We start from the raw sequence: 52,439 nt of genomic DNA, 5'->3' as shown, positions 1-52,439 counted from the left end.
CCCTCCCACCCTCCCCCCCCCCCGCCCGCGACCCCCATTGGCGGGCGAGCGGCCCGGCGCCGGCGCCCCCCGGCGGCGACCCGGCCCCGCCCCCCCCCCCGGCCGAGCCGCTCGCGGCCTGGGCGGGGCGGGGCGGGGGCGGTCAGCCCGCCGAGTAGGCCGTCACCGGGTAGTGGTCGGACAGGTTGGTGTACGTGTACCGCGTGCCCCAGCTGGAGACGGTCCAGGGTGCCGTCGTCTCCGGGATCACGTTGTTCGTCCAGCCCGCCGGGCGGGCGTGGCCGGCCCGGAAGAGGACGTAGTCGAGGTCCTCGCGCGGGTCGGTCGGGTAGCGGTCGTGGGCGATCGAGTTCAGCGCCGTGTCGAAGGAGTACGGGTGCCCGACGCGGGCGTCCGCGCCGACCAGGTCCGCGTCGGTGAGCATGGTGCCGTACTCGGGCGTGCGGGAGTCCACGTTCATGTCGCCCGTGACGATGACCTGCTCGTTCGCCGGGATGTTCTTGGCGTCGAGGAAGGCGTCGATGTTCTTGAACTGCCGGCTGCGCATCTGCGCCGCCTCGCCCGCCGAGCAGCCCGGGTCGGTGGACTGGGCGTGCGTGCCGACCACGTGCACCTTGGTGCCGTCGACGTCGAGCACCGCGTAGACGAAGCCCTTGTTCGAGTACCAGTCGGCACCGCAGGCGTCCTTGTAGACGTACTGCTCCTTGCGCACGATCGGCCACTTGCTGAGGAGCGTCACACCGCCGTCCTCCGGAGTGGTGGTGGAGTAGGCGCCGCCGGTGGCGTCCCAGCCCGACTTCGTACGGCCCACGACCGGGGTCTGGTAGGGGTACTCCGCGGCAGCCTTCGCCTTCAGGGCGTCGGAGGAGGAGTTGTCGAAGGCCTCCTGGAGGACGACGACGTCGTTGCCGCGGAAGAAGGACGTCGTGGGAATGGTGGCGGCCCGGTGGTCCTGGCCCCAGTTCGGGTAGAGCGTCTTGGAGAAGAGGAAGACGTTGTACGTGAGCACCTTCAGGCTCGGCGTCGCGGCGGCTGCCGCGGTGTCCACGGTGGTGGCGGCCGAGGCGGCGGTGGCGGTCCCGGTCAGGGTGGCGGCGGCCAGGGCGATCGAGAGGGCCGCCCCGGGTATGCGGCGGAGAGCGGTGATCGGCACGTGAAACTCCCAAGAGAGAGTGGGGGGTTGGGCTCGGGCGCGGCACATACAATCAGCCGTGGTTACCTTCCGGTAGCCATCGGATGCCACGAATCTTGCGTCGCTCGCACAATCGCGCCAACTCTCGGACATCTGCCCGAATTGCGAGTTTCGCGACCAGGTAAGATGCGCTCATGACCCTCGCGCAGAACTCGAAGATCTTCCCCACCGACCTGGGCCCCCTGAACCCGGTGTGGGCGGAGCTCATCCTCGGTGCCGTCCTCTTCGGCCTCACCTTCCTGATCCTGGCCAAGGGGATCCTCCCGAAGATCAAGCGGACCCTCGAACAGCGTGAGGACGCCATCGACGGCGGCACCGAGCGCGCCGACGACCTGCGCGCCGAGGCCACCGCGATCCGCGAGCAGTACGAGGCCGAGCTGGCCGAGGCCCGCCACGACGCCGCCCGCATCCGCTCCCAGGCCACCGAGGAGGGCTCGGCCGCCATCGCCGCCGCCCGCGCCGAGGGCGTCCGCGAGCGCGAGGCCATCCTCGCCGCCGGTCACGAGAAGATCGCCGCCGAGCGCGCCGCCGCCGAGCGCGAGCTCTCCGCCGACGTCGACGCCTGGGCCCACTCCCTGGCCGGCCGCATCGTCGGCGAGCCGGTCGGCGCCGACCGCGCCTGACGCACCGCACACCCGTACGGGGCCGCGCCCCGGGCCGCTCAGCAGGCCCGGGCCGCGGCCCCGCGTCGTATCCACGCCCGGGTGGGAGACGCCCGCGCCGCCAGCACGCTTGCCCGCCCGGCGCGACCTGGGCAGCCTGGAAGAAGGAGAGGGAGACCGCGTTGACGGACAACGGCCACGACCAGCGCTTCGAAGGCGAGGACGTCGAGCACGCGCGCCCGGTGACCGTCACCGCCCCGCGCCGTGACACCGCCCGCCGTCCCGAGCCCGTGCCGCCGCCCGTCGGCGGCGCGCTGTGGACCCTCGCCGGCGACATCCGGGCCCTGATGATGCTGCCCGCCGCACTCACCCTGCAGGTCGCGCACCCCGCCGTCGGGGCCGGCGTCGACGCCCACTCCGTCTTCCGCACCGACCCGTGGGGCCGCGGCGAGCGCTCCCTGCGCTCGCTCCAGCTGTGGATCTACGGCGGCGAGCACGCCGCCGAGGAGGGGCGCAGACTGCGCGCGCTCCACAAGACGATCAGCGGCACCGACGCCCACGGGCGCCGCTACCACGCCCTCGACCCCGCCTACTACGCGTGGGTGCACGCCACCGGCTACCCCGTCTTCCGCCACAGCCTCGGCTACCTCTTCCGCCCGCTCACCGAGGCCCAGGAACGCCTGCTCTACGCCGAGTGGCTCCAGGTCGGACGGATCCTCGGCATCCACGACCGGGACATGCCGCAGACGATCGAGGACTTCTGGCCGTACTACCGCCGGATCCTCGACGAGGAGCTCGAGGCCACCGTCGTCGTCCGCGAGCTGCTCGCCACCGATCTGCCCGTCCCGGCCCCCGACCGCGGCCCGCTCCCCGTCCGTCTCGCCCTGCGCGCGCTCTGGCCGCTGCTCCGCCGGCCCTTCCTGCGCGCCCGCGCCTTCCTCACCGTCGGCCTGATGCCGCCCGAGGCCCGCGCCGCCATCGGCCTGGCGTGGACCCCCGCCCAGGAACGCCGGCTGCGCCGCCTCGGCCGGGTCGTCCGCGCGGTCGTCCCGGTCCTGCCGGAACGGCTCCGCTACCTCCCGCTCGCCAGGAAGGCCAGGGCGGAGGCCAGAGCCGAAGCCCGGAGGGGCCGCTGGTCCGGCGGCCCATGACCGGGCGGCCCCCTACGACAGGGCGGCCGGGGCGGCGAACGGCGGGAGGCCCTTGAAGCTCTCGTGGAGTGCCAGGCTCGGGGTGATCCGGCGCAGCGCGGCCCGTACCCGGGTCAGCGGGTGGTCGGGGAAGCGGGCGTCCCAGCGCTCGTCGTCCGCGGCGTGGGACGGCAGTCCGCCGGTGATGTCCGCGCCGTAGGGGTGGGCGGTGAAGTAGTGCATCGGGCCCACCTCGTTGAGTATCAGGGCCTCCCGGAGGCCGGTCCTGCGCCCCTCGCCGGCCTGCACCTTCACCACGGCGCTGCAGCGGTCCCGCGGGATCGTCCAGGAGCCGACGAAGGCCTGCCCGTGGCCCTGCGCCAGCGGAACCTTGACCAGCTGGCGCACCGCGGGCAGCGCGTCCACCTCGCCGAGCTCGGCCTCGATCAGACCGGCGCCCGCACCGGCGGCCGACCGGGCCAGACCGTGCCGGAGCCGGTCCGGCTCGCCGAGCGAGGCGGGCAGGTCGGGCACGAGGTCGAAGAAGTGGACGGAGAGCAGCAGCCCCTGCCCGTCGGTCCACACTCCTGGCTCCAGCGCGCTGAATCCGGTGAGGTCGAGCCCGGTGATCGGTGTCATGCGTCATCTTCCCTTGTGCCTGGTGCTTGTTACGGGGCCGCGAGCGCCGGCGGGACCGAGTCGACGGCGTCGATCGCGGTGTCGATCCCGGCATCGGGTGCGCAGGTCTCGAACTCCGCGTCGATTCCCGCGTGTTGTGCCCCTGACTCCGCCCCTGGGCGCCCGTGCCGTGCCGCATGCCGGGACCCTACGCGATCACGGGGACAGGGGCGGACCGGCGGCCAGGGCGGCGAGGTAGTCGTCGAGCAGCCCGGCCTGCCGCTCCGGCGGGAACTCCGCCGGGGCGAGGAGGGCCTGGACGACCAGGCCGAGGGCGAAGGACTGGGCGCCGGCGGCCAGGCGGGCCGGGTCGCCCGCCGGGAGCTCGCCACGCGACTGGGCCGTCGCGATCAGCTCCGCGAGGCGGGTCCGGCCGCGGGTGTAGCGGGCGGCGTGGTCGCTGCTCAGGGCCGGGTCGGCGAGGGCGGTGTCCCAGGAGGAGACCCAGATCCGGTTGCTCGCCGTGGCCTCGGGGTCGAGCGGCAGGATGTCGAGCAGCGCGGCGCGCACGGCGGCCAGGCCCTCGCCGCCGGCGCGACGCGGCCGGGCGGCGGTGCGCTCGTCGAGGAGGTCGAGGGCGTGCCGGACCAGGTCGCGCTTGGCCGGGAAGTAGTGGGTGAGCAGTCCGGTGGTGGCGCCCAGTTCGGCGGCGACCGCGCGCAGGGTCAGCCCGTCGAAGCCCTGCGCGGCGAGGACCCGCCAGACCGCTTCGGAGACTTCACGGCGCCGGGCCTCGTGGTCTCCCTTGGTGCGTGCCATGCTGCTACGGTAATAGTCATAACGCTTGTTGTGTGAATGGGGTCAGCATGTTCGCCCTCCCGCTGCGGGACAACGCCGAGCTCCGCCCACTGGAGGCCTGGCACGCCGAGGAGTTCGCCGCCCACCTGGACCGGGCGCGCGAGCACATCCGGCCGTGGGTCGGCCCGGCCTTCGTCACCGACGACGTCGCGGGCGCCCGTGACACCCTCGTCCGGTACGGCGAGCGCCGGGCGGCCGACGGCGGACGCCTCTACGGCATCCGGCTCGACGGCACCCTCGTCGGCGGCGTCATGTTCGTCGCCTTCGACGCGGCCTCCGGCGGCTGTGAGCTGGGCTGCTGGCTGGAGCCGGCGGGGGAGGGGCACGGTCTGATCACCGGGGCCTGCGCCCTGCTGCTCGACTGGGCGTTCGGCGAGCGGGGGCTGCACCGCGCCGAGTGGCACTGCCGGGCCGACAACGTCCGCAGCTCCGCCGTCGCCGAACGGCTCGGCATGACCCTCGAAGGCACCCGCCGCGAGGCCTGGCCGTACGGCGGCGCCCGGCACGACAAGCAGCTCTGGGGCGTCCTCGCCCGCGAGTGGCAGGCCCGCCGCGCCTGAGCCCGAAACTTCCTCGCGGCATGGCGAGGCGCCCCCGTCCCGTCCGACCGTGGGGCGAGGGCGCCGGTCCGTGCCGCGCGGAGCGGGTCAGCGCCCGCCGTGCTCGTGCTCGTGGATCGAGTTCGTCGCCGCGATCTTCTTCCACGACTTCGGCGGTACGGGCTTCGTTGACGTGCCCGCGGCGGCCGCCGCTCCGTCAGCGCCGGCCGGTCCGGCCTCCGCGGCCACTCCGGCCTCCGCGGCCGCCGGGCCCGCCGGCTTCACCGGCTGGTAGAGCCAGGTGTCGAAGAGACCGGCGAGCGGCCTGCCCGAGATCCGCTCCGCGTACCCCACGAAGTCGGCCACCCGCGCGTTGCCGTACGCGTGCTCCTGCGGCCAGCCCCTGAGGATCGCGAAGAAGTCCTCGTCGCCGACCTCGTCGCGCAGCGCCTGGAGGGCCAGCGCGCCCCGTTCGTAGACGGCGACGTCGAACTGGTTCTCCGCGCCCGGGTCGCCCGGCCTGACCGTCCAGAACGGGTCGTCCGCCGCCCGCGACCGGTACACGTAGTCCGCGAGCTCCCGCGCCGTGCCCTCGCCCTCCTTCTCCGACCACAGCCACTGGCTGTAGCGGGCGAAGCCCTCGTTGATCCAGATGTCCTTCCAGTCGGCGACCGACACGCTGTCGCCGTACCACTGGTGGGCCAGCTCGTGCACGACCACCGACACGTTCGAGCCGTTGGCGAACTGCCGTGGGCTGTAGAACGGCCTGGTCTGCGTCTCCAGGGCATAGCCGCTGGTCACATTGGGGACGTAGCCGCCGAGGGAGTTGAAGGGGTACGGGCCGTAGACCGACTCCAGCCACTCCGCGACCTCGGCCGTGCGCTCGATCGAGGCCCGCGCGGCGCCGTCGTTGTCGCCGAGGTCCCTGCTGTAGGCGTTGACGACCGGCAGGCCGTTGGCCGTCCTGTCGGTCGTGATGTCGAACCTTCCGACCGCCAGCGTTGCCAGATAGGTGGCCTGGGGCTTGTTGGAACGCCAGTTGAAGCGGGTCCAGCCCAGCTTGGTGGACTGCGACTGCAGCACGCCGTTGCTGATCGCCTGGGTGCCGTCCGGAACGAGTACCGACACGTCGAAGGTGGCCTTGTCCAGCGGGTGGTCGTTGGACGGGAACCACCAGACGGCCGAATCCGGCTCCTGCGCGGCCACGCCGCCGTCCGGGGTGCGGTGCCAGGCCGTCCAGCCGCCGATCTTCAGCTCGGACGGCTTGCCCGCGTAACGGACCACGACCGAGAGCGACTTGCCCTTCGCGAGCGGGGTGGCCGGGGTGACCTCCAGCTCGTGCTCGCCGGAGGTGGTGAACGTCGCCACGCGCCCGTTCACCCGTACCTCGCTCGCCTTCAGACCGAGGTCGAGGTTGAAGCGGGACAGGTTCTGCTTCGTCGTGGCGACGAGCGTCGCCGTGCCTTCGAGGAGGTCCGTCGCGGGCTGGTACTTCAGCCGCAGGTCGTAGTGGGACACGTCGTAGCCGCCGTTGCCGCTGGCGGGGTAGTAGGAGTCGCCGATGCCTGGCGCGCCCGGCTCGAAGTCGGCCGCCGATGCCGGGATCGCCAGCATCAGGGAGGCCGCGAGGGCGCTCGGAACGATGATTCTGCGGTGCACGGGTGCTCTCCTGGTGGTCCGGTCGTCGAAGAGAGGTAAGACGCACAGGTGGTCGTCGGTCCTTGCCGACACTATTCAGGGCCCCGACGGCCCGTCACGTCCAGAGCACCCCCTGTCACATGATCGCCATTCGGCCGACATGAACCTCCCGTTCCGGGCGTCTCATCCGCACCGCTTGTCCGTGACGGCCCTCTTTTGCGCGGCAGTCGACGGCGGTACGTTCCGCCCCATGTCGATGAGGACGACCCGCACCCCCCGCACCCCGCGGCGCGCGCTCCTGGTCTCGGCGTGCGTCGCCGCCCTGGGACTTCCGCTGCTCGCCGCCCCCACCCCGGCCTCCGGCAGCGCGCTCCCGCCCCCGCCACCGCGCACCGGCTTCGAGGAGAGCGGCGGCGCCCGGTGGACCGGCGGGGCCGAGGAGACGGCCTTCCTCGCCGCCGTCGACCGGGGCAGTCGGCGGCTCGCGGTCCGCACCATCGGCACCACCGCGCAGGGGCGCCCGCTGCGGCTCGCCACGCTCGGCACCGGTCCTACGCCCGTGCTGCTCATCTGCTCGCAGCACGGCGACGAACCCTCCGGCCGAGAGGCCTGTCTGAGCGCCGTGCGCGATCTCGCGTACGACCGGAGCGAGGCCACCCGCCGCCTCCTGGCCCGCACCACCCTGCTCGTGGTGCCCACCGCCAACCCCGACGGGCGCGAGGCGAACACCCGCGGCAACAGCGCCGGCACCGACATCAACCGCGACCACCTCGCGCTGCGCACCGCCGAGGCGCGGGCCCTCGCCGCCGTCATCCGCGACCGGCGGCCGGAACTGGTCTACGACCTCCACGAGTACGGTGCCACCCCGCCGTACTACGACAAGGACCTGCTCGCCCTCTGGCCGCGCAACCTCAACACCGACCCCGCCGTCCACGCGGAGTCGCACACCCTCTCCGAGACGTACGTACGGCCCGCCGCCGGGCGCGCCGGCTTCAGCAGCGGCATCTACGGCATCTGGACCGACCCCTACACCGGCGAGCCGGTCAAGCAGGTCGCCGGCGACGGCCAGGAGCGCATCCTGCGCAACACGGCGGGCCTCAAGCACGCCGTCGGGCTGCTCGTCGAGACCCGCGAGGACGCCCTCGACCCGGCCGAGAAGGACGACCCCGCCCGCAACCACCGGCGCCGGGTCGCGACCCAACGCGCCGCGCTCAAGGGTGCGTTCGGGTACGTGGAGGAACGCGCCGGCCGGCTCGCCGCGGCCACCGCCCGGGCCCGCCACACCGGGTTCGCCGACCGCGGCCCGGTCCTCCTCGGCGGAGCCGACAACGACCCCGCCGAACCGGCCGAGATCCTCCAGAACCCGCCGTGCGCCTACCGCCTGACGAAGGATCAGTACGCGGAGGCCGGCGACGAACTCGACCTGCACGGCGTCCTGGTGGTCCACCGTGAGGGCGGCGGGGCCCTCGTCCCGCTGCGCCAGTCCCAGCGAGCCCTGGTGCCGCTGCTGCTCGATCCGCGGGCCGCCTACGGGCTCACCCGCGGAGAGCCTGTGGAGAGGTGTTGAGGGGGTGGTGAGAAGGCGGTGAGCGGCGTCAGTGGCGTGCGGGTCGGATGATCATTCCGGGTTAGGGTCGCCAATCGGTACTGACCATACCTGAACGGGCCTTAACGACCCGGAAGTTGGAGTGAACCATGACGAACGCGACGCCGCTGCGCCGCACCCTGACGGCCCTGGCCGCCACGACGCTGCTGGCCGGGGGCCTGCTGCTCGGCCAGACCGCGACCGCCCCGACCGCCCACGCGGCCGGCAAGACGGTCGTCTGCAAGGTGGAGGAGCTGCGCAAGCAGGCCGCCCAGCTGCGCAGCAAGGCCGACAAGCTCGACCGCCTCGGCGAGAAGGCCGCGGCCCGCAAGGCCCGCGACCAGGCCGCCGCCCTGGAGCGGAAGGCCAAGGCCTGCGAGGCCGCGGACGACACCGCGCCGAAGCCGTTCCCCCGCTAGGACCTGTCCGGCGGGCCCCGGTGGAACCCGCCCGGCGTTCTTGATCCGCTCGCCCGCCCCGGAGCCGTACGGCTCCGGGGCGGGCGAGCTCCGTATCCGGGCCTCGGGGGCCCCGGGGGCCCGACAGGACGGGTCCGACGCGACTCTCGCCTAGGATTCATCCCCTGATGACTGCCACCCTCGTCGCCAAGGACCTCGCCGCCGGCCACGGCGAACGCTCCCTCTTCTCCGGGCTCGACCTCGTCGTCGCCCCCGGAGACGTCATCGGCCTCGTCGGCGTCAACGGCGCCGGCAAGTCCACGCTGCTGCGGCTGCTCGCCGGGCTCGACACCCCCGAGGACGGCGAGCTGCGGCTGTCACCGCCGACCGCCACCGTCGGGCACCTGCCGCAGGAGCCGGAGCGGCGCGAGGGGGAGACCGTCCGGGCGTTCCTGGCCCGGCGGACCGGCGTGGCCGCCGCGCAGGCGGCCATGGACGAGGCCACCCAGGGCCTGGTCGACGGCACGCCCGGCGCGGACGACGCGTACGCCGTCAGCCTGGAGCGCTGGCTCGACCTCGGCGGCGCCGACCTCGACGAGCGCGCCGAGGAGGTGGCCGGCTCGCTCGGCCTCACCGTCGGCCTCGACCAGCCGATGACCGGGCTCTCCGGCGGCCAGGCCGCCCGCGCCGGACTCGCCTCCCTGCTCCTCTCCCGCTATGACGTCTTCCTGCTCGACGAGCCCACCAACGACCTGGACCTCGACGGCCTCGAACGCCTGGAGGCCTTCGTCCAGGGGCTGCGCGCCGGCACCGTCGTCATCAGCCACGACCGCGAGTTCCTCACCCGCACCGTCACCAAGGTCCTGGAGCTCGACCTCGCCCAGCAGCAGATCACCCTCTACGGCGGCGGCTACGAGGCCTATCTGGAGGAGCGGGCCACCGCGAGGCGGCACGCGCGCGAGGAGTACGAGGAGTACGCCGACAAGAAGGCGGGCCTCGAATCGCGCGCCCTCATGCAGCGCAACTGGATGGACAAGGGCGTCCGCAACGCCCGCCGCAAGTCCACCGACAACGACAAGATCGGGCGCAAGCTGCGCGGCGAGGCCAGCGAGAAGCAGGCCGCGAAGGCCCGCCAGACCCAGCGCATGATCGAGCGCCTCGACGTCGTCGACGAGCCCCGCAAGGAGTGGGAGCTGCGCATGGAGATCGCCGCCGCGCCCCGCTCCGGCGCGGTCGTCGCGACCCTCCGCGAGGCAGCCGTGAAGCGCGGCGACTTCTCCTTCGGGCCGGTCGGCCTCCAGATCGACTGGGCCGACCGGGTCGCCATCACCGGCGCCAACGGTGCCGGCAAGTCCACCCTGCTCGCCGCGCTCCTCGGCCGGCTGCCGCTGGACTCGGGCGACGCGGCCCTCGGCCCCGGCGTCGTCGTGGGCGAGGTCGACCAGGCCCGCAAGCTGTTCCACGGCACCGAGACCCTGCTCGATGCCTTCTGCGCGGCCGTCCCCGACACCGAGCCGGCGGACGTCCGGACCCTGCTCGCCAAGTTCGGCCTCAAGGCCGCCCACGTGCTGCGGCCCGCCACCACCCTCTCGCCCGGCGAACGCACCCGCGCCGCGCTCGCCCTGCTCCAGGGCCGGGGCGTGAACCTGCTCGTCCTCGACGAGCCGACCAACCATCTCGACCTGCCCGCGATCGAACAGCTGGAGTCGGCCCTCGACTCGTACGACGGCACCCTGCTGCTCGTCACCCACGACCGGCGCATGCTGGACGCAGTGCGCACCACCCGCCGCATCGAGGTCGCGGACGGCAAGGTCACCGAGCTCTGATGACGGTCTCCTTCGGGTGGGGGCCGGTCGAGGCGCGCGCCCTCGCCTCCTCCGCCATGTACGTGGTCGTGGTCGACGTGCTGTCGTTCACGACCGCCGTCGGCGTCGCCGTGGAGCGCGGCGCCGTCGTGCACCCGTACCGCCGGCGGGACGAGACCGCCGCCGCGTACGCCCGTGAGCAGGACGCCGTCCTCGCCGTCGGGCGCCGCGCGGCGACCCCCGAGCATCCGTGGTCGCTCTCCCCGGCCGCGCTGCGCGCCGCGCCGGTCCCGGAGCGTCTGGTGCTGCCCTCCCCGAACGGCTCCACCATCGCCGCCGGGGCCGCCGACTCCGGCGCGACCGTCGTCGCCGCCTCGCTGCGCAATGCCACCGCCGTCGCCCGCCGGCTCGGCGCACGTCCCCGGGCCGGCGTCGCCGTCATCGCCTCCGGCGAGCGGTGGCCCGACGGCTCGCTGCGCCCCGCCCTGGAGGACCTGCTCGGCGCCGGTGCGGTCCTGGCGGCCCTCCGCGAGGTCCGGCGGGACGCCGTCCTGACGCCCGAGGCGACCGCGGCGGCGACGCTGTGGACCGCCACGGAGGACCCGGTCGCCGCCTTGCACGGCTGCGCGTCGGGCCGTGAACTGTACGAGTACGGCTATCCCGAGGACGTGGAGGTGGCCGCCGAGATCGACGCGTCGACCGCCGTCCCCGTCCTCGTGGACGGCGCTTTCCAGGAGGCAGCACGATGACCACCGACGACCCCCGCGTGACGCGCCTCGTCGCGATGCTCGACGATCTCGACGCCGACGTCGACGAGACGATCGACCTGGCCGACGAGATCGCGGCCACCGGCGACCGGGAGCTGCTCCCGCGCCTGGAGTCCGAGCTCGACCGGGCGGTCGCCGACCGCAACTCCTACGGCCGCGAACTCCTCGGCGGCCTCATCGCCGCCCTCGGCGGCTCCGACCGTCTCCCGGTCCTGGTCCGCGCCTCCGCCGTGGACCTCGGCGACGACCAGGACGGCCTGGCCGCCGAGATCGTCGACCTGGTGCAGGCCGACCCGAAGAGCGCGGAGCGCCTGCTGCGCCCGCTGACGGAGGACGCGGACCTGACGGTGGCGAACCGCGCGGAGTGGGCGCTGCGCTTCGTGCCGTAGGCACACGCGGAAACGGGTGAAGGCCCGGTCGACCGCCGTCGACCGGGCCTTCACGCCGTCGTCATGCTGTCGGGACCGGGAACTCAGCCCACGGTCCACTTCTGGGCCGCCGTGCCGTTGCAGGTCCAGATCTGCAGCCGGGTGCCGTTGGCCGAGTTGCTGTTCGGGACGTCGAGGCACTTGTCCGCGGGCACGTTCACGATGTCCTTGGCCGCTTCGACCCGCCATTTCTGGGCGCCGGTGCCGTTGCAGTCGTACAGCTGGAGCTTGGCGCCGTCCGCCGTGGACCCGGCCGTGACGTCCAGGCACTTGCCGAGCGCGCGGATCGAGCCGTCGGCGTTCACGGTCCACTGCTGGGCCGCGGTGCCGTTGCAGTCGTAGAGCTGGACCGGGGTGCCGTTCGCGGGGTTCGCCCCGGCCACGTCGACGCACTTGCCGGCGAGGCCGGTGATCGGGCCGCCGGTGCCGGTCGGCGGGGCCGGCTGGTCGTCGGTGACCCGTACGTAGTCGACGGTCAGGGTGTTCGGCATCGGGGTGCTGCCGTCGGGGTCGCCCGGCCAGTAGCCGCCGACGGCAAGGTTGAGGATGAGGAAGAACGGGTGGTCGAACACCCACTCGCGGCCGCCGAGATCGGCGGACGTCCGCGTCTGGTAGGTGACGCCGTCGACCTTCCAGACCAGCTTGTCCGGCGCCCACTCGACGCGGAAGGTGTGGAAGCCGTCCGCGAACGGCGAGCCGATCGAGTAGCCGGCGCCGATGCCGCCCGAGCCCGAGTAGCCGGGGCCGTGGATGGTGCCGTGCACGGTGTTGGGCTCGAAGCCGACGTTCTCCATGACGTCGATCTCGCCGCTCTGCGGCCAGCCGACGCTGCCGATGTCGTTGCCGAGCATCCAGAACGCGGGCCACATGCCCTGGCCGCGCGACATCTTGATCCGGGCCTCGAAGGTGCCGTACGTCTGGGTGAACTTGCCGGACGTGTTGAGGCGGGCCGAGGTGTACTCGCAACGGCCGTACCAGCAGTTGTAGTTGCCCGGGTTCTCGCGCCGGGCGGTGATGACCAGGTTGCCCTGGCCGTCGTGCACGGCGTTGCGGGTCGAGTTCGTGTAGTACTGCCGCTCGTGGTTGTTCACGTTGTCGCCGGTCTCCAGGTTCCACTTGGAGCCGTCGACCGGCGTGCCCGCCGGGGCGTTGAACTCGTCGCTGAACGTGGTGGCCTGGACGCCGACGTCGGCCGCGGCCGCGGCCGACGAGGCTGCCGTGGTCGTCGAGGCCGCCGCGGTCGCGGTCGGCTGTGCCGTGGGGCTGACCAGGGCGGCCACGGTGGCACATCCGAGGCCGAGGGCGAGGAGAAGCCGTGATCGTCGAGAGGGAGGTGCGGACATCGTTGTCACCGCCGACGGTGGGGAGTCGTGGACGGCAACGAAGAGTGCCATGGTCCGGACCAAGCCGACAAGACCTTGGGCTGAATCCGGCCCCAACCGGTGTTCTGTGTTCGGGAGTTGTATGCGGGAGGGGTTGACGAGTGTGAGCGGCCTCCATAGCTTCACACCTTAAAGAAAGCCCGAAGGCCTGGGCTCCCATCGAAAGGTCTGTCAGGTGCATTACAGAATCAGATCCTGGTTCGGCGCCCGCGCCGGGCGCCGCCCCCGCCGCCTCGCCGCCCTCCTGACCGGCGCCCTCCTCACGAGCGGCCTGGTCATGACCGGTCCCGGCGTCGCCGAGGCCGCCGGTGAGCGGGTCGACGTCTGGCTGACCACCACCTCCGACGCCGGAGGCCGTACGGTCACGCGGGGTCTCGCCCCGCAGACGCCGATCGCCTTCGGTCCCGCCGGCGGCAGTGCCAACCGCACCATCAGCGTCGACGAGAACACCACCTACCAGCAGTTCGAGGGCGGCGGCGCGTCGATCACCGACACCACCGCCTACCTCCTGCGCGGCGGCGCGATCAGCGGCGCCACCCGCGACGAGGTGATGCGGAAGCTGTTCTCGCCGACCGACGGCATCGGCCTCTCCTTCGTCCGCAACCCGATCGGCGCCTCCGACCTCTCCCGGCCCGGCAACGTCTCGCTCGACGACACCTGCTGCGACCTGAACGACTTCGGGACCAACGGCTACGACACCGACGTGCGGCTGCTGACCGTCCAGGCCAAGCAGCTCAACCCGGCGCTCCGGCTCAAGGCCGTGCCGTGGAGTGCGCCCGGCTGGATGAAGGACAACGGCCGGATGGACCAGATGGGCTGGCTGAAGTGGGAGTACTACCCGCTCTACGCCCAGTATCTGGTGAAGTACGTCCAGAGCTACCAGGCGGCCGGCGTCAAGGTCGACTACCTCTCCGTCCAGAACGAGCCGAACTGCTGCCAGGCGAGCAACCCCACCGCCATGAACTACCCGGGTATGAGCTGGAACCCCTCCGGTCTTGTCGAGTTCACCAAGAACCACCTCTACCCGGCCTTCCGGGCCGCCGGGATCACCACCAAGGTCCTGGTGCACGACTGGAACTACGGCGACTACGCCGGCTTCGGCTCCGGCGTCCTCGACGACGCGGGCGTGCGCAACGATCCGCTGTTCGGCGGCATCGCCTGGCACGGCTACTTCGGCGACCCGGCCGTCGGCAGCCAGGTCCACGACCAGTACCCGACGGTGAAGCAGTTCAGCACCGAGCACTCCGGCGGCACCTGGATCGGCGACCAGCACAACGAGGACCTCAAGGACATCGTCTCCTACGCCCGCAACTGGAGCGGCAGCCTGACGAAGTGGAGCCTGGCGCTCAACCAGGACATGGGCCCGCACAACGGCGGCTGCGGCACCTGCACGGGGCTGATCACGGTCCAGGAGGGCGGCCCGCGCGCCGGTCAGGTCGACTACACGATCGAGTACTACACGACCGGCCACCTCACCAAGTTCGTGCGCCCCGGCGCGTACCGCATCGCCTCCACGGCCGACTCCACCGTGCAGAACGTGGCCTGGCGCAACCCCGACGGCTCCAAGGCGCTCATCGCCCACAACGGCGGCGCCTCCGCCCAGTCCGTCCGCGTCGACTGGGCCGGCCAGTCCTTCACGTACAACCTGCCGGCCCGCACCACCGCCACCTTCACCTGGTCCGGTACGACGGCGAGCGCACCGACCGGGCCGATGACGGGTCTCGCCGGCAAGTGCCTCGACGTGGCCGGCGCTGCCACCGCCGACGGCACCCCGGTGCAGCTCTACACCTGCAACGGCACCACGGCCCAGCGGTGGACCCTCGCCGCCGACGGCAGCATCCGGGCCCTCGGCAAGTGCCTCGACGTCACCGCCGCCGGGACCGCCGACGGCACCAAGGTCCAGCTCTACACCTGCAACGGGACGGGCGCGCAACGCTGGTCGTACAACGCCTCGACACACGACGTCGTGAACACGGCGGCGGACAAGTGCCTCGACGTCACCGGCAACAGCTCGGCGGACGGGACCCGCACCCAGATCTGGTCCTGCACCGGCGCCGCCAACCAGAAGTGGACCCACCAGCCCTCCTGACGAACCAGCAGCCACCCGCACCCGTAACCCCTCTCTCCTGGAGATCACCGCATGCCGCACCCGCACTCCCGCCGTCGAAGAAGGGCGGGCGGCGCCCTGCCGCTCGCCGTCACCGCCGCCACCGCCGTCCTCGCCGGGCTGCTCGCCGGAGCCGTGCCGAGCGCCGCCGCGACCGGCGCCGAGGCCGACCCGGCACCCCGCGCCGTCGACCGCTTCGAGGGCGAGGTCCCCTTCGCCGGGCCCCCCGCCGAGGGCCTGTTCACCTGGGGCAGCGACGCCGACGACCACCCGCAGCTCACCCTCGCCGAACGCGCCGACGCCCCCGAGGGCACCAAGGTCCTCGAAGGCCGCTACGACATCAGCGGCTGGGGCGGCTTCACCCACGACTTCGCCTTCGACCGGCCGGCGCAGGACTGGACCGCGTACAAGGGCATCCGCTTCTGGTGGTACGGCCAGAACACCGCGCCGCTGCCGCCCGGCTCCGGCAGGCGGATCAACTTCGAGATCAAGGACGGCGGCGCCGACGGCGAGGCCTCCGAGCTCTGGACCACCTCCTTCACCGACGACTGGGAGGGCTGGCACCTCGTCGAGATCCCCTTCTCGGAGTTCCACTACCGCGCCGACTACCAGCCGGTCGGCGGCATCGACCAGGTCCTCGGCCTCGACCGGATGTGGGGATACGCGCTCACCCTGCCCACCGGCTCGCCGGGCGGGAGCTTCGCCCTCGACGGGGTCGAGCTGTACGGCAGGGCCGAACCGGCCCTGAACACCCGGGTCGTCACCGGCGCGGCGGTGCACCCGGTCGACGAGGGCGCCACCGCCCGGATCGACGTCTCGGTCGCCACCACCGGCTCCCAGCCGACCGGCGAGGCCGTCACCGTCGCGTACGCCACGGACGACGGCGGGCCCGCGCGGCCCGGCACGGACTACAGGCCGGTCAGCGGCACCCTCGTCTTCCCCGCCGGGACGCCTTCCGGGACGACCCGCTCGATCACCGTCGAGACGCTGAGGGACGAGAGCGGCGAAGAGGCCGAGACGATCCCGGTGAAGCTCACGGTCGAGGGCGCGAAGGCGCCCGCGGAGACCCCGGTCGTCGCGGTCAACGCGCACGGACTGCCCTATCTGGACCCGCGGCTGCCGGTGAAGAGGCGGGTCGCCGACCTGCTCTCCCGGATGACCCTCCAGGAGAAGGCCGGCCAGATGACCCAGGCCGAGCGCAACGCCCTGCGCTCGCCCGGCGACATCGCGGGCTACGACCTCGGCTCGCTGCTCTCCGGCGGCGGCTCCGTGCCCACGCCGAACACGGCGGAGGCCTGGGCCGGGATGGTCGACGCGTACCAGCTGCGCACCCGGGCCACCCGGCTGCAGATCCCGCTGATCTACGGCGTGGACGCGGTGCACGGGCACAACAACGTCATCGGCTCGACGATCATGCCGCACAACATCGGCATCGGCGCCGGACGCGATCCCGGTCTCGCCGCCCGCACCGGCGCCGTGACGGCGAAGGAGGTCCGGGCCACCGGCGTGCCCTGGGACTTCGCGCCCTGTCTGTGCGTGACCCGGGACGAACGCTGGGGCCGCTCCTACGAGTCCTTCGGCGAGGACCCGGCGCTCGTCAACGCCATGGAGACCGTCATCGACGGGATGCAGGGCGCACGGGACGGCCGCGACCTCGACCGGAACGACAAGGTGCTGACCACCGCCAAGCACTTCGTCGGCGACGGCGGTACGGCCTTCGGCTCGTCGACGACCGGCTCGTACACGATCGACCAGGGCGTCACCCGGGTCACCCGCGAGGAACTGGAGGCGGTGCATCTCGCGCCCTTCGCCGAGGCCGTGAAGCACGGCGTGGGCACCGTCATGCCCTCGTACTCCTCGCTCGACGTCCTGGGCGACGACCAGGGCCCCGTGAAGATGCACGCCCACGCCGAGATGATCAACGGCGTGCTCAAGGACCGGATGGGCTTCGCGGGCTTCGTCATCAGCGACTGGCAGGCCATCGACCAGATCCCCGGCGACTACCCGAGCGACGTGCGGACCTCGGTCAACGCGGGCCTCGACATGATCATGGTACCGACGGACTACCAGGAGTTCACCCGCACCCTGGTCGCCGAGGTACGGGCGGGCCGCATCCCCACCGCCCGGATCGACGACGCCGTCGCCCGGATCCTCACCCAGAAGTTCCGCCTGGGCCTCTTCGAGAAGCCGTACGCGGACACCACCCATCTGGCGTCCGTCGGCTCGGCGGAGCACCGCGCGGTGGCGCGCGAGGCCGCCGCCGCCTCGCAGGTGCTCCTGAAGAACGCGGGCGGCGTGCTGCCGCTGAAGCCGGCCCAGAACGTGTACGTGGCCGGCTCCAACGCGGACGACCTCGGCAACCAGGCCGGCGGCTGGACCGTCACCTGGCAGGGCGCCTCCGGCCGGACCACCACCGGCACCACGATCCTGGAGGCCATGCGGAAGTCGGCCGACCCCGGGGCCACGCTCACCTGGTCCAAGGACGCCTCCGCACCCACCGCGGGACACGACGTGGGCGTCGTCGTGGTCGGCGAGACGCCGTACGCCGAGGGCATGGGCGACGTCGGCAACGGCCACGACCTGGAGCTGAGCGCGGCCGACAAGGCGGCCGTCGACCGGGTCTGCGCCGCCATGCCGTGCGCGGTCCTCGTCGTCTCCGGCCGCCCCCAGCTCATCAGTGACCGGCTGCCCGCGATCGACGCCCTGGTCGCGTCCTGGCTGCCCGGCACGGAGGGCGACGGCGTCGCCGACGTCCTCTACGGCCGCAAGCCCTTCACCGGTCAACTGCCGGTGAGCTGGCCGAAGTCGGAGAACCGGCTGCCGCTGAACGTCGGCGACGCGAGCTACGACCCGCAGTTCCCGTACGGCTGGGGCCTCACCACCCTCCGCGCCACCCCCCAGGGCGGCGAGCCGGCCCTGCGCGCGATCGCCCTCGCCGCCCGCGCCCTCCAGAAGACCGGCCGGGGCAAGTCCCCCGCCGCCCGCCAACTGGCCGCCCGTGCCCGGCTGATCGTCCAGGACCACCTGGGCGGGAACATCACCGAGCGCTCGGCGAAGCCCTTCGCCGACGCCGACCACCTGCTGCTGAGCGGTGACGTGGCGGGCGCGGTGACCAGGCTGACGGAGGCGTACCGTGCGGCGGGCTGACGGGTAGGAGGCCCGCTGTGAGTGGCAGGGGCCGGCGCGCTTCCCTTCGGAAGTGTGCCGGCCCCTCGCCGTTCCCCGGCCGCGTCAGCGCTTGCCGCGCCCCCGCCGGTCCCCGGAGCCGCCCTCGTTCAGGAGGCCCGCCTTGCGGAGGGCGTCGGCCATCGCGCTGTTCGCGGGGGCCGGGGCGCCGCCCTGGGAGCGGTCGCGGTCACGGCCGCCACCGCCACCGGCACCGCCGCCGCGGCGCTGCTGCGGCGGGCGGCCTCCGCGCTCGCGCCTCGGCGCGCCGGAGGCGGACGCGGCGGCCTCGTCCTCCAGGCGCAGGGTCAGGGAGATCCGCTTGCGCGGGATGTCGACGTCCAGGACCTTGACCTTCACCACGTCGCCCGGCTTCACCACGTCCCGCGGGTCCTTGACGAAGGTCTTCGACATGGCGGAGACGTGCACCAGGCCGTCCTGGTGGACGCCGATGTCGACGAAGGCGCCGAAGGCGGCGACGTTGGTGACGACGCCCTCCAGGACCATGCCCGCGACCAGGTCGCCGATCTTCTCGACGCCCTCCTTGAAGGTGGCCGTCTTGAAGGCGGGTCGCGGGTCGCGGCCCGGCTTCTCCAGCTCCTTGAGGATGTCGGTGACCGTCGGCAGACCGAAGGTGTCGTCGACGAACTCGTCGGCCCGCAGCGAGCGCAGCACACCGGTGTTGCCGATCAGCGCCGCGACCTCGCCGCCCGCCGTCTTCACCATGCGCCGCACCACCGGGTACGCCTCGGGGTGCACCGCCGACGCGTCCAGCGGGTCGTCGCCGCCGCGGATCCGCAGGAAGCCCGCGCACTGCTCGTACGCCTTGGGGCCGAGCCGCGCCACGTCCTTGAGCGCCTTCCGGGAGCGGAAGGGGCCGTTGGCGTCGCGGTGGGCGACGATGTTCTCGGCGAGTCCGGCGCCGATGCCGGAGACCCGCGAAAGCAGCGGCGCGGAGGCGGTGTTGACGTCGACGCCGACACCGTTCACACAGTCCTCGACCACCGCGTCGAGCGAGCGCGACAGCTTCACCTCGGACAGGTCGTGCTGGTACTGGCCGACGCCGATCGACTTCGGGTCGATCTTCACCAGCTCGGCCAGCGGGTCCTGCAGGCGCCGCGCGATGGACACCGCGCCGCGCAACGACACGTCCAGGCCCGGGAGTTCCTGCGAGGCGAAGGCGGAGGCGGAGTAGACCGAGGCGCCGGCCTCCGACACCATCACCTTCGTCAGCGTCAACTCGGGGTGCTTGGCGATGAGTTCGGCGGCGAGCTTGTCGGTCTCGCGGGACGCGGTGCCGTTGCCGATGGCGACCAGCTCGACCGCGTGCTCCTTCGCGAGCCGGGCCAGCTTCGCCAGCGACTCGTCCCACCTGTTGGCCGGCACGTGCGGGTAGATCGTGTCGGTGGCCACGACCTTGCCGGTCGCGTCGACCACGGCCACCTTCACGCCCGTACGGAAACCGGGGTCGAGACCGAGCGTCGCGCGCGTGCCCGCCGGGGCGGCGAGCAGCAGGTCCCGCAGGTTCGCCGCGAAGACCCGGACCGCCTCGTCCTCGGCGGCCGTGCGCAGCCGCAGCCGCAGGTCGATGCCGAGGTGCACCAGGATCCGGGTGCGCCAGGCCCAGCGGACGGTGTCCAGGAGCCACTTGTCGCCGGGCCGGCCGCGGTCGGCCACGCCGAAGCGGTGGGCGACGATCGGCTCGTACGAGGAGGCGGGGGCGTCGCTCGGCTCCTCCGGCTCCAGGTCCAGGGTGAGGACGTCCTCCTTCTCGCCGCGCAGCATCGCGAGGATCCGGTGCGAGGGCAGCGCGGTGAACGGCTCGGCGAAGTCGAAGTAGTCGGCGAACTTCGCGCCCTCCTGCTCCTTGCCCTCGCGGACCTTCGCGGCCAGCCGGCCCCGGCCCCACATCCGCTCGCGCAGCTCGCCGATGAGGTCGGCGTCCTCCGAGAAGCGCTCGGTGAGGATGGCCCGCGCGCCCTCCAGGGCGGCCGCCGGGTCCGCGACGCCCTTGTCGGCGTCGACGAACGCGGCCGCGGCGGCCAGCGGTTCCACCGTCGGGTCGCCCAGCAGGCCCTCCGCCAGCGGCTCCAGACCGGCCTCGCGCGCGATCTGCGCCTTGGTGCGGCGCTTGGGCTTGAAGGGCAGATAGATGTCCTCCAGGCGCGCCTTGGTGTCGGCGGCCCGGATCTGCGCCTCCAGTTCGGGCGTCAGCTTGCCCTGTTCGCGCACCGAGTCGAGGACGGCGGAGCGCCGGTCCTCCAGCTCGCGCAGATACCGCAGCCGCTCCTCCAGGGTGCGCAGCTGCGCGTCGTCGAGCATCTCGGTCGCTTCCTTGCGGTAGCGCGCGATGAACGGCACGGTCGAACCGCCGTCGAGCAGTTCGACGGCCGCCTTCACCTGTCGCTCGCGTACGCCGAGCTCCTCGGCGATCCTTGCCTCGATGGACGTCGTCACGATGTCCGACCCGCCTTCTCGTGCCTCAAGCTTGCGGATGCATTCTGCCGGGTCGGTCACCCGTCCGCGGCAACCGACCCGCCCTGGTCTTCCTCGGTGCGGTGCCTCAGGCCCTGCCGGTGAGGCCCGCCGGGAACGCGCCCGCGCCGGCCGCCGTCACCAGGAAGCCCTTGGCGAGCTCGGTGAGCCGGGCCGTGCCCTCCGCGCCCAGGTGCTCGTACGGCGCGGCGTCGAGCCGGTCGGTCTCGGCCTCCAGGGACTCGCGCAGGGCGGCGCCCGCCTCGGTGAGCTCGCCCTCGGCGTCGAGCAGCCCGCGCGCGGTCAGCCGCGCCACGGCCGCGTCCCAGTCCTCGCGCCCCCATCCCCGGGTGCCGAGGACCCAGCGCGGCGCCATGCCCCTGCCGGTGGCGGTGTGGCTGGCAAGCGCCTCCACCGGGTCGAGCCCGGCGCTCAGCAGGGCCGTGACGTGCCCGTCGCCGCGGTGCTCGCGCAGCAGCGTGGTGGCGTGCCAGAGCCGCAGGTGCGGGGCGTCCGGCACCGGCAGGTCCGCGTTGCCCGCGTACAGCGGGCGCGCGTGCCGGGTGCAGGCCTCGGCGGCGCGCAGCGCGAGCTCGGCGGCCTCGGCCATCTCCGCCGAGGCGACGGCCTCGTCGCCGAGCAGCCGCCGGTAGGTGGCGTCCGCGGCCCGCAGCCGGGCGTCGAGGACGGCGCCGGGGGAGGCGGTCTCCCACACGGCGGGCAGGTGCCGGGCGAGGAAGCCGTGCTCGTAGTTGTAGAAGGTCGCGGCCACGGTCCCCGCGCCGACGGCGCCGAGCGGCGCGCTGCGCGCGGCCAGCCGTATCGCGCTCGTGTCCTCGACGCCCAGGCCCCTGAACTCGGCGTCCAGGTCGGACGAGAAGTAGAGGGTCGCGTGCAGCAGGTTGACCGGGTGGGCACAGCGGCGGCCGGCCAGGGGCGGCGGATTCGTCATGGACCCGCACCTTACCTACCGGCCGGTACGCCGGGAATCCCCGCCCCGGCCAACCCCGGCGTACCCGGAGGCCACCGCAGCATGCAGATCGCCGTCCTGCTCAGTGGCGCGGCAGGACCGCCGCGCGGCTTCCGCAGGGGACGAAGCTCAGCGCCCGTACGTGAAGCGGGCCGGTCGCCGCTCCAGGAAGGCGGCGACACCCTCCGCGGTGTCGCCGCTGCCGTGCGCCTGCTCCGCCCAGTGCTCCTCGCGGCCGGTCCGGCCGTCGGCGAACTCCTTGGCCGCGGACTGGGTGAGCAGTGAGCGGGAGACGAGGGTACGGGTGAACTCCGCGACCCGCTTGTCGAGTTCGCCCACCGGGTGGACCTCGTCCACCAGGCCGGTGCGCAGCGCCCGCTCGGTGTCGATCAACTCGCCGGAGAACAGCAGGTACTTGGCGGTCGAGGGGCCGACCAGGGCGGCGAGTCGCCGGGTGGAGGAGGCGGGGTAGACGATGCCGAGCTTCGCCGGGGTGACCCCGAACCGGGCGCCCTCCTCGGCGAACCGCAGGTCGCAGGCGGCGGCGAGCTGGCTGCCGCCGCCCACGCAGTAGCCGCGCACGGCGGCCAGGGTCGGCTTGGGGAAGGCGGCGAGCGCCGCCTCGGCGCGGACGGCGAGGGTCTGCTGCTCGTCCCCCGGTTCACGCAGCGTAGAGATGTCGGCCCCGGCGCAGAAGGTGTCGCCCGCGCCGGTCAGCACCAGGGTGCGCACCGCGGGGTCGGCGGCGAGCGGGGCGAGCAGCCCCGGCAGGGACCGCCACATGTCCGCGGTCATCGCGTTGCGCTTGGCGGGGTTGGCGATGACGAGGGTGGCGACCTCGTCGGCGATGTTCACGGTCAGCTGCGGCTCCATGCTCCCGGATGCTAGCCGGGAGACCGCTCCGTACGATCAAGAAGGGGGGTGCGTATCGTCAGTATGGTCACACCAACGGCGCCGACGACGAAGGCGTCAGCGGGGGATCAGGAGTAGTCGAACAACTGACTTTGGCATACTCACCCGATCAGAATCTGGTCGATATCTGTCGACTTCTGGTCAGTATCTCGAGGTGCGGTGCCGGATTCCCAAGACTCGACCCGTGGCGACAATCGAGCACGAGGGCGGGAGTCGGACTATGGAGAGCCGCGGGAGCGTCCCCGCCCGGCCACCGTCCTACGAAGGGGTCTGGCGCTTCACCGCTCCCGCGGTCGACGTTTCCGTGCCGCAGGCCCGGCACGCCGTCCGCGACCTGTTGGTCCGGCAGAGCGTCCCGGTGCACGACGACACCGTGCAGGGGCTGCTCCTCATCGTCTCCGAACTGGTCACCAACGCGGTGAAGCACGCCGCGCTGCTCTCGCCGGAGATAGCGGTCGAGGTGGCCATCGGGGCGGAGTGGGTGCGGGTGTCCGTCGAGGACAACCACCCCTACCGCCCCAAGGCCCTGGAGGCCGACTGGGGCCAGACCGGCGGCCGAGGGCTGCTCCTCGTCCGGGAGGTCGCCCGCGAGGCCGGCGGCGCCTGCGACGTCGAGCACACCGCGAGCGGCGGCAAGATCATCTGGGCGGCGCTGCCGCTCAACCCGTTCGTGCCGGGACAGGTGCCGATCGGACCCCTGTCCCAGGCGCAGCCCCTGCCCCCGGCACAGCCTCAGGGCGGCCAGGTCCAGGGACGGCCCCAGGCTCGGACACCGTCCCAGGGCCAGACCCAGGGCCAGACCCAGGCTCAGACCCAGGCTCAGACCCAGGCCGTGTTCACCAGCCCCCGGCCTGACCCGTCAGCTCCCTGATCGCGGGGCGCGCCGCGTCGAGCACCGTCATGAACCAGGCGGAGAACGGCGCGGCCGCGTGGCGCTCGGCCAGCTCGGCGGCCGTCACGAAGGCGGTCTCCTCGACCTCCTCCGGATCCGGCCGCGGGCCGGTCTGCACCAGGCCGACGAAGAGGTGGTTGAACTCCTGCTCCACCAGGCCCGAGGCCGGGTCCGGGTGGTTGTAGCGGACCGTGCCGGCCGCCGCGAGCAGCGAGGGCGAGACGCCCAGCTCCTCGAAGGTGCGCCGGGCGGCCGCCGCGAACGGGGCCTCGCCCGGGTAGGGGTGGCCGCAGCAGGTGTTGGACCACACGCCGGGGGAGTGGTACTTGCCGAGCGCGCGCCGCTGCAGCAGCAGCCGGCCCTCCTCGTCGAAGAGGAAGACCGAGAACGCGCGGTGCAGCTGCCCCGGCGCCTGGTGCGCGGACAGCTTCTCCGCCGTGCCGATCGTGACGCCGTTCTCGTCGACCAGTTCGAGCATGATCGGCGCCTCGGCCTCGGTCGGCCGCACGCCGTTCGACGAGTGGTGAGCCACGGTGGCTGATGTGGTCGGCATACCCATCCTTCGATTCGGTCCTGGCCCTGCCGGGCCACCTCAGTCTGCCGTACAAAACCGGCTTGTCCGTACTTCGGAGGCCGGACATGGCCGCTCCCACCGCACCGGAGTACACCCCGGTGCGGCGGGAGCGACACACCCGTCAGACCCCGAAAGCCGCGGGATACGTGATCGTGCCCCCGGTGACGGGCCCGGAACCGTCCAGGGCGAGCGCCATCATGGCCTCGTCCGGAACCTCGAAGGCTGGCTTGATCCCATACGCGGACGCCCGTACGAACCCGAACCGCGGGTAGTACTCCGAATGGCCGAGCACCAGCACGAGCCGCTCTCCGCGCACCCGCGCCGCATCGAGAACCGCCCGTACGACGGCCTGCCCGGCGCCCGTCCGCTGGTGGGCGGGCGCCACCGCGACCGGCCCGAGCGCGGCCGCCGGGACCCCGTCGACATGGCACCGGGTGATCAGCGCGTACCCGGCGACCGTGCCGTCTGGAGCCTCCGCCACGTACGACAGACCCGGCAGCCAGGCCTCCTCGTCGGCGCGCAGGGCGTCGACCAGGCCGGCCTCCTCCGGGGTGGGGAAGGCCGCCGCGTTGATCTCCCGTACGCGGGGGACGTCCGCCGCGGTCTCCTCGCGGGCCTTCCAGCGCGGGTCGGTCGGCCGGAGCGCGAAACCGGTGTAGCCGTAGTCGCCGCCGTGCGCGCGGCGCAGGGCGATCTCGGCGCGGGCCCCGGCGACGGCCTCGGTCATGCCGGGGACCGAGGTGTCCGCCGTATCGGCGTGCTGGGCCAGGGGGCCGTAGTACTCGTCCCAGTCGCTCTCGGGCTGCGGGACGGTGCCGAGGACGTGGTACCCGGCCGCGACGGCCGCCGCCGCGTTCGCGGTGACCGTACGGAGCGGGTAGTGCTCCTCCCAGAACGCCCGGGGCTCGGGCGCGGGGTGCTCGGCGGTCCACACGCACTCGGTGAGGACGAGCGTGCCGCCGGGGGCGAGGAGCCGGCGCCACTCGGCGAGCGCCCGGTCGAAGCCGAGGACGAAGACCGAGCTCTCGGCCCAGACCAGGTCGAAGGACCCGTCGGGCAGTTCTTCCAGCGCGCCCATGTCGGCGCGCAGGGTACGGACGCGGCCGTCGAGCCCGCGGGCGGCGGCGGCCTCCCGCAGTTCGGCCAGGAACGGCTCGTGTAGATCGACCGCGGTCACCTCGGCGCCCGCCTCGGCGGCGAGCAGCAGGGCGGAGCGGCCGGGACCGCAGCCCAGGTCGAGCACGCGCGGGCGCTCGGGCAGCGGACCCGCGAGGCTCAGCAGCCGGCGGGTGGTGGTGTCGGAGCCGGGGCCCTGCCGCGGCAGGCCGTGGTGCAGGGCGAAGAAGGCGTCGTGAAGCGCCTGGGTGGAGACGGTGATGTCGTTGAAGTCGTTGTCGGACAACGTGGGAGACCCTTGTGTGAGAGGGCCCCGGCCGACGACAGGACGAGGTGAGGCGTCAGGTCAGCCGGAGACCCGGAGGCTGAGGGACGACCGGGCGCTGCCGCTGCGGGCAGCCTCCATCGCGACGGTCATCAACCTCAGCTCCTCTCACCGCGCACGTACGAGGTACGCCATGAGCCTAGCAACTCACGGGCCTCACAGGCACAGCTTGGCCTCGTGCTCGGCATGACCGGCGGGCTCCAGCTGGAAGGTGCAGTGCTCGACGTCGAAGTGCGAGCCCAGGCAGCCCTGCAGATCGTGCAGCATCTTCTCGTGCCCGACGGCGTCCAGGGCGTCCAGGGCGTCCTGGGTGACGACCACGTGCGCCGACAGCACCGGCATGCCCGAGGTGATCGTCCAGGCGTGCAGGTCGTGCACGTCCTCGACGCCCGGCAGGGCCAGGATGTGCGCCCGTACCTCCGCCATGTCGACGCCCTTGGGGGCCGACTCCAGGAGCACGTCCAGGGTCTCCCGCAGCAGCCTGACCGTGCGGGGCACGATCATCAGGCCGATCACGATCGAGGCGATCGGGTCCGCGTACTGCCAGCCGGTGAGCAGGATGATCCCGGCGGCGACGATCACCGTCACCGAGCCGAGGGCGTCCGCGAGCACCTCCAGATAGGCGCCGCGCACGTTCAGGCTCTCCTGCTGGCCGCGCATCAGCAGCGACAGGGAGACGATGTTCGCCACCAGGCCGACCACGGCGAACGCGATGGTCAGTCCGCCGCGGGTCTCGGCCGGCTCGATGAACCGCTGGATCGCCTCGTAGAGGACGTATCCGCCGACGACGAGCAGCAGCAGACAGTTGGCGAGCGCGGCGAGGATCTCGGCCCGCGCGTAGCCGAAGGTGCGGTTCCCGGTGGGCGGCCGGTTGGCGAAGTGGATGGCGAGCAGGGCCATCGCGAGGCCGACGGCGTCGGTCGCCATGTGCGCCGCGTCCGCGATCAGGGCGAGCGAGTCGGCGACCAGGCCGCCGATGATCTCCACGACCATCACGGAGAGCGTGATGCCGAGTGCCATCCGCAGCCGGTTCCTGTAGGCCAGGGCCGCGGTGCCGGTCGGCGGCGGCCCGCCGTGGCTGTGTCCGTGGTCGTGTCCAGCCCCCATGACAAGGCCTCCCGGGTCGTGTCGTCAGCGTGCTCGGCGGTCTCTCCGATTCGCCAGTGAACTACGGGTGGGGGGTATGTGCAACCCGGTACTGAACACCGTTGTCATATGCTCTGACCTGCGGTTATGCGAGCCGGGCGGCGAGTGGCCGAAACCACCCCCACGGGGGGCCGCGGCCGTGAGCCGTCGCCCGGACGGCGGATCGCCCGTGATGATCTCCTCAGTACCTGGCGTACCCGCGCGGACACGGGGCGGCACCGGGGAGGCCGTCCCGCGAAACCTCGGTGAACTCGTGCTTCCGTCATCCGATAGCCTCAGCCGACGTGCCGCCGCCGGTGGCCGGGCCGCCTCGCCGCGCCCGGAGCCGTGCCGGGGCCCCGCCGGCCCGTCCGCCAGCTCCAAGGAGTGAGTTCGCCCTGTCGACCGCCATCCTCACCGGTCCGCCGGTACCCGGATCGTCGCTCGACGCCGATCTGCGGTCCCTCGGCTTCGACGTCGAGACCGCCTCCGGCCCCCACGAGACCGGCGCCCTGCTGGCCCGTGTCCCCGCCGGACAGCGCGTCGCCGTCGTGGACCCCCGCTTCGTGGGCCACCTCCACGCACTGCGGCTCGCGCTGACCGACCCGCGCTTCCCGGCCGCCGCCGCACCGGGCGCGCTCACCGCGCAGCCCGAGGCCCGGCAGGCCCTCGCCCGCGCCCTCGACCGGGAGACGGGCCCCGAAGCCGCGCCCGCCGGGCCCGCCGTCGGCGGTGACCAGGCCGTCGCCGTCAGCCTCCCCGACACCCTCGCCGACGCGCTCGACGCCGACGGCGTCGCCGTGCACCGGCCCCAGCTCGGCACCCTCGTCGCCGCCGTGCCGGAAGGACCGGAGGCCCGCCACGAGGCGCGTGCCGCGGTCGAGGCCGTCGACGACGAAGCCGTACGCCTGAAGTCCGCCGTCAAGGCGCACGACGGCTTCTTCACCACCTTCTTCATCAGCCCGTACTCGCGCTACATCGCCCGGTGGTGCGCGCGCCGCGGCCTGACCCCCAACCAGGTCACCACCGCCTCGCTGCTCACCGCGCTGCTCGCGGCCGGCTGCGCCGCCACCGGCGACCGCGTCGGCTACGTCGCGGCCGGCGTGCTGCTCCTGGTCTCCTTCGTCCTCGACTGCACCGACGGGCAGCTCGCCCGCTACGCGCTCAAGTACTCGACGATGGGCGCCTGGCTCGACGCCACCTTCGACCGCGCCAAGGAGTACGCCTTCTACGCCGGGCTCGCGCTCGGCGCGGCCCGTGACGGCGACGACGTCTGGGGTCTCGCGCTCGGCGCCATGGTCCTGATGACCTGCCGGCACGTCGTGGACTTCTCCTTCAACGAGGCGAACGCCGGCAACACGACCGCGACCGCCCTCTCCAACAGGCTCGACAGCGTCGGCTGGACGGTCTGGGCCCGGCGCATGATCATCCTGCCGATCGGCGAGCGCTGGGCGATGATCGCCCTCCTCACCGCCGCCACCAGTCCCCGGATCGTCTTCTGGGCGCTGATCGTCGGCTGCGCCTTCGGCGCCTGCTACACCACGGCGGGCCGCGTCCTGCGCTCGCTCAAGCGGAGGGACCCGCGCTCCGACCGGGCCGCGCGGGCGCTCGCCGACCTCGCGGACTCCGGCCCGCTCGCCTCGGTCGTCGCCGGGATGTTCCGCCGCCGTCCCCGGGGCTTCGTCGCGCCGCTGTTCGCTCTGCTCGGCGCGGCCTGCGTGCTGGCCGGCTCCGTCGTCACCGGCCCCGGCTGGGCGACGGTGGGGGCCGCCGTCGCGTACGCCTTCTGGGCCGGGCAGGCCATCGCCGCCCCCCTCAAGGGCAAGCTCGACTGGCTCGTCCCCCCGCTCTTCCGTGCCGCCGAGTACGGCACGATCCTGTTCCTCGCGGCCAGGTCGGACGCCGCCCACGCCCTTCCCGCCGCATTCGGGCTGGTCGCGGCGGTCGCCTACCATCACTACGACACGGTGTACCGCATTCGCGGCGGCACCGGCGCGCCGCCCGCCTGGCTGGTGCGCACCATCGGCGGCCACGAGGGACGCACGCTCGTGGTGGCCGCGCTCGCCGCACTCCTCGCGGACCGCGGCGACGACTTCACCTGGGCCCTCACCGCACTCGCGGTCGCCGTGGGTCTCGTGGTGCTCGCGGAGTCCATCCGCTTCTGGGTCTCCTCCGGAGCACCCGCCGTACATGACGAAGGAGAGACAGCATGATTGGCCTCGTACTGGCAGCCGGTGCCGGACGGCGTCTGCGCCCCTACACCGACACGCTTCCGAAGGCCCTCGTGCCCGTGGACCCGGCGGGCGACGGCTCGCTGACCGTCCTCGACCTCACGCTGAAGAACTTCGCCGAGGTCGGCCTCACCGAGGCCGCCATCGTCGTCGGCTACCGCAAGGAGGCCGTGTACGCGCGCAAGGAGCAGCTGGAGGCGAAGTACGGCCTCAAGCTGACCCTCATCGACAACGACAAGGCCGAGGAGTGGAACAACGCCTACTCCCTGTGGTGCGCGCGTGAGGTCCTGAAGCGCGGTGTGATCCTCGCCAACGGCGACACCGTCCACCCGGTCTCCGTCGAGAAGACCCTGCTCGCCGCCCGCGGCGACGGCCAGAAGATCATCCTCGCCCTCGACACGGTGAAGAGCCTCGCCGACGAGGAGATGAAGGTCGTCACCGCCGACGGCAAGGGCGTCCAGAAGATCACCAAGCTGATGGACCCGGCCGACGCCACCGGCGAGTACATCGGCGTCACGCTCATCGAGGCGGAGGCCGCCGAGGAGCTCGCCGACGCGCTGAAGACCACCTTCGAGCGCGACCCCGACCTCTACTACGAGGACGGCTACCAGGAACTGGTCAACCGCGGCTTCACCGTCGACGTGGCCCCCATCGGCGACGTCAAGTGGGTCGAGATCGACAACCACGACGACCTCGCGAAGGGCCGTGACATCGCGTGCCAGTACTGACCCGGCTCATCCCCTCGCCGGTCGTCGTCGACATCCGCGGCGGAGCGCTGGACGACCTGTCCACGCTCCTCGCGGACCAGCGGATCTCCAGCAACGGCCGGATCGCCATCGCCATCAGCGGCGGCTCCGGTCTGAAGCTGCGTGACCGCTTCGCCCCCGAGCTGCCGGACGCCGACTGGTACCCGGTCATGGGCGGCACCATCGACGAGGCCGTCCGGCTCGCCGATGCCATGCGCGGCAAGCGCTACGACGCGGTCGTGGCGCTCGGCGGCGGCAAGATCATCGACGTGACCAAGTACGCGGCGGCCCGGGTCGGGCTGCCGCTGGTGGCCATCGCCACCAACCTGTCGCACGACGGCATCTGCTCGCCGATCTCCACCCTGGACAACGACAACGGGCGCGGCTCCTACGGCGTGCCCACCCCGATCGCGCTGGTCATCGACCTCGACGTGATCCGGGACGCGCCGATCCGCTTCGTCCGCTCCGGCATCGGCGACGCGATCTCCAACCTCTCCGCCATCGCCGACTGGGAGCTGTCCCACCGCGAGACCGGCGAGAAGGTCGACGGTCTCGCCGCCGCCATGGCGCGCAGCGCCGGCGAGGCCGTCCTGCGCCACCCCGGCGGCGTCGGCGACGACGACTTCCTCGTCACCCTCTCCGAGGGTCTCGTGATGTCCGGCATCGCCATGTCGATCAGCGGCGACAGCCGCCCGTCCTCGGGCGCCTGCCACGAGATCAGCCACGCCTTCGACCTGCTCTTCCCCACCCGGGCGGCCAGCCACGGCGAGCAGTGCGGCCTCGGCGCGGCCTTCGCGATGCATCTGCGCGGGGCCCGCGAGGAGTCCGCGCAGATGGTCGACACCCTGCGCCGGCACGGCCTGCCGGTGCTGCCCGAGGAGATGGGCTTCACCGTCGACGAGTTCGTGCGGGCGGTCGACTTCGCCCCGCAGACCCGCCCGGGCCGCTTCACCATCCTCGAGCACCTCGACCTGTCCACAGACCAGATCAGGGACGCGTACGCCGACTATGCAAAAGCCATCGGTAGCTGAGCTCCGACCGGTCGTCCACCCGCCGGGTGTGAAGGACCGGCGGAGCGGCGAACACTGGGGCGGCCGCCTGTACATGCGGGAGATCTCGCTGCGGATCACCCGTCATCTGGCGACCACCCGGGTCACGCCCAACCAGCTGACCTATCTGATGACGCTGTCCGGCGTCCTCGCCGCGCCCGCGCTGCTCGTGCCCGGCATCTGGGGCGCCGTGCTCGGCGTGCTCGCCGTCCAGGGCTATCTGCTGCTCGACTGCGTCGACGGCGAACTGGCCCGCTGGAAGAAGCAGTACTCGCTCGCCGGCGTCTACCTGGACCGGGTCGGCGCCTACCTGTGCGACGCGGCCGTGCTCGTCGGCTTCGGCCTGCGCGCCGCCGACCCGTGGGGGAACGGCCGGATCGACTGGCTGTGGGCCTTCCTCGGCACCCTGGCCGCGCTCGGCGCCATCCTGATCAAGGCCGAGACCGACCTGGTCGGCGTCGCCCGCCACCAGAACGGAATGCCCCCGGTCAAGGAGGCGGCGTCCGAGCCGCGCTCCTCCGGCATGGCGCTGGCCCGTCGGGCCGCCGGCGCGCTCAAGTTCCACCGGCTGATCCTGGGCATCGAGGCCTCCCTGCTGATCCTGGTCCTCGCGATCGTGGACCAGATCCGGGGCGACCTGTTCTTCTCCCGGCTCGGCGTCGCCGTGCTCGCCGGCATCGCGATGCTGCAGACCGTGCTGCACCTGGTGTCGATCCTGGCCTCCAGCAGGCTCAAGTGAGGACGGCCACCATGACCAGGCCGATGAAGCTGGGCGCGGTCGTCATCACCATGGGCAACCGCCCCGACGACCTGCGCGCCCTCCTCGACTCGGTCGCCCGGCAGCAGGGCGACCCGGTCGAGGTGGTCGTGGTGGGCCAGGGCGTGGAGGTCACCGGGCTGCCCGCGGGCGTCCGCTCGGTGACCCTCCCGGAGAACGTCGGCATCCCGGCCGGCCGCAACATCGGCATCGAGGCCTTCGGGCCCGGCGGCAGCGACGTCGACGCCCTGCTGTTCCTCGACGACGACGGCCTGCTCGCCGACACCGACACCGCGGAGCTGATCCGCCAGGCCTTCACCGCCGACCCGCGGCTCGGCATCATCAGCTTCCGGATCGCCGATCCGGAGACCGGCCTGACCCAGCGCCGGCACGTGCCGCGCCTCCGTGCCTCGGACCCGATGCGCTCCTCGCGCGTCACCACCTTCCTCGGCGGCGCCAACGCGGTGCGCACCAAGGTCTTCACGGAGGTCGGCGGACTGCCGGACGCGTTCTTCTACGCGCACGAGGAGACCGATCTCGCCTGGCGGGCCCTCGACGCCGACTGGATGATCGATTACCGTTCCGACATGGTGCTGCTGCACCCCACTACCCCGCCGTCCCGGCACGCGACGTACCACTTCAACGTGGCCCGCAACCGGGTGTGGCTGGCTCGCCGCAATCTTCCCGCACCCCTGGTGCCGGTCTATCTCGGCGTCTGGCTGCTGCTGACCCTGGCGCGGCGGCCCTCCGTACCGGCCCTCAAGGCGTGGTTCGGCGGGTTCCGGGCGGGCTGGCGGACCCCTTGCGGTCCGCGGCACCCCATGAGGTGGCGTACGGTGTGGCGGCTGACCCGGATGGGACGCCCGCCCGTCGTCTGACATCGTGGTACCCGACTTGCCGCGTATCCCGAACACGAAAGTTTCGACTGTGAGTGACACATCCCAGGACGGTGGGGTCGTGACGAGCGCCCGACCGCCCGCCGACGACGGCCTGAGCCCGGCCGAGCTGGCGGCGAAGTACGGACTCTCCGTCAGCGGGGCCCGGCCGGGGCTCGTGGAGTACATCCGCCAGCTGTGGGGACGGCGCCACTTCGTCCTGGCCTTCTCCCAGGCGAAACTCACCGCCCAGTACAGCCAGGCCAAGCTCGGACAGCTGTGGCAGGTGGTGACGCCGCTGCTGAACGCGCTGGTCTACTTCCTGATCTTCGGCCTGATCCTGGGCGCCGGCCGGGGCATGTCGCGGTCGGTGTACATCCCGTTCCTGGTGACCGGGATCTTCGTGTTCACCTTCACCCAGAGCTCGGTGATGGCGGGCGTCCGGGCGATCTCGGGCAACCTCGGCCTGGTGCGGGCACTGCACTTCCCCCGGGCCACGCTGCCCGTCTCCTTCGCGCTCCAGCAGCTCCAGCAGCTGCTGTTCTCGATGATCGTGCTGTTCGCCGTCGTCGTGGCCTTCGGCAGCTACCCCTCGCTCAGCTGGCTGCTCATCCTCCCGGCGCTGCTGCTGCAGTTCGTGTTCAACGCGGGCGTCGCCATGATCGTGGCGCGGATGGGCGCCAAGACGCCCGACCTCGCGCAGCTGATGCCGTTCATCATGCGCACCTGGATGTACGCGTCGGGCGTCATGTTCTCCATCCCGGTGATGCTGGAGGACAAGCCGGCCTGGATCACGGACCTGCTCCAGTACAACCCGGCCGCGCTGCACATGGACCTGATCCGGTTCGCGCTGATCGACGGCTACGGCGCGTCCAACCTGCCGCCGCACGTCTGGTTCGTCACCCTCGCCTGGTCCGTGGTGATCGGCCTGGGCGGCTTCGTCTACTTCTGGAAGGCCGAGGAGAGGTACGGCCGTGGCTGACCACGACTCCCGGGACCGTGTCCCCACCGTCATCGCGGACAACGTCCACATCGTCTACCGGGTCAACGCCGGAGCCGGCGGCAAGGGCAGCGCCACCGCGGCCCTCAGCCGGATCATCCGCCGCCGCAAGGGCGAGACCGAGCGCGGAGTGCGCAAGGTGCACGCCGTCCGCGGCGTGTCCTTCACCGCCTACCGCGGCGAGGCCATCGGCCTCATCGGCAGCAACGGCTCCGGCAAGTCGACCCTGCTGCGCGCCATCGCCGGCCTGCTGCCCACCGAGAGCGGCAAGGTCTACACCGACGGCCAGCCCTCGCTGCTCGGCGTCAACGCCGCGCTCATGAACGACCTGACCGGTGAGCGCAACGTCATCCTCGGCGGTCTCGCCATGGGCATGAGCCGCGAGGAGATCAAGAGCCGGTATCAGGACATCGTCGACTTCTCCGGCATCAACGAGAAGGGCGACTTCATCTCGCTGCCGATGCGGACCTACTCGTCCGGCATGGGTGCCCGGCTCCGCTTCGCCATCGCCGCCGCCAAGCAGCACGACGTCCTCATGATCGACGAGGCCCTGGCGACCGGTGACCGCAAGTTCCAGATCCGCTCCGAGGCCCGCATCCGCGAGCTGCGCAAGGAGGCCGGCACGGTCTTCCTGGTGAGCCACAGCAACAAGTCGATCCGCGACACCTGCGACCGCGTGCTCTGGCTGGAGAAGGGCGAGCTGCTCATGGACGGCCCGACCGACGAGGTCATCGCCGCCTACGAGCGCGAGACCGCCAAGTAGCCGCGCCGCCGCCGTACCCGCCGCGCCACCGCCGCCGCCCCCGCCGATCCGATCGGCGGGGGCGGCGGTGTGTTCAACGGACGTCCGGTTTTCGCGCGTCGCGCGTCCACCCGGAATGTTCATGCGGTCAACATCGGGCAGGATGAGCGCATGGCAGCGATCCCGGGAGGAAAGAGCTATCACCACGGCGACCTGCGCAACGCCCTCATCTGCGCCGCCGTCGGTCTCGCCGGCGAAGGAGGGCCCGAGCGCGTCGTCCTGCGCGAGGCCGCCCGCCGGGTCGGCGTCTCGCCCACCGCCGCCTACCGGCACTTCGAGGGACGCGGCGAGCTGCTCGCCGCCGTCCGCGACCACGCCCGGCGGGCCCTCGCCGACTCCATGGAGCGGGCCGCCGCCCGCATGCCCGGCGCCGACGACCCCGCCCTCGCCGCCGAGGCCCGGCTCGCCGCCCTCTGCCGCGGCTACGTGGCCTTCGCCGTCGAGCAGCCCGGCCTCTACCGCTCCGCCTTCGGCACCCCTCGTACCGAGGCCGCGGACCCGGAGACCCCGGTCGGCGAGGTACGCGCCTTCACCCTGCTCGCCGACGCCCTGACCGCCCTCGGCGCCACCGCCCGCCCGCCGCGGGCCGCCCGCCCGGCCGCGGACGCCGCCGCGTGGTCGGCCGTGCACGGACTGTCGCTGCTCCTCCTCGAAGGGCCGCTGCGCCGGCTGCCCGCCCAGCGCCGGGACGACGTCGTCGACTCCACCCTCGCCATGGTGGTCTCCGGAACCCGCGTACCCTGACGCCCGGGACGGCCCGAAGCGCGCCGGGACGCGCCCCACGTCATGGTCGGCAAGGTCAAGAACGGGTGAACTTCCGCTCCCTCGGGGAAGGTTGACGCCACGCACGGCGTTGTGCACAGGCGCCCGGCCCCCCGACGCGGCATCCTGCCTCGTACAACGTAAGCTGTACCGGTCTGTTTCGCGGCAAGTGGGGCGATACCCCACGGCGTCCGGGTGCCGGGCGGAGGGCCACGGGCAGGGCTCGGCGGCGTGTCCGAAATAGGATGGATTCGATCCGCGGTGTAGAACGGGAGATGTGACGGCCATGACGCAGAATCTCCAGCTCCACGAGGGTGTCGCCGTCCCCGCGTCGGGCAGCGGCCGGTGACCGGAATCCGGCAGGTGCGAGACCAGGACACCTCGCACGCCACTCTCGACAAGGCCGCGGACGAGAACTTCCCCGTGGCGCCCTTCTTCCTGCCGCGCGCCTGGCGCGACGACCTGATGGCCGTCTACGGCTTCGCCCGGCTCGTCGACGACATCGGCGACGGCGACCTCGCCCCCGGCGGCGCGGACGCCCGGCTCCTCGGCGTCGCCCCCGAACGGGTCGGCGACCGGCTGGCCCTCCTGGACGCCTTCGAGACCGACCTCCGGCGCGTCTTCGACCCCGCCGGCGACGGCCCGCACCACCCGCTGCTCCGCGCCCTCGTCCCCACCGTCCGGCGCTGCGGACTGCCCCCCGAGCCCTTCCTCGGCCTGGTCGCCGCCAACCGGCAGGACCAGCTGGTCAGCCGCTACGAGACCTACGACGACCTGCTCGCCTACTGCGAGCTCTCCGCGAACCCGGTCGGCCGGCTCGTCCTCGGCATCACCGGCACCGCCACCCCCGAGCGGATCCGCCGCTCCGACGCGATCTGCACCGCGCTCCAGATCGTCGAACACCTCCAGGACGTCGCCGAGGACCTGGCCCGCGACCGGGTCTATCTGCCGGCCGAGGACCTCAAGCGCTTCCACGTCACCACCGACGACCTCGCCGCCCCCACCGCCGGGGCCTCGGTGCGCGCCCTGATCGCCTTCGAGGCCGGCCGGGCTCGCGACCTGCTCGACTCCGGAGCCCCGCTCGTCGGCAGCGTCCGCGGCCGGCTCCGGCTGCTGCTCGCCGGCTTCACCGGCGGCGGGTACGCGGCACTCGACGCGATCGCCGCCGCGGGCTTCGACGTCCTGCCCGGGCCGCCCAAGGCCGCCAAACCGAGTCTGATGCGCCGGGCGGGCGCCGTCCTGCTCACGGCGCGGAGAGAGGGGTGAGCCGCACCGTGGAGGGACAGTCCCAGCCGTCCGCGCCCGTCCAGGCCGCGTACAGCTACTGCGAGGCCGTGACCGGACAGCAGGCACGCAACTTCGCGTACGGGATCCGGCTGCTGCCGACCGAGAAGCGCCAGGCCATGTCGGCGCTCTACGCCTTCTCGCGGCGGGTCGACGACATCGGCGACGGGCCGCTCGCGCCCGCCGACAAGAAGGAGCGCCTGGAGGGCACCCGGGCGATCCTCGCCCGGATCCGCGCGGGCGAGGTCGAGGAGGACGACACCGACCCGGTGGCCGTCGCCCTCGCCGACACCGCACGCCGCTTCCCGGTCCCGCTCGAAGGCCTCGACGAGCTCATCGACGGCGTCCTCATGGACGTGCGCGGCGAGACCTACGAGACCTGGGACGAGCTCAAGGTCTACTGCCGTTGCGTGGCCGGTGCCATCGGCCGGCTCTCGCTCGGCGTCTTCGGCACCCAGCCCGGCGCCGCCGGCGCCGACCGCGCCCCCGAGTACGCCGACACCCTCGGCCTCGCCCTCCAGCTCACCAACATCCTGCGCGACGTCCGCGAGGACGCCGGCAACGGGCGCACCTACCTGCCGGCCGACGACCTCGCCAAGTTCGGCTGCTCCGGCGGCTTCGCCGCCGACACCCCGCCGCCCGGCGCCGACTTCGCCGGCCTGGTCCACTTCGAGGTCCGCCGCGCCCGCGCCCTCTTCGCCGAGGGCTACCGCCTCCTCCCCATGCTCGACCGCCGCAGCGGCGCCTGCGTTGCCGCCATGGCCGGCATCTACCGCCGCCTCCTCGACCGCATCGAACGCGACCCCGAGGCCGTCCTGCGCGGCCGCGTCTCGCTCCCCGGCCGCGAGAAGGCCTACGTGGCGGTCCGCGGCCTGTCCGGCCTGGACGCCCGCCACGTCTCCCGGCGCACGGTCAGGAGGCCGGCATGAGCGACGGAGCAACGGGCGGGGCGCCGCTGGGCGAGGTGGTGCCGGCGGGCGCCGGCGAAGCCGCGCGCCGCTGCCGCGCCACCGCGTCCGCGCCGCAGGCTGCCGGGGCTTCGCGTGCCCGCGCGTCCGCCGGGCGCGCCGGCGGCTTCGCGCCGCGGCGGATCGGCGCCGTTTTGGGGGACGATGTCGTGCGACGGCGCCGCGCCACCGCGTCGGCGCCGGGGGCGGCCGCGGCCTCGCGATGCCGCGCCTTCGCCCGGCGCGCCGCCGGCGTCGGCGTCACCCGCACGGCCGGTCACGCGTCCGGGACAACCCGAGGCGCCCGGACCGCGTCACTGAGCACGACGTCCCGAGGGGAGGCCGGATGACCGCCGACGACATCAGGGTCACCGGGGGAGCCGGCGCCGTGCGCGGGCACGGCGGGCGGCCGGCCCGGGCCGTCGTCGTGGGCGGGGGGCTCGCCGGGGTGACCAGCGCGCTGCAGCTGGCCGAGGCCGGAGTGCGGGTCACCCTGCTCGAAGGACGGCCGCGGCTCGGCGGGCTCGCGTTCTCGTTCAAGCGCGGCGACCTCACCGTCGACAACGGGCAGCACGTCTATCTGCGCTGCTGCACCGCCTACCGCTGGTTCCTGGAGCGCGTCGGCGGCGCGCACCTGGCGCCCGTGCAGCGGCGCCTGGACGTGCCGGTGCTCGACGTCGGGCGCCAGGCCGGGCCGCGGCTCGGCCGGCTGCGGCGCTCCGCCCTGCCCGTACCGCTGCATCTCGCGGCGAGCCTCGCCACATATCCGCACCTGTCGCTCGGCGAGCGCGCCGGCGTGGCCCGGGCCGCGCTCGCGCTGAAGAAGCTCGACCCCGCCGACCCCGCCCTCGACGGCATCGACTTCGGCACCTGGCTCGGCCGGCACGGCCAGTCCGCCCGCACCGTCGAGGCGCTGTGGGACCTGGTCGGCGTCGCCACCCTGAACGCCGTCGCCCCCGACGCCTCCATGGGCCTGGCCGCCAAGGTCTTCAAGACCGGCCTGCTGTCCGAGAACGGCGCCGCCGACATCGGCTGGGCGCACGTCCCGCTCGGCGAGCTGCACGACACCCTCGCCCGCAAGGCCCTCGACGCGCTCGGCGTGCGCACCGAACTGCGCGCCAAGGCCGAGCGCATCACCCGTGGCGACGACGGACGCTGGAGCGTGACGCTGCCGGGGGAGACCCTGGAGGCCGACGCCGTCGTCCTCGCCGTCCCCCAGCGCGAGGCCCGCGAACTGCTGCCCGACGGCGCCCTCGACGACCCCGACCGGCTCCTCGACATCGGCACCGCGCCCATCCTCAACGTGCATGTGGTCTACGACCGCAAGGTGCTGCGCCGGCCGTTCTTCACCGCGATCGGCAGCCCCGTCCAGTGGGTCTTCGACCGCACCGAGTCCTCCGGGCTCACCGGGCCCGGCCAGTATCTGGCGGTCTCCCAGTCCGCCGCCCAGGACGAGATCGACGAACCCGTCGCCGTGCTCCGCGAGCGCTACCTCCCGGAACTGGAGCGGCTGCTGCCCGCCGCCCGCGGCGCCGGCGTCCGGGACTTCTTCGTCACCCGGGAGCGGACCGCCACGTTCGCCCCCACCCCTGGCGTCGGCCGGCTCCGGCCAGGCGCCCGCACCCGCGCGCCCGGCCTGTACCTGGCCGGCGCATGGACCGCCACCGGCTGGCCCGCGACCATGGAGGGTGCCGTCCGCAGCGGTTTCAGCGCCGCGGGCGCCGCGCTCTCCGCACTCGGCCGCCACTACGACCATCCGCTGCAGGAGGCGGCATGAGTGTGAGTACCGGAACTAGAGGAGAGACCGTGCCGACTGTGCCACCGGGGAATCCGGCTGTCGACACCGCGGACGTCGCCGCACTGCTGGAGCGGGGCCGCGCCCTGTCCACGCCCGTCATGCGAGCGGCCGTCGACCGCCTCGCGCCGCCCATGGACACCGTGGCCGCCTACCACTTCGGCTGGATCGACGCCCTGGGCCGCCCGACCGAGGGCGACAGCGGCAAGGCCGTGCGCCCCGCGCTCGCCCTGATCTCCGCCGAGGCCGCCGGCGCCGCCCCCGAGGTCGGCATCCCCGGCGCCGTCGCCGTGGAGCTCGTGCACAACTTCTCGCTCCTCCACGACGACCTCATGGACGGCGACGAGCAGCGCCGCCACCGCGACACCGTGTGGAAGGTGTACGGCCCCGCCCAGGCCATCCTGGTCGGCGACGCGCTGTCCGCCCTGGCCAACGAGGTGCTGCTCGAACTCGGCACCGTCGAGGCCGGCCGCGCCACCCGCCGGCTGACCACCGCCAACCGCAAGCTCATCGACGGCCAGGCGCAGGACATCTCGTACGAACACCGCGAGCGGGTCACCGTCGAGGAGTGCCTGGAGATGGAGGGCAACAAGACCGGCGCCCTGCTCGCCTGCGCCGCCTCCATCGGTGCCGTCCTCGCGGGCGCCGACGACCGCACCGCCGACAAGCTGGAGGAGTACGGCTACCACCTGGGCCTCGCCTTCCAGGCCGTGGACGACCTCCTCGGCATCTGGGGCGACCCGGACGCCACCGGCAAGCAGACCTGGTCCGACCTGCGCCAGCGCAAGAAGTCGCTGCCCGTCGTCGCCGCCCTCGCGGCCGGCGGCCCGGCCTCCGAGCGGCTCGGCGAACTGCTCGCCGCCGACGCCAAGAGCACCGACTTCGACTCCTTCTCGGAGGCCGAGTTCGCCGCCCGCGCCGCCCTCATCGAGGAGGCCGGCGGCCGGGACTGGACCTCCCAGGAGGCCCGCCGCCAGCACGAGATCGCCGTCAGCGCCCTGCACGACGTGGACCTCCCGGCCCACGTGCGGGCCCAGCTCACGGCACTGGCCGATTTCGTCGTCGTACGGAAGAGATGATCACCATCGCTCTGATATGAGTGCGCAGTCGCCGGCCGGTGCCACCCGGCACCGGCCGACGGCAGACCCGAAGAAGCAGAAAGTACGCGCCAGTACACCGCCTGCACGAAGGGGAAGCCATGACAGCGACGACCGACGGAAGCGCCGGGGCCATGGGACCCCGAGCAGCCGCGGCCAGCACCACCGCCACGACCACCACCGCGCCCGCGTTCACGTCGCAGGGCGCCCTCGACAAGGCCGCCGCCCGAGCGGCCGAACGCTCCGTCGCCCACCTCCTCGGCCGCCAGGACCCCGAGGGCTGGTGGAAGGGCGACCTGGAGACCAACGTCACCATGGACGCCGAGGACCTGCTGCTCCGCCGGTTCCTGGGCATCCTCGACCCGGAGACCACCCACGCCGCCGCCCTCCACATCCGCGGCGAGCAGCGCGCCGACGGCACCTGGGCCACCTTCCACGGCGGCCCCGCCGAACTCTCCGCCACCGTCGAGGCCTACGTCGCCCTGCGGCTCGCCGGGGACGTCCCCGAGGACCCGCACATGGCGCGCGCCGCGACCTGGGTCCGAGAGCAGGGCGGCATCGCCCGGGCCCGCGTCTTCACCCGCATCTGGCTCGCCCTCTTCGGCTGGTGGAGCTGGGACGACCTGCCGGAGCTCCCGCCCGAGCTGGTCTTCCTGCCGAGCTGGTTCCCGCTCAACATCTACGACTTCGGCTGCTGGGCCCGGCAGACGATCGTGCCGCTCACCGTCGTCTCCGCCAAGCGGCCGGTGCGGCCCGCGCCCTTCCCGCTGGACGAGCTGCACACCGACCCGGCACGGCCCAATCCGGGCAAGCCCCTCGCCCCGGCGGCCAGTTGGGACGGCTTCTTCCAGCGCGTCGACAAGGGACTGCACCTCTACCGCAAGGTCGCCCCGCGCCGGCTGCGGAAGATCGCCATGAACGTCGCCGCCCGCTGGATCGTCGAGCGGCAGGAGAACGACGGCTGCTGGGGCGGCATCCAGCCGCCCGCCGTCTACTCGGTCATCGCCCTCCACCTGCTCGGCTACGACCTCCAGCACCCGGTCATGAAGGCCGGTCTCGAGTCCCTCGACCGCTTCGCCGTGTGGCGCGAGGACGGTGCTCGGATGATCGAGGCCTGCCAGTCCCCGGTCTGGGACACCTGCCTCGCCACCATCGCGCTCGCCGACGCGGGCGTACGGCCCGACCACCCGGCCCTGGTGAAGGCCGCCGACTGGATGCTCGGGGAGGAGATCGTCCGCAAGGGCGACTGGGCCGTGCGCCGGCCCGGACTCCCGCCGGGCGGCTGGGCCTTCGAGTTCCACAACGACAACTACCCGGACATCGACGACACCGCCGAGGTGATCCTCGCGCTGCGGCGCGTCGCGCACCCCGAGCCGGCCCGGGTGGACGCGGCCGTCCGGCGCGGTGCACGGTGGACCGCCGGCATGCAGTCGCGGAACGGCGCCTGGGGCGCCTTCGACGCCGACAACACCAGTCCCTTCCCCAACCGGCTGCCGTTCTGCGACTTCGGCGAGGTCATCGACCCGCCCTCGGCCGACGTCACCGCCCACGTGGTGGAGATGCTCGCCTGGGAGGGCCGCGCCGACGACCCCCGCACCCGCCGGGGCATCGAGTGGCTGCTCGCCGAACAGGAGCCCGGCGGCGCCTGGTTCGGGCGCTGGGGCGTCAACTACATCTACGGCACCGGCTCGGTGGTGCCCGCCCTCACCGCCGCCGGGCTCGCCCGCAGCCACCCCGCGATCCGCCGGGCCGTCGGCTGGCTGCGGTCCGTGCAGAACGAGGACGGCGGCTGGGGCGAGGACCTCCGCTCGTACAAGGAACAGGGCTGGATCGGGCACGGCGAGTCGACCGCCTCGCAGACCGCCTGGGCGCTCATCGCGCTGCTCGCGGCCGGCGAGCGGGAGTCCGAGGCGGTCCGGCGCGGCGTCGCCTGGCTGGCCGAGACCCAGCGCGAGGACGGCTCCTGGGACGAGCCCCAGTTCACCGGCACCGGCTTCCCCTGGGACTTCTCCATCAACTACCACCTCTACCGCCAGGTCTTCCCGCTTACCGCGCTCGGCCGCTACGTGAACGGGGAGCCGCCCCTGCCCGGCCGGAAGGCCCGCTGATGGCCGGCGAACCGGCGGCCGGGGCGGCCGGGGCATCCGAGGGCGCGGGGCCCGCCGTGCCGCCGCTGGTCGTCGCCTGCGCGCTCGGCATCGAGAAGCTGGCGCTGCGCAGCGGAGACCGGGGCGGGGCGCCCGCACCGGTCACCGTGGTGCGCACCGGCATGGGACCGGCGCACGCCCGGCGGACCGTCGCGCGCACCCTCGGCCGGGAGGCCTGGCGGGACGCCGCCGTCATCGCCTCCGGCTTCTGCGCCGGGCTCGCGCCCGGCATGCACCCCGGCGACCTGATCGTCGCCGAGGAGACCCGCGGCCCCGACGGCACCACCCCGTGTGTCGGCACCGACCTGCTGGTCAAGGCCCTCAGCCGGGCGCTGCCCGGCCGTACCGTCCACACCGGCCCGCTCACCGGCTCCGACCACGTGGTGCGCGGCCCCGAGCGGGCCGCGCTGCGGGCCGGCGGCGCGATCGCCGTCGACATGGAGTCGGCCGCCACCCTGAGCACCGCCGTCGCCGCCGGAGCACGCCCGGTTGCGGCCGTACGGGTGGTCGTGGACGCTCCAGAACATGAACTGGTCCGGATCGGCACGGTGCGCGGGGGAATATCGGCCTTCCGTGTGCTTCGTGCGGTCCTGCCCGCATTCTTCGAATGGCACCGTTCTTTGCTGCTCCCCAGGAGGTGAACGAGTTATGGCCATGCCGCTCCGTCAGTCCATCCGGGTCGGGACCTATCTCTTCGAACAGAAGCTCCGCAAGCGGGACAAGTTCCCGCTGATCGTCGAGCTGGAGCCGCTCTTCGCGTGCAACCTCAAGTGCGAGGGCTGCGGGAAGATCCAGCACCCGGCCGGTGTGCTCAAGCAGCGCATGCCGGTGGCCCAGGCGGTCGGCGCCGTCCTGGAGTCCGGGGCGCCGATGGTCTCGATCGCGGGCGGCGAGCCGCTGATGCACCCTCAGATCGACGAGATCGTGCGCCAGCTGGTGGCCAAGCGGAAGTATGTCTTCCTGTGCACCAACGCCCTGCTGCTGCGCAAGAAGCTGGAGAAGTTCACGCCCTCCCCGTATTTCGCCTTCGCGGTGCACATCGACGGGCTGCGCGAGCGGCACGACGAGTCGGTGGCGAAGGAGGGGGTGTTCGACGAGGCCGTGGCGGCCATCAAGGAGGCCAAGCGGCACGGATTCCGGGTCACCACCAATTCGACCTTCTTCAACACCGACACCCCGCAGACGATCATCGAGGTACTGAACTTCCTCAATGACGACCTGCAGGTCGACGAAATGATGATCTCGCCCGCCTACGCCTACGAGAAGGCCCCGGACCAGGAACACTTCCTGGGCGTCGAGCAGACCAGGGAACTCTTCAAGAAGGCGTTCGCGGGTGGAAACCGGCGCCGCTGGCGCCTGAACCACTCACCGCTCTTCCTGGACTTCCTGGAGGGCAAGGCCGACTTCCCGTGCACCGCGTGGGCGATCCCCAACTACTCTCTCTTCGGGTGGCAGCGCCCCTGCTATCTGATGAGCGACGGCTACGTCCCGACGTACCGCGAGCTCATCGAGGAGACGGACTGGGACAAGTACGGCCGCGGCCGGGACCCGCGCTGCGCCAACTGCATGGCGCACTGCGGGTACGAGCCCACCGCCGTCCTCGCCACCATGGGCTCGCTCAAGGAGTCCCTCCGCGCGATCCGCGAGACCGTCAACGGAAACGGGTGACGCGAGATGACGGGTGACCCGGCCATGAAGGGCGGATCCGGCCCCCGGGGCACGTTCGACCTGCGGGCACTCCTGGCCGCGCGGGGCGGCGAGCGCTACGAGCTGCACGCCCGCCACCTCAACCACCAGCTCCCGCGGATGCTCCACACCATCGGCTTCGACAAGGTCTACGAGCGGGCCGAGGGCGCCCACTTCTGGGACGCCGACGGCAACGACTACCTCGACATGCTCGCCGGCTTCGGCGTCATGGGCCTCGGCCGGCACCACCCCGTCGTCCGGCAGGCCCTGCACGACGTGCTCGACGCCCAGCTGCCCGACCTCACCCGCTTCGACTGCCAGCCGCTGCCCGGTCTCCTCGCCGAGCGGCTGCTCGCGCACAGCCCGCACCTCGACCGGGTCTTCTTCGGCAACAGCGGCACCGAGGCCGTGGAGACCGCCCTCAAATTCGCCCGGTACGCCACCGGCCGGCCCAGGATCGTGTACTGCGCGCACGCCTTCCACGGCCTCACCACCGGCTCCCTCTCGGTCAACGGCGAGAAGGGCTTCCGGGACGGCTTCGCACCGCTGCTCCCCGACACGGCGATCGAGCTCGGCGACCTCGACGCCCTGGAGCGCGAGCTGCGCAAGGGCGACGTGGCCGCCTTCGTCGTCGAGCCCATCCAGGGCAAGGGCGTGCACGAGACCCCGCCGGGCTTCCTGCGCGCCGCCCAGGAGCTGCTGCACCGGTACGGCGCGCTGCTGATCGCCGACGAGGTGCAGACCGGCCTCGGCCGGACCGGCGACTTCTACGCGTACCAGCACGAGGACGGCGTCGAACCCGACCTGGTCTGTGTCGCCAAGGCGCTCTCCGGCGGCTATGTGCCGGTGGGCGCCACCCTCGGCAAGGACTGGATCTTCAAGAAGGTCTACTCCTCGATGGACCGGGTGCTCGTCCACTCGGCCAGCTTCGGCGCGAACGCGCAGGCCATGGCCGCCGGACTCGCGGTGCTCTCGGTCATGGAGTCCGAGGACACCGTGGCGCACGTGCGCAGGGTCGGCGACCTGCTGGCGGCCCGGCTGCGCGAGCTGGTCCCGCGCTACGAGCTCCTGAAGGAGATCCGCGGCCGCGGCCTGATGATCGGCATCGAGTTCGGCCGCCCGACCTCGCTCGGCCTGCGCAGCCGCTGGACCATGCTCCAGGCGGCCCGCAAGGGACTCTTCGCGCAGATGGTCGTGGTGCCGCTGCTCCAGCGCCACCGGATCCTCACCCAGGTGTCCGGCGACCACCTGGAGGTGATCAAGCTGATTCCGCCGCTGGTCGTCGACGAGGCCGACGTCGAGCGTTTCGTGACCGCCTTCACGGCGGTGATGGACGACGCCCACGCGGGCGGCGGACTGATGTGGGACTTCGGAAAGACACTGGTCAAGCAGGCGGTCGCGCAGCGCTGACCTGATTCCGGCGTCCTTCGGTCACAGGGTTCCGGCTCGGGGTTCCACCCGGGGTTCCGCCCGGGGGGTCCGGCTCGGGGTTCCGCCCGGATTTGCCTCTGGGGCAAGAAAGTTGCCTCAGAGGCACGTGCCTGGCGCAATGGACGCATGAACCACGTCACCGACGCCCTCCCGGACGTCGCTCCGCAGCTGCGGGCCCTGCGCCGCAGGCGCGGGCTCACCCTGGAGGGGGCCGCCCAGCGCGCCGGGCTCTCGCCGGCCCATCTGTCGCGGCTCGAGACGGGGAACCGGCAGCCCTCGCTGCCGATGCTGCTCGCCCTCGCCCGTATCTACGGTACGACGGTCTCCGAGCTGCTCGGCGAGGTGCCGCCGGAGCGCGACCCGGTCGTGCGGGCCGGGCGCTCCGAGCCGGTCGAGGCCGACGGCTGGATCTACCGGCAGGCGGGCGGCGCGGGCCGCGCCATGCAGGCGCTGCGCGTCCACGTCCCGTACGCCACCAGCGCCGACATCGTGCGGGTCCATCCGGGCGAGGAGTGGATCCACGTCCTGGAGGGACGGGTCAGGCTCGCGCTCGGCGACGCCGTGCACGTCCTCGACCCCGGGGACAGCGCGCACTTCGACTCGCTCACCCCGCACCGGATCGGCGCCGCCACCCGGTCGGGCGCCGAGCTGCTGTTCGTCCACACCCTGATGCAGAGCCCCGCCGCCGAGCTGTGCCTCGGCGACGGGACCCCGCATCGACGCTGAGGTCTAGAAAGGACCGACATGTCCGAGAAGTCCGCCCCGGTCACCGGCGAGGAGCGCGGTGAGGGCAAGTTCCCCAAGGGCCTGGTGCTCCGGCTCTTCGCCTACCTCATCGCCGGCCACGTCTTCGCCGCCTTCCTCTATCTGCTCTTCGCGATGGGCGCGAAGTAGCGGCGCGGGGTGGCTCTGAAGGGGCCTATGCCTCCGTGAGCAGGCGTTCGCGCAGGCGCTCCCGGGTCTCCGGGGCGAGCCGCAGCCCCTCCGCCAGGTAGGCGTCGACCGAGCCCCAGCTCTCCTCGATGGTCCCGAAGGCGGCCCGCAGATACTCCACCCGCGCGTCGAACAGCGGCGCGAGCAGCTCCATCACCTCGGGCGACATCCCGTCCGGGGCGGTGGAGCTGCGCTGCACCTTGTAGCGGCGGTGCGGCGCGTTGGACTTCACGTAGTCCGCCTCGATCGCCTCGCGCTCCACGCCGACCGCGAGCAGCGAGATCGCGATCGCCAGGCCGGCCCGGTCCTTGCCGGCCGCGCAGTGCATCAGGGCCGGGACGCTGTCCTCGGCCATCGCGTGCAGGATGCGGCTGTGCTCGGCGGTCCGCCCGACGATCATCTTCTGGTACGAGTCGGACATCCGGGCCGCGGCCTTGCCGTCGCCCAGGATCCCGCGCAGCTGATCCAGGTCCCCGTCGCGGACCAGCTTCCAGAACTCCTTGCCGTCCGCCGGGTCGTTGAGCGGGATGTTCACGTTCCGCACGCCCGGGAGCTCGACGTCCGCGCCCTCGATCCGTCGGTCGGCCTCGTTGCGGAAGTCGAAGACCGTGTGCAGTCCCAGGGTGGCGAGGAAGGCCGCGTCCTCCGTGGTGGCGTGCGCCAGGTGACCGCTGCGGAAGAGGTGCCCGGGGCGCACGGACCGGCCGTCCACGGTCGGCAGTCCGCCCAGATCGCGGAAGTTGCGTACGCCGGTGAGCTCGGGCTCGGTCGTCGCTTGCGTCACGGTTGCTCCTGCTCTCGAGATCGGTTCCTGCGGCAATCATCATGGCTGGCGGACCGCGCGGGCACCCCCTCGGGATGGAATGGGTGATCTGTCCGTATTGGGCGATTGCGTATAACGCGCCCTGGTTGCAGGGGAGATGGGATCCGGGGCGTGAGCAGCGTCATAGACGTGACGGACCGTGGCTGATCGTCTTTTCCAAATTCCCCTCGGCAAAGGGAGATCGAGAGACCGTCATCCACGGAGGGTCACCGGAATTCCGGGCGGATATCACGGAATTCGAGATCGAATGGAACCGGCGGCTTGTTCCGCTCGTCCCCGCTCGTCTAGCGTCGCGCTCACTCCGGACGGACCGCCGAATCCTGCCGCCGACCGGAATCCGCACTCACCCGTACACGGCAGGAGCGGGGGACCCAGGTAAGTCGCCGATCCCTCGGAGAGAAGGACGGCTCGGGGTGAAGCCGCGCGACCGCGCGGCCGGACATCTCCAGTCCGAACCCGACAGCTCACCTCGCAGGCGACGGAGAGGAAACCGCCATGCCCGCGAAGGGTAAGCACCGCCGTACCAAGGCCAACCCGATCACCCGCGGGTTCGTGGCCGCCGGCGCCGGAGGCGCCGTCGTCGCCCTCCCGCTGATCGGTGCCACCGGCGCGCACGCCGCCGAGCAGGCCGCCCCCGCCGCCCCGCTCCAGGCCGTCGCCGCCGTCGCGCCCGCCGCCGTCACCCCCGCCAAGGCCCCGGCCGCCAAGGGCACCAGCTACACCGTCGTGCGCGGCGACTACCTGTCGAAGATCGCCACCGAGCACCACCTCGCGGGCGGCTGGCAGAAGCTCTACCGCGACAACCGCCAGGTCGTCGGCGAGAACCCCTCGCTGATCTTCCCCGGCATGAAGCTCACCCTCGGCGCCAAGAACACCGCCAAGGCCGCTCCCGCCAAGGCCGCCCCCGCGCCCAAGGCCGCCGCGCCCAAGAGCTCCGCGAAGAGCTCCGCCAAGAACGGCGACACCGCGCCGAGCCGCGCCTCCCGCGGCAGCGAGCGCACCGCGGCCCCGGCCGCCGCGAGCTCCTCCTCGTCCTCCGCCGAGTCCACCTCGGCCGGCGCCGCCACCTCCTCCGGCTGGTTCGCCCCGGTCGGCGGCGGCGTCTCCACCCCGTACCGCGCCTCCGGCTCCATGTGGTCCTCCGGCTACCACACCGGTGTCGACTTCATCGCCTCCACCGGCACCACCATCCGCGCGGTCGGCCCCGGCACCGTCTACTCCGCCGGCTGGGGCGGTGCCTACGGCAACCAGGTCGTCATCCAGCACGCCGACGGCACCTTCTCGCAGTACGCCCACCTCTCCTCGCTGTCCGTCTCCGCCGGCCAGACCGTGAGCGGCGGCCAGCAGATCGGCCTCTCCGGCGCCACCGGCAACGTCACCGGCCCGCACCTGCACTTCGAGATGCGCACCGGCCCGGAGTACGGCTCCGACATCGACCCGCTGGCCCTCCTGCGCCAGCACGGCGTGAGCATCTGACGTCACGTCGACCATCCGACCCCGTTCGGACAGCACCCGGAGGCCCGGCACGCACGTGCCGGGCCTCCGGCGTATTCCGGCTTGGTGGAATCTTTATCGGTGGCATATGTCACCCGGCGTCAACCCCTCCTTACGGTCGCGTAGGTCACATCAGGAAGGGAAAGATGTGGTCCCGTGGCAGACGATTCGAGATCTACAGAAACCAATGCATTCGGGTCGTACGCGGCGATCGGTGACAGCTTCACCGAGGGCGTGGGGGATCCCGGTCCCGACGGGGCCTTCGTCGGGTGGGCGGACCGGTTCGCGGTCCTCCTCGCCGACGAGCTGCCGGAGAACGACGAGTTCCGGTACGCCAATCTCGCCGTACGGGGGCGCCTCCTGGACCAGATCGTCGCGGAACAGGTCCCGCGGGCGAAGGAACTCGCCCCCGACCTCGTGACCTTCTGCGCCGGCGGGAACGACATCATCCGCCCCGGCACCGACCCCGACGACGTCGCCGAGCGCTTCGAGCGCGCCGTCGCCGACCTCACCTCCGCCGTCGGCACCGTCATGGTGACCACCGGCTTCGACACCCGCGACGTGACCCTGCTCAAGCATCTGCGGGGCAAGATCGCCACCTACAACGGGCACGTCCGGGCCATCGCCGACCGGTACGGCTGCCCGGTGCTCGACCTGTGGTCGCTGCGGTCCGTCCAGGACCGGCGCGCCTGGGACGAGGACCGGCTGCACCTCTCGCCCGAGGGTCACACCCGGGTCGCGCTGCGCGCCGCCCAGGTCCTCGGCATGGAGGTGCCCGCCGACCCGGAGCAGCCGTGGCCCCCGGAGCCGCCGCGCGGCACCCTGGAGGTCCGCAAGGACGACATCCACTGGGCCAAGGAGTACCTGGTGCCGTGGATCGGACGCCGACTGCGCGGCGAGAGCTCCGGCGACCACGTCGAGGCCAAGCGCCCCGACCTGATGCCGCTCTAGCTCCGGAGGAGCTTCGGCCCCGTGTACGCGGGAAGGTTCGCCGGGACGCGTTCCAGGACGCCCCCGGCGAACACGTCGTACAACGGCAGCGTCTCCAGGTGCACATAGCCGATGTGGCAGTCGCACACCGCCAGCGGGCACGGCCGGGGCCGCAGCGCCGCCCGGTACGAGCCGTCGTAGAGGTTGCCGAGCTCGGCCTTCACGAAGTGGCAGCGCCGCACCGTCCCGTCGCCGTCCACCGAGACCACCGACTCGCCGGTGCGGCACGGCAGCCCCGCCGAGGGGTGCGGATGCCGGCTGTACGGGAAGAGCGGGTCGAGCTCCGTCCAGGCGGCGGCCTCCGCGTCCGTGTACGTGTGGCCCTCGGCCGCGTTCACCCACAGGTACACGTGCCCCGGCAGCTCCGCGCGCAGCCGCCGGGCGTGCTCCCGGTGCTCGGGAAGCCCCACGATGCCCACGCTGAAGCGCACCCCACGCGCGGCCAGCTCCCGGCACTTGCCGAGGAAGCGCTCGTACGGCGTCTGGCCCGGGTGGTAGGTGCACCACAGCGCCGCCGTGTCGAGGTCGGCCTCCGCCAGCCACTCGGTGCGACAGCTCAGATTGGTCTGGATCGCCACCCGCTCCACCTGCGGAAGGCGCGACAGCTCGACGAGCGCGCGCCGGTACCAGGAGCGCACCAGGCCCTCGCCCCACGGCGTGAACAGGATCCGCAGCCGGTCCCCGGTCTGCCCGGCCGCCCACCCTGCGAAGCGCTCCAGCGCGGCCCGGTCGGCCCGCAGCCGCTCCGGGCTGTCCCGCCGCTTGGCGAAGGGACAGTAGGGGCAGTCGTAGTCGCAGGAGGCGAGCGGCCCCCGGTAGAGCACGGTCAGATCCATGGCCGCCCCCTACTTGGCCTCGTACGCGGCCATGGCCGCCCGTACCGCCGGCGAGAACAGCTCGGGACCGAGCCCGTCGGAGTGCGCCAGGCCCTCGGGGGAGAGCCGCAGCAGCCCCGCCGGGGCGTCGGTGTCGAGCCAGCCGCGCTCCTCGAAGCGGGCGAGCTCGGCCGGGAAGTCGGTGAAGGGGGAGCCGCCCCCGAACCGGTCCGCGTACTCCGCGAGGGGCATCCCCGCGGCCTGGAGCAGCGACTGCAGCAGATGTCGGCGGCGCGCCTCGCCGTCGTCGACCCGGCGGCCCACCTCGGCCCGGGAGAAGTCCCGCGTGTCGGTGTAGGCATCGATGATCGAGCGGATCTCGGGCATGCCGACCGCGTAGTCGAAGGAGTAGTGCAGCCGCGAGGTGTAGGAGCGGGCGCCGCAGCCCAGGCCGATCATGCCGTCGGTCTGGCAGGCGTGGTCGTCCGGGCCGAGGGCCGGTGCGTCCGCGCGCCGGAACATGCGCATCGACACCTGCCGGTAGCCGCGCGCGAGGAGGTGGTCGCGGCCGTGCCGGTAGAGCCGCAGCCGCCGCTCGTCCCACTCCCGCTCGCTCTCGGCCGGGCCCTTGCGGCCCAGACCGGTGAGCGGCCGGACGTACAGCGGATACAGATAGAGCTCCTCCGGGCGCCAGACGAGGGCTGCGTCGAGCGAGTGGCTCCAGGAGGCCTCGGTCTGGCCGTCGATGCCGTAGATCAGGTCGATGTTGAGGACCGGGACGCCGCAGTCGCGGATCCGGCCGAGGGCCGCCTCGACCTCGGCCCGGCGCTGCGGGCGCACCGCCGCCCTGGCCTCGGACTCGACGAAGCTCTGCACCCCGATGCTCAGCCGGGTCGCGCCGCGCTCCGCGAGCACCGTGAGCCGGTCGGCGGTCGCGGTGGACGGGGAGGTCTCCACGGACAGCGGCACCGCCCGCAGATCGGCGCCCATGCGCCGCTCGGCGATGTCGCACAGCCGCTCCAGCTCGGCAGCGGTGAGGAAGGTGGGCGTGCCGCCGCCGAACGCGGCCGTGGCGAACCGCACCGGCGCCGTGTCGCCGAGCGCATCGCGTACGGCCGTCGCCTGCCGGTCGAGCGCGTCGAGATAGCGGGTGGTCAGTTCGTCCGGGGCGCCGATCCGGGTGAAGAGGTTGCAGAAGCCGCAGCGGACCTCGCAGAAGGGTATGTGCGCGTAGAGGGACAGCGCGTCCTTCGGCTCGTCCGCCCACAGCCCGGCGAGGGCGGGCCGGTCGGGCAGCGGGCGGTAGGCCGTCTTGTGCGGATAGGCGTAGACGTAACTGGTGTACGGGCGGGGGTACGCGTGGCGGTACGGGTGGGTGGTCTCGGGCATGGTGGTCACGCGGCGCCCTCCAGGGCGGCCGTCCCGGCGTCCGGGCCGGGCAGCACGAACTGCGCGTACGGCACCGTCCACACGCTCTCGTGGCCGAGCCGGTGCCCGGTGAAGCCGTCGTCGCCGTAGGCCGTGCCGTGGTCGGAGCAGACGATCGCGAAGCAGTCGCGGCGGCTGCTCATCGCGGCGAACAGGCGCCCGATGTGCCGGTCCACGTACTCGAGCGCGGCGGCGTGCGTGGCCCGGGAGTCGCCGGCCTCCCGGCTCGCGCCGTCCAGATGGAACCAGTTGGGCTGGTGCAGGGCCGCGACATTGACGAAGAGGAACAGCCGGCGGTCCCGGGGCAGCGCGGCCACGACCTCCTCGGCCCGGGCGACCTGGGACTCGAAGGAGGTCGGCGAGGCCACCCCGAAGGACGGCTCCCAGTGGCTCTCCTGGAAGAGACCGGGCAGCACCGTGCCCAGCGGCGGCTGTCTGTTGAAGAAGCCCACCCCGCCGAGGCAGACCGTGCGGTAGCCCTCGTGCGCGAGCGCCGACACGAGGTCGGGGGTGTCGTGGAAGACGAAGGTGCCGTCGGCGGTGGTCTCGCTGCCCGCGAACCGGGCCGCGAAGAGCCGCGGGTGCGGGCCGGGCGTCGCCGGGGTCGGCAGGAAGCCCGCGAACATCGCCTGGTGCGAGGCGTAGGTGAAGCTGCCCGGCGCGTGCCGTCGCTCCCACGCCCCGCCCGGCAGATGTCGGGCCAGGTTCGGTATGCGGCCCTCGGCGGCGAGTTCGGCGGCCACG

Annotated in this window: 46 protein-coding genes, 1 pseudogene and 1 riboswitch (1 of these 48 only partly in view); of the genes and pseudogenes, 32 read left to right on the top strand and 15 right to left on the bottom strand. The window is 72.8% G+C overall.

Annotated features, from left to right (window positions below; genetic code table 11):
• Positions 1-142: 142 nt before the first annotated feature.
• Complete coding sequence (gene sph, locus AB0M18_RS17475) at positions 143-1,153, bottom strand: sphingomyelin phosphodiesterase (protein WP_365758738.1); 1,011 nt, start codon at positions 1,151-1,153, stop codon at positions 143-145.
• 173 nt (positions 1,154-1,326) lie between these two features.
• Between sph and AB0M18_RS17470 the strand changes: the two genes are divergently transcribed.
• Positions 1,327-1,815: a hypothetical protein gene (locus AB0M18_RS17470; protein ID WP_365758736.1), complete on the top strand. Its 489-nt coding sequence runs from the start codon at positions 1,327-1,329 to the stop codon at positions 1,813-1,815.
• Between the two features lie 269 nt (positions 1,816-2,084).
• Entirely contained in the window at positions 2,085-2,945 is an 861-nt protein-coding gene (locus AB0M18_RS17465) for an oxygenase MpaB family protein (protein ID WP_365758774.1), read from the top strand.
• A 12-nt stretch (positions 2,946-2,957) separates the two neighbouring features.
• Here AB0M18_RS17465 and AB0M18_RS17460 read toward each other — a convergent pair whose 3' ends face one another.
• Both AB0M18_RS17460 and AB0M18_RS17455 read right to left on the bottom strand, forming a co-directional pair.
• A complete protein-coding gene (locus tag AB0M18_RS17460) occupies positions 2,958-3,563 on the bottom strand; it encodes a hypothetical protein (RefSeq protein WP_365758734.1) in 606 nt (201 codons plus the stop codon).
• Positions 3,564-3,758: 195 nt separating this feature from the next.
• Entirely contained in the window at positions 3,759-4,361 is a 603-nt protein-coding gene (locus AB0M18_RS17455) for a TetR/AcrR family transcriptional regulator (protein WP_365758732.1), read from the bottom strand.
• A 47-nt stretch (positions 4,362-4,408) separates the two neighbouring features.
• Between AB0M18_RS17455 and AB0M18_RS17450 the strand changes: the two genes are divergently transcribed.
• Entirely contained in the window at positions 4,409-4,960 is a 552-nt protein-coding gene (locus tag AB0M18_RS17450; RefSeq protein ID WP_365758772.1) for a GNAT family protein, read from the top strand.
• 87 nt (positions 4,961-5,047) lie between these two features.
• On the opposite strand, the gene AB0M18_RS17445 is transcribed toward AB0M18_RS17450, so the two are convergent.
• On the bottom strand, positions 5,048-6,598 hold the full coding sequence (locus tag AB0M18_RS17445) for a M1 family metallopeptidase (protein ID WP_365758730.1): 1,551 nt from the start codon (positions 6,596-6,598) through the stop codon (positions 5,048-5,050).
• Positions 6,599-6,827: 229 nt separating this feature from the next.
• Here AB0M18_RS17445 and AB0M18_RS17440 point away from each other — a divergent pair, with 229 nt between their 5' ends.
• The 5 genes from AB0M18_RS17440 to AB0M18_RS17420 all read left to right on the top strand — a co-directional run bounded on the left by AB0M18_RS17440 (position 6,828) and on the right by AB0M18_RS17420 (position 11,521).
• Entirely contained in the window at positions 6,828-8,144 is a 1,317-nt protein-coding gene (locus AB0M18_RS17440) for a M14 family metallocarboxypeptidase (protein WP_365758729.1), read from the top strand.
• A gap of 128 nt (positions 8,145-8,272) precedes the next feature.
• A complete protein-coding gene (locus AB0M18_RS17435) occupies positions 8,273-8,581 on the top strand; it encodes a hypothetical protein (RefSeq protein WP_365758727.1) in 309 nt (102 codons plus the stop codon).
• Between the two features lie 167 nt (positions 8,582-8,748).
• A complete protein-coding gene (locus tag AB0M18_RS17430) occupies positions 8,749-10,386 on the top strand; it encodes an ABC-F family ATP-binding cassette domain-containing protein (protein WP_365758725.1) in 1,638 nt (545 codons plus the stop codon).
• Positions 10,386-11,114 carry a 2-phosphosulfolactate phosphatase gene (locus tag AB0M18_RS17425; RefSeq protein WP_365758723.1) on the top strand — a complete coding sequence of 243 codons (729 nt, stop codon included), beginning with the start codon at positions 10,386-10,388 and terminating at the stop codon, positions 11,112-11,114. The genes AB0M18_RS17430 and AB0M18_RS17425 overlap by 1 nt, the downstream gene beginning before the upstream one ends.
• The gene (locus tag AB0M18_RS17420; RefSeq protein WP_365758721.1) at positions 11,111-11,521 is read left to right on the top strand and encodes a hypothetical protein; all 411 of its coding nucleotides are present in this window, start codon (positions 11,111-11,113) and stop codon (positions 11,519-11,521) included. Before AB0M18_RS17425 ends, AB0M18_RS17420 begins: the two co-directional genes overlap by 4 nt.
• 83 nt (positions 11,522-11,604) lie before the next feature.
• Here the strand turns inward: AB0M18_RS17420 and AB0M18_RS17415 are convergent, their stop codons facing one another.
• Positions 11,605-12,903: a family 16 glycosylhydrolase gene (locus AB0M18_RS17415; RefSeq protein WP_365758719.1), complete on the bottom strand. Its 1,299-nt coding sequence runs from the start codon at positions 12,901-12,903 to the stop codon at positions 11,605-11,607.
• Positions 12,904-13,117: 214 nt separating this feature from the next.
• Between AB0M18_RS17415 and AB0M18_RS17410 the strand changes: the two genes are divergently transcribed.
• Entirely contained in the window at positions 13,118-15,031 is a 1,914-nt protein-coding gene (locus tag AB0M18_RS17410) for a ricin-type beta-trefoil lectin domain protein (RefSeq protein WP_365758717.1), read from the top strand.
• A gap of 51 nt (positions 15,032-15,082) precedes the next feature.
• On the top strand, positions 15,083-18,196 hold the full coding sequence (locus AB0M18_RS17405) for a glycoside hydrolase family 3 N-terminal domain-containing protein (RefSeq protein ID WP_365758715.1): 3,114 nt from the start codon (positions 15,083-15,085) through the stop codon (positions 18,194-18,196).
• Positions 18,197-18,280: 84 nt separating this feature from the next.
• On the opposite strand, the gene AB0M18_RS17400 is transcribed toward AB0M18_RS17405, so the two are convergent.
• The 3 genes from AB0M18_RS17400 to AB0M18_RS17390 form a co-directional block, all read right to left on the bottom strand.
• Positions 18,281-20,671 carry a Tex family protein gene (locus AB0M18_RS17400; RefSeq protein WP_365758713.1) on the bottom strand — a complete coding sequence of 797 codons (2,391 nt, stop codon included), beginning with the start codon at positions 20,669-20,671 and terminating at the stop codon, positions 18,281-18,283.
• Positions 20,672-20,777: 106 nt separating this feature from the next.
• On the bottom strand, positions 20,778-21,641 hold the full coding sequence (locus AB0M18_RS17395) for a hypothetical protein (protein ID WP_365758711.1): 864 nt from the start codon (positions 21,639-21,641) through the stop codon (positions 20,778-20,780).
• A 147-nt stretch (positions 21,642-21,788) separates the two neighbouring features.
• Positions 21,789-22,532, bottom strand: coding sequence for an enoyl-CoA hydratase/isomerase family protein (locus AB0M18_RS17390; RefSeq protein WP_365758709.1), 744 nt, complete (start codon positions 22,530-22,532; stop codon positions 21,789-21,791).
• A 259-nt stretch (positions 22,533-22,791) separates the two neighbouring features.
• On the opposite strand from AB0M18_RS17390, the pseudogene AB0M18_RS17385 reads away from it, so the two are divergent.
• Positions 22,792-23,235, top strand: a pseudogene (locus AB0M18_RS17385) (ATP-binding protein); the annotation flags it as partial.
• A 172-nt stretch (positions 23,236-23,407) separates the two neighbouring features.
• Here the strand turns inward: AB0M18_RS17385 and idi are convergent.
• From idi to AB0M18_RS17370, 3 genes are all read right to left on the bottom strand, one after another.
• Complete coding sequence (idi, locus tag AB0M18_RS17380) at positions 23,408-24,016, bottom strand: isopentenyl-diphosphate Delta-isomerase (protein ID WP_365758707.1); 609 nt, start codon at positions 24,014-24,016, stop codon at positions 23,408-23,410.
• A gap of 142 nt (positions 24,017-24,158) precedes the next feature.
• Positions 24,159-25,439, bottom strand: a complete 1,281-nt coding sequence (locus tag AB0M18_RS17375; RefSeq protein ID WP_365758705.1) for a bifunctional class I SAM-dependent methyltransferase/N-acetyltransferase — start codon at positions 25,437-25,439, stop codon at positions 24,159-24,161.
• A gap of 195 nt (positions 25,440-25,634) precedes the next feature.
• Entirely contained in the window at positions 25,635-26,585 is a 951-nt protein-coding gene (locus AB0M18_RS17370) for a cation diffusion facilitator family transporter (protein ID WP_365758703.1), read from the bottom strand.
• A gap of 416 nt (positions 26,586-27,001) precedes the next feature.
• Here AB0M18_RS17370 and AB0M18_RS17365 point away from each other — a divergent pair, with 416 nt between their 5' ends.
• The 19 genes from AB0M18_RS17365 to AB0M18_RS17275 all read left to right on the top strand — a co-directional run bounded on the left by AB0M18_RS17365 (position 27,002) and on the right by AB0M18_RS17275 (position 46,106).
• Complete coding sequence (locus AB0M18_RS17365) at positions 27,002-28,816, top strand: DUF5941 domain-containing protein (protein WP_365758770.1); 1,815 nt, start codon at positions 27,002-27,004, stop codon at positions 28,814-28,816.
• Positions 28,813-29,562: a phosphocholine cytidylyltransferase family protein gene (locus AB0M18_RS17360; RefSeq protein ID WP_365758700.1), complete on the top strand. Its 750-nt coding sequence runs from the start codon at positions 28,813-28,815 to the stop codon at positions 29,560-29,562. The genes AB0M18_RS17365 and AB0M18_RS17360 overlap by 4 nt, the downstream gene beginning before the upstream one ends.
• The gene (locus tag AB0M18_RS17355) at positions 29,550-30,611 is read left to right on the top strand and encodes an iron-containing alcohol dehydrogenase family protein (RefSeq protein ID WP_365758698.1); all 1,062 of its coding nucleotides are present in this window, start codon (positions 29,550-29,552) and stop codon (positions 30,609-30,611) included. The genes AB0M18_RS17360 and AB0M18_RS17355 overlap by 13 nt, the downstream gene beginning before the upstream one ends.
• A complete protein-coding gene (locus AB0M18_RS17350; RefSeq protein ID WP_365758696.1) occupies positions 30,589-31,368 on the top strand; it encodes a CDP-alcohol phosphatidyltransferase family protein in 780 nt (259 codons plus the stop codon). Before AB0M18_RS17355 ends, AB0M18_RS17350 begins: the two co-directional genes overlap by 23 nt.
• An 11-nt stretch (positions 31,369-31,379) precedes the next feature.
• A complete protein-coding gene (locus tag AB0M18_RS17345; RefSeq protein WP_365758694.1) occupies positions 31,380-32,264 on the top strand; it encodes a glycosyltransferase in 885 nt (294 codons plus the stop codon).
• A 49-nt stretch (positions 32,265-32,313) separates the two neighbouring features.
• Positions 32,314-33,243: an ABC transporter permease gene (locus AB0M18_RS17340; RefSeq protein WP_365758692.1), complete on the top strand. Its 930-nt coding sequence runs from the start codon at positions 32,314-32,316 to the stop codon at positions 33,241-33,243.
• A complete protein-coding gene (locus tag AB0M18_RS17335) occupies positions 33,236-34,024 on the top strand; it encodes an ABC transporter ATP-binding protein (RefSeq protein ID WP_365758690.1) in 789 nt (262 codons plus the stop codon). Before AB0M18_RS17340 ends, AB0M18_RS17335 begins: the two co-directional genes overlap by 8 nt.
• Before the next feature lie 150 nt (positions 34,025-34,174).
• A complete protein-coding gene (locus AB0M18_RS17330) occupies positions 34,175-34,807 on the top strand; it encodes a TetR/AcrR family transcriptional regulator (protein WP_365758688.1) in 633 nt (210 codons plus the stop codon).
• 381 nt (positions 34,808-35,188) lie between these two features.
• The gene (gene hpnC, locus AB0M18_RS17325) at positions 35,189-36,091 is read left to right on the top strand and encodes a squalene synthase HpnC (RefSeq protein ID WP_365758686.1); all 903 of its coding nucleotides are present in this window, start codon (positions 35,189-35,191) and stop codon (positions 36,089-36,091) included.
• Positions 36,088-37,038 carry a presqualene diphosphate synthase HpnD gene (hpnD, locus tag AB0M18_RS17320; protein ID WP_365758684.1) on the top strand — a complete coding sequence of 317 codons (951 nt, stop codon included), beginning with the start codon at positions 36,088-36,090 and terminating at the stop codon, positions 37,036-37,038. Before hpnC ends, hpnD begins: the two co-directional genes overlap by 4 nt.
• Complete coding sequence (locus AB0M18_RS17315; RefSeq protein ID WP_365758682.1) at positions 37,035-37,406, top strand: hypothetical protein; 372 nt, start codon at positions 37,035-37,037, stop codon at positions 37,404-37,406. Before hpnD ends, AB0M18_RS17315 begins: the two co-directional genes overlap by 4 nt.
• Positions 37,403-38,833, top strand: coding sequence for a hydroxysqualene dehydroxylase HpnE (gene hpnE / locus AB0M18_RS17310; RefSeq protein WP_365758680.1), 1,431 nt, complete (start codon positions 37,403-37,405; stop codon positions 38,831-38,833). Before AB0M18_RS17315 ends, hpnE begins: the two co-directional genes overlap by 4 nt.
• Complete coding sequence (locus tag AB0M18_RS17305) at positions 38,830-39,930, top strand: polyprenyl synthetase family protein (RefSeq protein ID WP_365758678.1); 1,101 nt, start codon at positions 38,830-38,832, stop codon at positions 39,928-39,930. The genes hpnE and AB0M18_RS17305 overlap by 4 nt, the downstream gene beginning before the upstream one ends.
• A gap of 119 nt (positions 39,931-40,049) precedes the next feature.
• Complete coding sequence (shc, locus tag AB0M18_RS17300; protein ID WP_365758676.1) at positions 40,050-42,056, top strand: squalene--hopene cyclase; 2,007 nt, start codon at positions 40,050-40,052, stop codon at positions 42,054-42,056.
• Positions 42,056-42,736, top strand: a complete 681-nt coding sequence (locus AB0M18_RS17295; protein WP_365758674.1) for a 1-hydroxy-2-methyl-2-butenyl 4-diphosphate reductase — start codon at positions 42,056-42,058, stop codon at positions 42,734-42,736. Before shc ends, AB0M18_RS17295 begins: the two co-directional genes overlap by 1 nt.
• A 7-nt stretch (positions 42,737-42,743) precedes the next feature.
• A complete protein-coding gene (gene hpnH / locus AB0M18_RS17290; protein ID WP_365758672.1) occupies positions 42,744-43,763 on the top strand; it encodes an adenosyl-hopene transferase HpnH in 1,020 nt (339 codons plus the stop codon).
• Between the two features lie 24 nt (positions 43,764-43,787).
• On the top strand, positions 43,788-45,191 hold the full coding sequence (locus AB0M18_RS17285) for an aspartate aminotransferase family protein (RefSeq protein ID WP_365758768.1): 1,404 nt from the start codon (positions 43,788-43,790) through the stop codon (positions 45,189-45,191).
• Positions 45,192-45,338: 147 nt separating this feature from the next.
• Positions 45,339-45,938, top strand: coding sequence for a helix-turn-helix domain-containing protein (locus AB0M18_RS17280; protein ID WP_365758670.1), 600 nt, complete (start codon positions 45,339-45,341; stop codon positions 45,936-45,938).
• Between the two features lie 18 nt (positions 45,939-45,956).
• Positions 45,957-46,106, top strand: a complete 150-nt coding sequence (locus AB0M18_RS17275; RefSeq protein WP_365758668.1) for a DUF6126 family protein — start codon at positions 45,957-45,959, stop codon at positions 46,104-46,106.
• A gap of 25 nt (positions 46,107-46,131) precedes the next feature.
• Here AB0M18_RS17275 and AB0M18_RS17270 read toward each other — a convergent pair whose 3' ends face one another.
• The gene (locus AB0M18_RS17270) at positions 46,132-46,929 is read right to left on the bottom strand and encodes a tyrosine-protein phosphatase (RefSeq protein ID WP_365758666.1); all 798 of its coding nucleotides are present in this window, start codon (positions 46,927-46,929) and stop codon (positions 46,132-46,134) included.
• A 373-nt stretch (positions 46,930-47,302) separates the two neighbouring features.
• Positions 47,303-47,459, top strand: a riboswitch (cyclic di-AMP (ydaO/yuaA leader).
• Between the two features lie 4 nt (positions 47,460-47,463).
• Between AB0M18_RS17270 and AB0M18_RS17265 the strand changes: the two genes are divergently transcribed.
• Together AB0M18_RS17265 and AB0M18_RS17260 are read left to right on the top strand one after the other, a co-directional pair.
• Positions 47,464-48,444: a LysM peptidoglycan-binding domain-containing M23 family metallopeptidase gene (locus AB0M18_RS17265; RefSeq protein ID WP_365758664.1), complete on the top strand. Its 981-nt coding sequence runs from the start codon at positions 47,464-47,466 to the stop codon at positions 48,442-48,444.
• A 174-nt stretch (positions 48,445-48,618) separates the two neighbouring features.
• Entirely contained in the window at positions 48,619-49,413 is a 795-nt protein-coding gene (locus tag AB0M18_RS17260; RefSeq protein ID WP_365758662.1) for an SGNH/GDSL hydrolase family protein, read from the top strand.
• Here AB0M18_RS17260 and AB0M18_RS17255 read toward each other — a convergent pair.
• The 3 genes in view from AB0M18_RS17255 to AB0M18_RS17245 are tightly spaced (at most 9 nt apart) and all read right to left on the bottom strand, a layout consistent with a single transcriptional unit that may run on beyond the window.
• The gene (locus AB0M18_RS17255; RefSeq protein ID WP_365758660.1) at positions 49,410-50,288 is read right to left on the bottom strand and encodes an STM4011 family radical SAM protein; all 879 of its coding nucleotides are present in this window, start codon (positions 50,286-50,288) and stop codon (positions 49,410-49,412) included. The genes AB0M18_RS17260 and AB0M18_RS17255 overlap by 4 nt on opposite strands.
• 9 nt (positions 50,289-50,297) lie before the next feature.
• Positions 50,298-51,656 (bottom strand): STM4012 family radical SAM protein, encoded by a 1,359-nt coding sequence (locus AB0M18_RS17250; RefSeq protein ID WP_365758766.1) that lies wholly within the window; start codon positions 51,654-51,656, stop codon positions 50,298-50,300.
• A 5-nt stretch (positions 51,657-51,661) separates the two neighbouring features.
• Positions 51,662-52,439: the 3' portion of an STM4013/SEN3800 family hydrolase gene (locus tag AB0M18_RS17245; RefSeq protein WP_365758764.1), read on the bottom strand. Its footprint extends 62 nt past the window's final position; only the last 778 of its 840 coding nucleotides appear in the window; its start codon lies off the right edge, out of view; the stop codon is at positions 51,662-51,664.

It is taken from the genome of Streptomyces sp. NPDC051909 (assembly GCF_040681095.1).
GTDB lineage: Bacteria > Actinomycetota > Actinomycetes > Streptomycetales > Streptomycetaceae > Streptomyces.
Note: the sequence above shows the minus strand (reverse complement) of the source record. Positions and strands in the feature narration are given on the sequence as shown.

Excerpts from the sequence above, each read along its gene's own strand:
- AB0M18_RS17440 (WP_365758729.1), top strand. The coding sequence starts at position 6,828 with ATGTCGATGAGGACGACCCGCACCCCCCGCACCCCGCGGCGCGCGCTC.
- AB0M18_RS17370 (WP_365758703.1), bottom strand. The coding sequence starts at position 26,585 with ATGGGGGCTGGACACGACCACGGACACAGCCACGGCGGGCCGCCGCCG.
- AB0M18_RS17315 (WP_365758682.1), top strand. The coding sequence starts at position 37,035 with ATGAGCGACGGAGCAACGGGCGGGGCGCCGCTGGGCGAGGTGGTGCCG.
- AB0M18_RS17450 (WP_365758772.1), top strand. The coding sequence starts at position 4,409 with ATGTTCGCCCTCCCGCTGCGGGACAACGCCGAGCTCCGCCCACTGGAG.
- AB0M18_RS17470 (WP_365758736.1), top strand. The coding sequence starts at position 1,327 with ATGACCCTCGCGCAGAACTCGAAGATCTTCCCCACCGACCTGGGCCCC.
- AB0M18_RS17425 (WP_365758723.1), top strand. The coding sequence starts at position 10,386 with ATGACGGTCTCCTTCGGGTGGGGGCCGGTCGAGGCGCGCGCCCTCGCC.
- AB0M18_RS17305 (WP_365758678.1), top strand. The coding sequence starts at position 38,830 with ATGAGTGTGAGTACCGGAACTAGAGGAGAGACCGTGCCGACTGTGCCA.
- AB0M18_RS17395 (WP_365758711.1), bottom strand. The coding sequence starts at position 21,641 with ATGACGAATCCGCCGCCCCTGGCCGGCCGCCGCTGTGCCCACCCGGTC.
- shc (WP_365758676.1), top strand. The coding sequence starts at position 40,050 with ATGACAGCGACGACCGACGGAAGCGCCGGGGCCATGGGACCCCGAGCA.
- hpnE (WP_365758680.1), top strand. The coding sequence starts at position 37,403 with ATGACCGCCGACGACATCAGGGTCACCGGGGGAGCCGGCGCCGTGCGC.
- idi (WP_365758707.1), bottom strand. The coding sequence starts at position 24,016 with ATGCCGACCACATCAGCCACCGTGGCTCACCACTCGTCGAACGGCGTG.
- AB0M18_RS17460 (WP_365758734.1), bottom strand. The coding sequence starts at position 3,563 with ATGACACCGATCACCGGGCTCGACCTCACCGGATTCAGCGCGCTGGAG.
- AB0M18_RS17435 (WP_365758727.1), top strand. The coding sequence starts at position 8,273 with ATGACGAACGCGACGCCGCTGCGCCGCACCCTGACGGCCCTGGCCGCC.
- AB0M18_RS17430 (WP_365758725.1), top strand. The coding sequence starts at position 8,749 with ATGACTGCCACCCTCGTCGCCAAGGACCTCGCCGCCGGCCACGGCGAA.
- AB0M18_RS17285 (WP_365758768.1), top strand. The coding sequence starts at position 43,788 with ATGAAGGGCGGATCCGGCCCCCGGGGCACGTTCGACCTGCGGGCACTC.
- AB0M18_RS17405 (WP_365758715.1), top strand. The coding sequence starts at position 15,083 with ATGCCGCACCCGCACTCCCGCCGTCGAAGAAGGGCGGGCGGCGCCCTG.
- AB0M18_RS17330 (WP_365758688.1), top strand. The coding sequence starts at position 34,175 with ATGGCAGCGATCCCGGGAGGAAAGAGCTATCACCACGGCGACCTGCGC.
- AB0M18_RS17390 (WP_365758709.1), bottom strand. The coding sequence starts at position 22,532 with ATGGAGCCGCAGCTGACCGTGAACATCGCCGACGAGGTCGCCACCCTC.
- AB0M18_RS17360 (WP_365758700.1), top strand. The coding sequence starts at position 28,813 with ATGATTGGCCTCGTACTGGCAGCCGGTGCCGGACGGCGTCTGCGCCCC.
- AB0M18_RS17455 (WP_365758732.1), bottom strand. The coding sequence starts at position 4,361 with ATGGCACGCACCAAGGGAGACCACGAGGCCCGGCGCCGTGAAGTCTCC.
- AB0M18_RS17265 (WP_365758664.1), top strand. The coding sequence starts at position 47,464 with ATGCCCGCGAAGGGTAAGCACCGCCGTACCAAGGCCAACCCGATCACC.
- AB0M18_RS17420 (WP_365758721.1), top strand. The coding sequence starts at position 11,111 with ATGACCACCGACGACCCCCGCGTGACGCGCCTCGTCGCGATGCTCGAC.
- AB0M18_RS17275 (WP_365758668.1), top strand. The coding sequence starts at position 45,957 with ATGTCCGAGAAGTCCGCCCCGGTCACCGGCGAGGAGCGCGGTGAGGGC.
- AB0M18_RS17255 (WP_365758660.1), bottom strand. The coding sequence starts at position 50,288 with ATGGATCTGACCGTGCTCTACCGGGGGCCGCTCGCCTCCTGCGACTAC.
- AB0M18_RS17415 (WP_365758719.1), bottom strand. The coding sequence starts at position 12,903 with ATGTCCGCACCTCCCTCTCGACGATCACGGCTTCTCCTCGCCCTCGGC.
- hpnH (WP_365758672.1), top strand. The coding sequence starts at position 42,744 with ATGGCCATGCCGCTCCGTCAGTCCATCCGGGTCGGGACCTATCTCTTC.
- AB0M18_RS17350 (WP_365758696.1), top strand. The coding sequence starts at position 30,589 with ATGCAAAAGCCATCGGTAGCTGAGCTCCGACCGGTCGTCCACCCGCCG.
- AB0M18_RS17295 (WP_365758674.1), top strand. The coding sequence starts at position 42,056 with ATGGCCGGCGAACCGGCGGCCGGGGCGGCCGGGGCATCCGAGGGCGCG.
- AB0M18_RS17345 (WP_365758694.1), top strand. The coding sequence starts at position 31,380 with ATGACCAGGCCGATGAAGCTGGGCGCGGTCGTCATCACCATGGGCAAC.
- AB0M18_RS17280 (WP_365758670.1), top strand. The coding sequence starts at position 45,339 with ATGAACCACGTCACCGACGCCCTCCCGGACGTCGCTCCGCAGCTGCGG.
- AB0M18_RS17250 (WP_365758766.1), bottom strand. The coding sequence starts at position 51,656 with ATGCCCGAGACCACCCACCCGTACCGCCACGCGTACCCCCGCCCGTAC.